Consider the following 57671-nt stretch of genomic DNA (forward strand, 5'->3'; position numbering starts at 1 on the left):
GAAGAAGATGCCGACCAGCTCACCGCCCTGTGGCAGGCCGAACAGCTTGCCCTCGCCCAGCGGGTCCCCGGACGCGGGGTAGCGGGCCAGCCGCAGCACGGTGGCGGGGAAACGCTGGTGCCAGCGGTAGACCTCGGCGTAGCCGTCCATCGGCAACAGCAGCCCGGCCTTGACGTAGGCGCCCATGTCCTGCCTGCCGTTGTTGACCTGCACCACATCGGGCGCCTGGACGCTGGTCAGGCCGAGCCTGGTGGTGTTGCGCAGGTCGTCGAAGGACCGCGGCACCCGGTTGATCCTGATGTTCGGGTACTTGCGCTGGAACTCCTCGTTCAGCGCGGTGATCTGCTTGTCCTGGCCGCCCCGCACCTCCTGGTCCCAGACGGTGAGGGTCACCTCGCCCATGGCCGCGACATCGGTCTTGATGTCCTTGGCCTGGCGGTCGGTGGGCCGGGTGTCCGGCAGGTTGGAGCCGGGCACGCACGCGGCCAGCAGCGTCAGCGCGGTGAGCGTGGCGGCCAGCCACCGGGAACGGATCATGCTCGTCCTCCCTCCGTCGCGCCTACGGCCTGCCTCGCAGTCCGATCGTGGCACTTGCCCGGCGCACCGTGGCACAGCCATGAGTGGGAAGAAGTTCGTCCAGGAAGTCGTATCCGCGCAGTGATTCGTCCTCCCTGCGGCCCAGGTGCCGCCACCAGGCGGCGATATCGCACCAGCCGGGCGCGGACAGCGAGCCGCCGAAATGCTGCACGGACAGCGCCGCACACAGGTTGGCGAAGCGCACCCGGTCGACCAGCGGCCAGCCGGCCAGGGTGCCGTAGGTGAACCCGGCGCCGAAGACATCGCCCGCGCCGGTGGGGTCCATGGCGGCCACGTTGATGCCGCACACGTCGGCTTCCTCGCCGGTGGCCGAGTCGATCGCGTACGCCCCGCCGCCGGCCCGGGTGACCACTACGGTCGGCACCACCTCGGCCAGCGCCCTGGCCGCGGTCTTCACGTCGTCCTTGCGGGTGTAGCGGACGGCTTCGACCGAGTTTGGCAGGAAGACGTCGTAGCCCTCAAGCTGCTGGATCAGTTCGGGGCGCCACTGGTCGGTGGGGTCCCAGCCGACGTCGGCGAACAGCAGCGCGCCGTTGTCCTTGGCGGTGCGGACCCACTTGTCGCTCTCGTGGTCGACGTGCACGAAGCAGGCCCGCACCCGGGGTGGGTCGGTGAGCAGCTCGTCCGCGGTGACCGGGGAGGGATGCCCGTGGGTGACCATGCTGCGGTCCCGGTTGATGGCCAGTGAGACGGTGACCGGGGAGTGCCAGCCGTAGAAGCGGCGCGAGTGGCTGAGGTCGACCTGTTCCTGGTTGGCCAGGGTGTCCCAGCAGAAATCGCCGTACATGTCCTCGCCGAAGGCCGAGGCCAGGGTGGTGCGCAGTTGCAGGCGGGCCAGCGCGACCGCGAGGTTGGCGATGCCGCCGGGGCTGGAGCCCAGGCCGGTGGCCCACACCTCGGTGCCGTTCTCCGGCAGCTGTGGCAGTCCGGTGAAGATCAGGTCGAGGAACACCGGACCGGACAAGAGAACGTCGAACTCGGTAGGCGGCTGGCTCGACACCGTGTTTCCTTCCCGCTGCGCGCCGGCAGTGCTGCGACCGGCTTGTTGCTCGCGCTGGCTTGTGTACGCGCTGGCTCGTGTTTCGCGCTGACCAGTTCCGGCCAGGCGCAGAGTCTCCCTCTCCCAGCCGACAGTGACAACCACTCCCGAGCGCGGCGTGTTCCAGACTGTCGATTTCCCTGCCCCCACCGACCACCCGGTCGAGACCCGCGCCCCCGCCGACCGCCCGGTCGGCAACCGCGCCCCCACCAACTGCCCCGTCGGAATCCACGCCCCTACCAACCACCTGGTCGGGACCCACGCACCCGCCAACCGCACGGTTGGGATCCGCGTCCCCACCAACCACTCGGTCGGGAACCGCGCCTACCAACCGCCCGGTCGGAACCCACGCCTCTACCAACCACTCGGTCGGGACCCACGCGCCTACCAACCGCCCGGTCGGAACCCACGCCTCTACCAACCACTCGGTCGGGACCCACGCACCTGCCAACCGCACGGTCGGAACCCGCACACCACCGGCCACTTGGTTGGGGCGGCGCGCCCGCCAACCCACTCGGTCGGGAACCGCGCCTCCCAACCGCCCGGTCGGGAACCGTACCGCCGCCAACCGACCGGTCGGGAGCGGCACGCCCCACACCCCACCTCGCCCACTCCACCCACTCCCCCCGCCCCTCCCCCGCCTCGATCCGCCCCTCCCGGACCCGGCGAGCCCGTGCCAGATCCACCACCCACGGCCTAGAGTCGGTCCGCGTGAGACTGGTGATCCTCGGCGGCGGCGGTTTCCGCGTTCCCCTGGTACACGGCCGGTTGCTGGCCGACCCCGACCGATTGGTAGACGAGCTGGTCCTGCACGACGTGGACCAGGCCCGCCTCACCGCGGTCACCGCGGTCCTGGACGCCCAGGCCGCCAACGCCCCCTGGCGCCCCAAGCTGAGCAGCACGTCAAACCTGGACGAGGCCCTGCGCGGCGCCGACGTGATCTTCTCCGCCATCCGGGTGGGCGGCCTGACTGGCAGGAGCGCCGACGAGCGCCACGCCATCAACGCGGGCCTGCTCGGCCAGGAAACAGTCGGCGCGGGCGGCATCAGCTACGCCCTGCGCACCGTCCCCGTCGCCGTCGACATCGCCGAACGCATCGCCCGCTACGCCCCCGACGCCTGGACCATCAACTTCACCAACCCCGCGGGCACCGTCACCGAAGCGATGTCCGCTGTCCTGGGCGACCGCGTGATCGGCATCTGCGACTCCCCCATCGGCCTCTGCCGCCGGGTAGCCGCCGCCCTGGAGATCCCGGTCGAAACGGCCTGGTTCGACTACGCGGGCCTCAACCACCTGGGCTGGCTCCGAGCAGTCCTGGTCAACGGCCGAGACCGCCTCCCCGAACTCCTCGCCAACGAACAAAAACTCCAATCCTTCGAAGAAGGCCGCCTCTTCGAACCAGACTGGCTCCGAGCCCTGGGCGCCATCCCCAACGAATACCTCCACTACTACTATTACACCCGGGAAACCACCCAGGAAATAGCCGCCAACCCCACCCCCCGCGGCCAATTCCTACACACCCAGCAATCCACCTTCTACCAACAAGCCCTAGCCACCCCCGAATCAGCCCTGACCCTCTGGCAAGAAACCCGAGCCGAACGCGAACGCACCTACCTGGCCGAAGCCCGCCAGATCGCGGACGCGGGCGAACGCACAACCTGCGACACAGACGGCGGCGGCTACGAGCAGGTAGCCCTGGACCTGATGGCGGCGATCACGGCCAACCGAGCCGCGACAATGATCCTGAACGTCCGGAACCGGGGCGCGCTGCCCGGCCTGGACGCGGACGCGGTGGTGGAGCTGCCGTGTCTGGTGGATGCGAACGGGGCACGGCCGATCGCGGTGGATCCGCTGGACGGGCCGGCGTTGAGTCTGGTGCAGCAGGTGAAGGCGGTGGAACGGGAAACGATCGCGGCCGCGCGCACGGGCAGCCGGGAGAAGGCGTTGCGAGCGCTGGCCGGGCATCCGTTGGTGGACTCGGTTCGGGCCGCTCGGGCAGTTTTGGGGGTCACGGAGTGGTGAAACCTAGAGGCTGGGGTAACTGAGGGTGATTGATTTTGGGGGTCGAGGCTGAGTTGCGAGAGGTGAGCCACGGGGGTTGGGTTGCCAGGGTCGGGCAGCTGGATTTAAGTGAGGGCTTGGGCAAGAGGGCCCGGCTCGCCAGGATCGAGCAGGACCTGGCGGGACTCACGAATGGGTGATGTCCGGCTGGGTGACGGGCTGAATCAACCAAAACAGGATGGCAACCTAAACCGGGGTTTCTGCGTTCCGCAGAGGAAGGCGGCGGCGCGGGCGGGGCGTTGAACGCGGCGGGCATACCGACGGCCCCGAGGACAAGAGGAGAAGGCCAAGCCCGGCCCCAGCGCCTCCCCCGAAGGCACACGCAACCCCGAGAAGGCGCGCCCAGCCCCGACACCACAGCCGTACGCTCCGCGTGCAGGCCAGCCGCAGCCCCGACACCACGCCCAGCCACGGCGAGCCCCGAAGCGGCAACGGGCGGGGTGGGTTGATCAGGCTTAGGCTGCGTGAATCCAATTCGCAGTGGTGCTGGCCGGGCGTTTGCCGTGATTCGGCGGGTGGGGCTGGGCAGGTCAGCGCGAGAGGGGAGGGCACTGTGGCGGAGATTAGGGCTGGGGCTGGGGCTGGGGCTATCGCGGTGCATGAGTTTGATTTGTTGCATTATCCCTGCGAATACCCGGGCCGCGGTTTGAGAATTCTCGGTACGACGCGATCAAGGCAGCGTCGCCTGCCGGGTGTGTGGTGGAGAGTTTTGCCGGGTTGTTTGGGTTGCGTTGCCGGCGGATGGGGCCGACGTTGCTGGACGCGGTTGCGGGGGTTTGTGCCGAGGTTCGGGCCGGGCATGGGTTTTTGCTGACGGACCTGGGTGTGGAGAAGTTGTGGGAGTTCATGGGGGATGGGACTGATGGGTATGGGGCGATGATTACGGGGCAATTGTTGCTCATGGCGGTTCATCGGGCTGAGTTGCTTGGTTATTCCACCGATGACCTTGTTCGGTTTGTCAGTGCGGCGGGATTGGCGCGTTCCGGATAGGTGAGCGGTCGGGTTTGCGGGGGTGGCAAGGCTTTCCGAGGGGGCGGCGACGAGGCTGCCGGGGCGGGGGCGGCTCCACGGTTGCGGGAGTTGCGGCTGGGCCAACTGGTGACTGGATCGCGGCCATGCCACGTCGGCTGGATCGCGGCCATGTCGCTTCTGCCGGATCGCGGCCATGCCACGTCGGCTGGATCGCGGCCGTGTCGCTTCTGCCGGATTGCGGCGGCGGGGCCTGCGGGGAGTTGCGGTGGGGTTGGTTCGGGCCTCGCCGCCGAGCCCGGTCGGGTCTTCTGACTACGGTCTTTCGGGTGATCGGGTGTGGCTGATGAACCAGTCAGACTTGGTCATCGTCGTGAAGGCATGTCTTTGTTCGCGGTGAGTGGTCGGCTGGGTGGGTTGCGGGCTCGGGTGGGGCTGCAAGTGGGGCAGTTGCTCGGTGGGTTGCTGGCTCGGGAGACGGCTGAGCTGGTTCGGGACTTCGCGGAGCCGGTGGCGGCGGCCGTGGTCATGGAGCTGGCGCGGGTGCCGAGGCTGGATCGGGCGGACTTCCAGCGGTGGGTGCGGGACGCCAGTGGGATCGAGGGGGCGGTGACGCTGCGGCTCTGGGCGGAACTGGACGGGTATCTGGCTGAGCTGTCCGCACATCGGGAGCTGCCTGCACGTCGGGAGCTGCCTGCGCACCGGGACCTGTCCGCGCATCGGGAGGCGTTGTCCACTGGCCGGGAGGAGCTGGGCGGATGCTGGGACGAGTCGGATTCTCGCCAGGACGAGACGGCTCGACGACAGAGCGAGACGGCGTCGGGCCGGGGCGGGACGGCTGCGGGTCGAGGTGGGGCTGCGTCAGACCGGTGCACGGCGGCGGGCCGAGATGGGACTGCGGCAGACCGAGGTGGGGCTGTGGCGGGCCGGGGCGGGATGACGGCGGGCTGGGGCGAAGCGGTGGCGGGGCGTGGGGGTGGTCGGGTGTCGGCAGTGGAGGTGGTGGCGGGGTATGTGCGGATCGTGGATCTGATCTCCGACGCACTACTGACCTTGCTGGGTTGCCCGGAGCAGCTGGCCGTGTTGCGGCGGGATCCCCAGGTGCTGGCCGCGGTCATCCGGGAGGTGTTGCGCGGGGACGCGGATGCCGGGGATCTGGGGTTCGCGGGAGTGGTCGCGGAGGCGGCGGTTCGGGCGGTGCTGGGGTGTGATGTGCTGTTGGCCGGGGATGAGGAGGAGTTGCGCTGGCGGGCCCGGTTGGGAATCCGGGAGCTGCGCAGCATTCCGGTCATCCTGGTGCGGCGTCCGGCGGTGGGCGGCGGTCGTTAGGTGGCGAACGAGTGGAGGTCGGGTGGCGGACCGGGTTGCGGTGATCGGGTTGGGGGACATCGCGCGGAAGGCGTACCTGCCGACGATCACTGCTCGGGCGGGGCTGGATCTGCATCTGCTGACGCGGAACGCGGGGCGGTTGGCGGAGATCGCGGATCGGTACCGGGTTCCGGCGCGGCGGCGGTTCACCGAGCTGGATGAGTTGCTGGAGCACGGGATTGATGCCGCGTTCGTGCATGTGCCGACCAGTGCGCACGCGGCGACCGTGGGCCGGTTGCTGGCGGCCGGGGTACCGACCTATGTGGACAAACCACTCGACGACAGCCTTGCGGGGGCACGGGAACTGGTGGAACAGGCCGAGCGGCTCGGGGTGCCGTTGATGGTCGGGTTCAACCGCCGGTACGTGCCCGCCTACGTCGACGCGAGCCGGGGTGCGCGAGATCTGGTGGTGTTGCAGAAGAACCAGGATGGCGGGGGCGGTGGGGTGCGGGAGGTGGTGTTCGACGACTTCATCCATGTCGTGGACACGGTGCGGTTCCTGGCTCCTGGGCCGGTGGAGCGGGTGCTGGTGTCGGGGGTGGTGACCGGCGGGGTGCTGGAGCAGGTGGGGCTGACGTTGGCGGGCAACGGGTTCAGCGCGATCGGGTTGATGCACCGGCGAGCCGGGGCGAAGCAGGAGCGGCTGGAGGTGTCCGGGGGTGGGGTGAAGGTCGAGGTGGCGGATCTTGGGCGGGTCACTCGGCACGAGGGTGGGCGGGTGACGCGGTTGCCGGAGGACGGGTGGGCGCCGGTGGCCTGGCGGCGGGGGATCGAGCAGGTGTGCGACGCGTTTCTGGACGGGGTGCGGGGCGGCGGTGGGCTCCCTGATCTTCGGGACGCGCTGCGGACGCACGAGTTGTGCGAACAGGTGGTCGCGGAACTGAAGGGTTAGGGCGGGTTTGGGCCCCGGGCAAGCGGGCACGGCGGTCGCGAGGGTGGCGGGTTGGCCCGAGGTCGGGCTGGCAGGGTGGGCACGGAACAGGACTGGTGAGTCCGGGGTCACGCAGGCAAAGTGGCTGCCAGTTCGCGGAACCGGGTGGCGGCGTTCGTCAGCAAGGCTGGGCCGTGGCCGAAGCAGGCGGTCTCGAAGTCGAGTTCGCTCAACCGGGCGAACGACTTCCGGGCCAGCCCACTGTCCACATTGAACACTCCCACGCTCAGCCCCGTCACGTTCACCACCGCGTCCCCCAGGAACACCACCCCCGACGGCAACCACACCGCGATGCTCCCCGGTGTGTGACCCGGCGCCCCGACCACCCGGGCCCCGCCGCCGAAGGCCAGCACCTCGCCGTCCTTGACCTCGCGGTCCACCCGGCACACCGCGTGCTCCGGCACCCCTGGCGAGATCTGTTCGTACAGCTCCCTTTCCCAGTCCGCCTCGAACACCGGTGGTAGCCCCACCGCCTCGCCGCGGATCATCGGGGCGTCCGCGTGGTGGGCGATCACTTCCGCGTCGCTCCAGGCCACGATTTCCGCGGCCGCGCCGGTGTGGTCGCCGTGCCAGTGGGTCAACACGATCCGCCGCAGTGGGACCCCCAGACCCGCCACCACCTGGCGCACCTGGCCGCCGTAGCCGGACAGGCCCGTGTCGATCAGGGTCGCCTCGGTGTCGTCGCGCCACAGGTAGGCCTGGCCCACCGGGAAGGTGAGCTGGGTCAGGTTCGGCAGCAGGGGCGTGATGTCCATGTCCGCCAGCCTGGCAGTGACCGCGGTGCCCGGATACCGTGTTCGCCCATGGCCGAGCATGGTTCTCCCAGGGCGAACGACGAGCTGCGGGCACGCCTGGAACGGCTCGCGGGCGGGCTGCCGGAGGCGATGGTCGAGGCGGGGCAGCACAGTGCGTTCCGGGTGCGGAAGAAGACGTTCGGGTACTACCTGGACGATCATCACGGGGACGGGATCGTCGCGTTGTGCGTCAAGGCCGCGCCGGGGCAACAGCAGGCGCTGGTCGGCGGGCAGCCCGAGCGGTACCTGGTGCCCGCCTACCTCGGCGCCAAGGGCTGGGTGTCGTTGCGGCTGGACCTGGGTGCGCCGGACTGGGCCGAGATCGAGGAACTGCTGCTGGACAGCTACCGCCTCGTCGCGCCCAAGACCCTCGCCGCCAAGATCACTGGCGGCCCAGCAGGGCGATGAGCTGGATGACGCGGTAGGCGGTCGGGAAGTCCTCGGCCGCATAGGACAGGGTGCGTTCGCCGATCAACTCCATGCCGGGCACCAGCAGGGCGTTCTCCGCCATCGCGGGGCTCAGCACGTCCACCTCGACGTCGACCTCGCCTGCGAACCGCAGTGGGCGGACCCGGCTGCTGCGGCGCAACGCCTGGGGCACCGCGGCCCGGATCCGGGCGCAGGCCTCCTCCGGGTGCAGGTTCTCCGCCGCGCGCATCCCCAAGGCCCGCTTGACCACCACCGACCAGATCCCGCGGGCCACCCCGCTCGCCTCGGTGGCCACCGTCTCGTCCCCGGCGACCAGGATCGGCACCGCGCCGTGCGCCGCGGCCAGGGCGGCGTTGAGGCCGAGTTCGCCCAGGCTGCGGTCGTTGCAGCGGACGTCGGCGATCACCGCGCCGCTGATGGTGTGCGAGAGCACCGAATGGGCCAGGCCGGCCCGGCCGTGGTAGCCGACGAAGATCACCGAATCCACGTCCTCGGCGATGCCGGCCATCATGCCGAAGGGCTTGGGTTTGCCGCGCAACAGCGTGGCGCGGCGGTCCAGCTGCTCGGGTAAGAGGTTGCGGAACTGGGCGTGCGCGTCGGAGACCAGCACCTCCGCGTCCGGTTCGGCGTCGTAGACCCCGCGCACCGCGGCGTTGGCCTCGGCGGTCATCAGCGCCCGGTTGCGCTCGTACTCCCGTTCCCCCGGACGGACGTCCTCGCCGTCGACGATCCCGGCGATCCCCTCCATGTCCACCGACACGAGCACCCGCATACACGCCCCTTAACCCCGAAAGCAAAGCTGGCGGCGACCCCGCAGGGTCACCGCCAGCTTTCCCCATCCGGGTTACTTCGTTACAACCAGGGCGTAGTCAGCATCGGTCTCCGGGGTTTCCGGGTGACCGTCCGCGTTGACCTGGTCGGCCACGACCTCCACCTTCCAGGTGCCCTTGGCCGCCTTCTCCAAGATCACGTTCTCCACGGTGTCGACGCTGTTCGCGGCGCCACCGGGGGTGGAGAAGTTGCCGACGTTGAGGCCGTTGTTGCCCCAGTACACGGTGCCGTCGGGCGCGGTGACCTTGAGCGTCAGGTCGTTGACCCGCGACTGCGCCGCGGTCGGCGAACCGGCCGGGTCGGTGTAGGCCAGGGTCGCCTTGAACGGCGTGCTGCCGTCCGCCTCGACCGTGTAAGCCTTGGCCTGGCCTGCCTTGAGCAGGTCGGTCTCGTTCACCAGCACCGGCAGCTTCCAGGCGTTGCCCTTGGCCTGGTTGTACAGGTTGCCCACGCTCGCGGTGCCCCAGCCCTGGTGCGTCCGGGTCAGGTCGTGGGTGGCGCCGGAGAAGGTGTACTGGTTCGCGGTGTTGACCAGCAGCGCTTTCACCGTGGCGGCGTGCGGCCGGGAGGCGAAGACGTCCCGCTTCTTGCCGGGCGCGCCGTCGAAGACCCCGTCCGCCCACATCTGGAACACCAGGCCGGCGTTGCCGCAGGTGATCGGGGTGGCACCGCTGGTGCCGCCGAAGCTCGGCGTGTACGCGGTGTCGTTGGTCGAGGTGGTGGTGTCGATGCCGTCGTAGTAGTTGGAGATCTCCGGCTTGATCCGGCCGTCGGCCGCCGGGCCAATGCTGGCGCCGCGGTTCCAGGTGTCATCGGTGCGGGCCAGGGTGTTCTTGTGGTACTGCGCGCCCACCGAGAGCACGTTCTTCGCCCACGCCTCCGGCCGCGACTGCTGCGAGCCGGCGTTGCTCTGGGACTGGCAGATGAACAGGTCCAGATCGAAGACGATCTTGTCCATGGCCGCGGAGATGGTGGTGTAGGAGGTGGTCAGCGCGTTGCCCCAGCTGTTGGTCTGGAACACCGCCTTGTACTTGCCGTTGGGGTCGACCAGCTCCTTGGAGTGGGCGTACCGGTCGGGCACGTTGTAGCCGGAGTGGATGCCCTGGCCCTCGGGCAGCAGCCCGCGGTGCTTGGGGCTGACGCCGGTGGCGAAGATCTGGCCGTAGGTGGAGGTGCCGTGGCTGGGGCTGGTGCCCGCGGCGCCGTGCTGGATCGGCGGCTTGGCCCGGAACTCCTGGTGGGTGGTGCGCAGGCCGGAGTCCATGACCTCGCCGACCACGCCCTGGCCCTTGTAGCCGCCGGCGGACTCGATGACGTTGGCGCCGCCGTCGATGCGCGCGTTGTCCATGTCGGTCTCCGGCCCGGAGGCCGCGTCCACCGCGAGGACCTGGTCCAGGTGCGCGGTGGCGCGCAGCTGGGCCGGGTTGAGGGTGACCTCCAGGTGCTGGGTGCTGGCCGAGGCCACGTGCACCTGGCCACCGGCGCGGGTGATCGCCTCGGCGGCGGCCTGCTGCTCGGCGGCGTTGGCCTCGACCAGGGTCACCACGTAGCGGGCGGCCTTGGTCTCCTTGAGCGCGGCCGGGGCCAGCTTGTCGCCGGGCTGGTAGGCGCCGACCCAGCGGACGAAGCCGAGCTTGGCGACGCGTTCCTTGGTGGCCGGGCTCATCCGCACCACGTAGGCGTAGTCGGGGATGAACGCGCCCAGGCGGGCGCCGAGGCGGGCCAGCTCACGGCGCTGGGCGTCCAGCGGCGCGGCCTTGAACTGCACCAGGTAGGCCCCGCCCTCGCGGACCCGCAGTTCCTCGGGGGTGGCGCCCTCGGCCTGCGCGGAGGTGGGGTCGAAGCTGCGGTTGGCCAGCCGGATCTGGCTGGCCTGGGGCAGCTCGCGGCTCCAGGTGTGGCCGCCGTCGAGGCTGATGGTGAACTTGTCCGCGCCGACCAGTCGGATCTGTTCGGCGTCCGTGCCCGCGCCGCTGGCGCTTGTCGCGCCGGCGCTGAACACGAGCGAACTGGCGGTGATCGCCACCAGGAAAACGCGACTCCTTCGCCGCATCGACTACCTCCAGCGCAATTACAGGGGTGGCCCGGACAGGCGTGATCCGGCCGTAATCCGGACAGTAACGACGGTTTACCAACCCATCACCCGACAGAAGTTGGTTTACGTCCATACCTTCGTCGTGAGCCGGTCTGATCAGCGAGGATGGCGCGAAAGCGCAGACAGGGAAAGTCGCCGCGACCCAGCGTACTCCAGTGAATACGGGCCGCGACGACTTATTTGGATAATTTACCTGTTTGACCTAATACGGCGAGAAGTACGGCCGTTTGGTCACTGGTACTGCGATCCGGCCGCTGGTAGGGACTTGGTTTCCGCGCCCTGATGAATGGGCTTCATCGCCTCGAACCAGGTCCGGGCCGGCACCTTGCCGCCGTAGATGTTGCCGCTGCCGCACAGCCGGGGCTGGGCGCCGTCGCAGATCGGCTTGGGGGTCGGGCTGTCGGAGAAGGTCAGCACCGCGCCGGAGAAGTTCGGGGTGGCGCCGACGAACCCGGCGGACTGGTGGTTCTGGGTGGTGCCCGTCTTGCCGATCATCTGCCGGGTCCAGTTCGCCTGGCGGGCGGCCTGCGCCGCGGTGCCCTCGGTGGTGTCCTTGCTCAGCCCCTGGGCCAGCGCACCGGCCAGGCCGGGGTCGATGGCCTGCTCGCAGGCGGCTTCCTTGAGTTCGACCGGCTTGCCGTTGCGGTCGGTCACCTGCTCGATCGGGGTGGGCGGGCACCAGGTGCCGCCGCTGGTGATGGTGGCCCCGACGTTGGCCAGTTCCAGCACGCTGACCACGGTCACGCCCAGGGTGAACGAGCCGACCTTGTTGTCCTTGACCCACTTGTCCTGGGCGATGCGCAGCGAGGCGTCCTTGGCGTCCGGGTTGATCTTGGAGCCGCCGCGGTTGACCGACTGCATGCTGTCCCGCAGGCCCATCTTCACCGACATGTCGACCACGTTGTTCAGCCCGGCCTGCTCCTCCAGGATGACGAACCCGGTGTTGGGCGAGTGCGCCAGCGCGCTCTGCAGGGTCATCGTGGTGTCGCCGCCCTCGCTGGCGTTCTTCACCGTGTAGGCCTTGCCGCCGTTCTTGTAGATCGAGGAGGTGTAGCTGTTGGGCACGTTGACCGTGCGGTTGACCCCGGTCTTGCCCTCCTCCATGGCCGCGGCCGCGGTGAAGATCTTGAAGATCGACCCGGCGCCGAACCGGCTGACGTCGGCTGGCAGGTTGAACGAGGTCTGGTTCTTGCTCTTGTCGTTGCCGTAGTCCCGGTTGGCGCCCAGCGCGCGCACCCGGTGCTTGTCCTTGCCCGGCTCGACCACGGCCATCGCGTTGGCCACGCCGTCGGTGTTCTTGCTGACCTCGCCCTCGGCCGCGGCCTTGACCGCGTCGTTGGCGCCCTGGTCCAGGGTGGTCTTGATGGTGTAGCCGCCGCGCTTGAGCTTGTCCTTGGACAAGCCCAGCTTGGCCAGGTAGTCCACCACGTAGTCGCAGAAGTAGCCGTTGGTCTGGCCGTTCTCCGCGCTCACGCAGTCATTGGGGCGGCGCTTGACCGCGGCGAAGCTGAGCACCTCGTCCTGGAACTGCTTGAGCAGCCGCTGCGCCTCGGCGGGGTCCTTGCCCAGCGCGCCGGTGTCGGCCATCCGCTTGAGCACGTGGTCGCGGCGGTCCTTGGCCTTCTCCGGGTTCTCCGTGCCGAGCTTGGACGGCTTGTTGACCAGACCGGCCAGGTAGGCGGCCTCCGGGACGCTGAGGTCCTTGGGCAGCTTGTCGAAGAAGTGCCGGGAGGCGGACTTGATGCCGTAGATCTGGCCGCCGAAGGGCACCACGTTGAGGTAGCGGGTGAGGATCTCGTCCTTGCTCAGCGTGCGTTCCAGCTGCAGCGCGATGCGCACCTCGCGCAGCTTGCGGGCCGCGGTGACCTCGCTGGCCTTCTCCCGCTCCACGTCGGTCTTGGCCACGACGTAGGCGAGGTAGTTCTTCACGTACTGCTGGGTGATGGAGGAGCCGCCCTCGACCCGCTGGCCGAGCACGCCCTTGACCACCGCGCGCAGGGTGCCCTTCCAGTCCACGCCGTTGTGTTCCTCGAAGCGGTGGTCCTCGATGGCGACCATGGCCGCCTTCATGTTCTGCGAGATCCCCGCGCTGTCGACCAGTTCCCGGTCCTGGTCGTAGAGGTAGGCGATGGGCTTGCCCTTGCTATCGGTGATCGTGGTGAGCAGCGGCGGGTCGGCCTGGGCCAGTTCGGCGGAGAACTGGTCGACCGTCTCACTGGCCCGGTTCGACAGCAGCCCCGCCCCGCCCACGACGGGGAAGGCGATCGCGGCGACCACCAGACCGGCCACCACGCACAGCCCTATGAGTTTCAACATCCCCGTCGCTCGTGCGACCAACACGGTCCGCACTCCCCTCTCCACACCACAGTCACCCGTTCAGTGCACTGTCTACCCGTAAGGGCGCATGAACCCGCACCGAGGTTGCATCTGATTCACCGTGATCTTGGACAGTTTGTCGGAGCAAGCGACCGGTACCGGTTCAGCCATGTGAAAACATCGGGTCAACCGGCCGCCGAACAGCCCACATCGATCGTCTGGAGTCTAATTCCGGCCGTCTTGACCAGCAGACATCGGAGGATAGAGTGTGTCCGCCCCCACACCGCCCCGGACCGCCATTCGGAGGGAAAACGCTTTCCAACTGAGGTGCACCGTGTGGTGCGTTGAGGAGCTTCGATGGCATCGAGACGGCGGGGTTTCCGACGACTGACCGTGTTCGGCGCGGCGCTGGCGGTCACGCTGGCCAGTACCGGCGCGGCGGGCGCGGATTCCGCTCCCAGCCTGCCCGTCCCCGACTCCCCCGTCCCGGAGGCCGAGGCCGCCCCGCCGAGCTGGCGGGCCGAGCCGAGTCCGTTCCGGCTGAGCTTCCGGCAGGGCCACCGGCAGCTGACCGCCCAGCTCGCCGACCCGACCGCGCGGATGGTTTACCAGCTGGCCGACGGCAGCACGCACCACCTCACCGACCTCCGCGGCCACCAGGCCACCCCGGATGGGACGAGCTACACGGTGGCCACCACCGAACCCGGCCGCACCGCCACGGTGGCCGTCGCGCGCACCCCGCGCGGGCTACGGGTGGACTGGACCTTCAGCCCGGCCACCGGGGTGACCAGGGTGTCCGAGACGCTCACCGGGTCGCCGGCGGAGCACTTCCTCGGCGGCGGCGCGCACACCATGTTCACCGACCTGCGCGGCAAGGTGCTGCTGAACAAGGCGGTCTTCGTCGGGGCCAGCAACTTCGGCAAGTGCAACAAGAACGGCGCGCCGACCCCGTTCTTCCTCAGCTCGCACGGCTACGCGGTCTACCCGGACACCGTCGCGATCGGCCGGATCGCCTTCCCCGGCGCGCAGGCGGACACCCACTGCGAGGACAAACCCGCGCCCTGCCCGGTCGCTTACGGCCAGAATGACCGGATCCAGTTGTGTTTCAAGGACGACCACCTCTCCTACGAGGTCTACGGCGGCTCGCCCGACCGGGTCACCCGCTCCTACTTCCAGCGCGTCGGGCTGCCCACGCTGCCGCCGCCGCGGCAGTTCGCGCTGATGAAATGGCGGGACAAGTACAACACCCAGGCCGAGGTGATCGAGGACGCCGTCCAGTTCCAGGCACACAACCTGCCCCTGGACACGGTGTGGATCGACAACCCGTGGGAGCAGGGCCCGGAGGGCGCGCGGCCGACCTATGCCTGCATCGGCGCGCTCAGCTTCGACAAGCAGGTCTTCCCGGACGCCCAGGGCATGATCGACGACCTGAAGCGGCGCGGGGTGAACCTGGGGGTGTGGGTGGCGCCGTTCCTGGCCAAGCAGTCCGACGGCAAACCGTGCCCGCACGACTACCCGCCGAACTCCTTCGTGCAGTCCGACCGCACCAACGTGCTCGACCTGGACCTGACCAACCCGGCCACCCGCGCGCACTACGAGGCCAAGCTGGAGAAGGTCTTCCGGATGGGCGTGAACATGGTCAAGGGCGACCGCGGCGAGGAGCACAACTTCGAGGAGTCCACCTTCGCCGGCGGACCGGGTCGGCTGCTGCACAACAGGTATCCGTTGCTCTACGCCGAATCCGTGGCCCGCGCGCTGCGCAAAGCGCACGGGGACAACTACACGATGCTCTTCCGGGCCGGCTACGACGGCATGCCGACCATCCTGCGCGGGGCCTGGATGGCTGACGCCGACATGAGTTTCGACGGGTTGCGGCTGACGCTGCGGCGCGGGGTCAACAACGGGATGACCGGGCATCCGGTGTGGGGTTCGGACACCGGCGGCTACCGGCGGATCGCACCCGACTCGCCCTCGCCGTCGCTGTTCACCCGGTGGGCGCAGCTGTCCGCGGTCTCACCGGTGTTCCAGGTCGGCGGGCCGGGCCGCAACGGCACCCCGTGGGTCTACGACGCGGACACGCTGCGCCGGTTCCGGGACGCGGCCAAGCTGCACTACGAGCTGTTCCCCTACCTGTTCGAGCAGGCCCGGCTGGCCGCGGCCACCGGAGTGCCGATCACCCGGCCGATGCCCTTCGAGCACCCGAGGGAAGAGGCGGCCTGGACGGCGGACCAGCAGTTCATGGTCGGTCCGGACCTGCTGGCCGCGCCGGTGACCGAGGACCGCGCCGAGGCCGACGGGGCGGCAGGCAAGCCCACGCCGGTGCGGGTGTGGCTGCCCAAGGGCGACTGGATCGACCTGCACAGCGGGCAGACCGTGACCGGTGACCGGACCATCGTCCGCGAGTCCACTGTGGACGAATTCCCGCTGTACCTGCGAGCGGGTGCGGCGATCGGGTTCAACCAGCGCGGGCCGCAGGTGTGGGCCAAGGCGTGGGGCACCAACGATCTGGACCGCAAGGACCGCGCGGGCTGGCTGGTCTCCGCCGACGGCGGCGCGCGTGCGGAGAACCCTTACGGCGGCAAGCTGACCAGTCACCGGGTGGGCAAGCACCTGGTGATCACCCTGCGCGACGCGCCTGCCGAGACCCAGCTGACCCTGCCCGGGGTCAACGGCCTGCGCGCCGCCTACCTCGACGGCCGCCCCGCCGCTAAGTCCACTGTGGACGAACTGCGCGGCAGGGCCAGCGGCTGGACCACGACCACCGGCGCGTTCGGCGGCACCGTGGTGAAACTCCGCCCGCACAACGGGATCAGCCAGGTAGTGCTGACCCTCCCCTGAATGAAAGGCCCGCCATGTCCACCCGAGCAGTCCGCGCCGCCAGGCGACTGGTCACCACCTTCACCGTCGTCGGCGCCCTTCTGGCCGGCGGCGTGAGCGCCGCGACGCCCGCACCAGCCGCCGCTGACTCCACAGTGGACTGGTCGCGGGCCGTCGTGGACGCCACCCTGACCCGCTTCCCCACACCCGCCTCCTTCGGCGAGTGGAGCCACACCCGCGGGTTGTTCCTCTACGGCGTGTACCAGGTGTACCGCCGCACCGGGGAAAAACGGTACCTGGACTACGTGCGCGGCTGGGCCGACCTGACCGTGGACGCCGAGGGCAGGCTCAACACCCCGCTGGTACAACAGAATCCGATGCTGCCGGGCAGTCTGCTGATCGCCCTGCACGCCGAGACCGGCGACGTCCGCTACCGCAAGGCCGCGGACGTCATCCGGGCCCGGATCGCCGAGTACCCCAGGACCTCCGACGGCGGCATGTGGTACTCCAGCCTCACCCCCGGCGAGCTGTGGGCGGACAGCGTCTACATGGCGCAGCCTTTCCTGGCCCGCTACGGAAAAGCCTACGGCGACGGGAAGTACGCCTACGACGAAGCAGCCCGCAACCTCCTCGTCACCTTCAAGCACCTGGTGGCGCCCAACGGTTTGCTCTTCCACGCCTACGACGAGAACGGCGACGCGAGCTGGGGCCCGCACCCGGTCACGCACACCTCCGCGGTGCACTGGGTGCGCACCATCGGCTGGCATTCGATGGCCCTGGTCGACGTGCTGGAAGTGTTGCCACGCAACCATCCTGACCGGCCGAAGCTGATCGCCAACCTGAACATCCTGGCCCGTGCCTTCGCCCGATTCCAGGAACCCCGCACCGGCCGCTGGTTCCAGGTGGTCGACCGTGGCGACGATCCGGACAACTGGACCGAGACCTCCGGCTCGGCCATGTACACCTACACCCTCGGCAAGGCCGTCCGGCTCGGCCTGCTGCCGCGCTACTACGACACCGTTGCCCGCACAGGACATCGCGGAGTGCTGGCCAAGGTGGTCAAGGGCGCCGACGGCCTGGCCAACGTGCTGGACACCTCCGAGGGCACCCACCCCAGCGACTACCAGACCTACCTGTCCCGCCGCCGGATGACCAACGACCTCCACGGACTCGCCGCGTTCGTGGTGATGAACGAGCAGTTGACCCAACGGATGTAGGAGGATCGGTGAACAGAGGCAGGACCCTCCGCTCGCGATTGTTCCGGGTGGCCACCGCCGTGGCCACCGCGGGCGCGCTCGCGCTGTCGGTGACCGCGCCGGTGGCCAGCGCGGCCCCGCCGGCCACCGACTGGTCCAAGGCGGTGATCGACTCGACCATCGCGCGCAACCCGGATCCGCAGACCATCGGCGGCTGGGGCTACACCCGCGGGTTGTTCCTCTACGGGGTTTACAAGGTCTACCAGCGGTTGAAGGACCCGAAGTACCTGGCCTACATCAAGAAGTGGGCCGACTACCACGTTGACGCCGCCGGGCACGTCAACCACAGCTTCAACAACCTGGACGCGATGCAGCCCGGCAACGTGCTGATCTTCCTGCACAAGGAGACCGGCGACCCCAGGTACAAGGCCGCGGCCGACCAGATCCGCACCCGGATCACCACCTATCCGCGCACGCCCGACGGCGGAATGTGGCACGCCACCAGCAAGACCAACGAGCTGTGGGCGGACGGGGTGTTCATGGCCCAGCCGTTCCTGATGCGCTACGGCCAGGCCTACGGCGACGAGCAGTACGCCACCGACGAGGTGCTGCGGAACCTGGAGACCTACTTCAACCGGCTCAAGGCCGACAACGGCCTGATGTGGCACGCCTACGACGGCGACCGGGACGCCCCGTGGGACCCCAAACCCAAGCCGGACACCGGAACCACCAGTTTCTTCTGGGCCCGCGCCTTCGGCTGGTCCGCGATCACCTACATCGAGATCCTGGACATGCTGCCCAAGAACCACCCGAAGCGGCAGCTGCTCATCGGCTTCGTGCAGCACCTGGCCAAGGGCCTGGCCCGCTATCAGGACCGGCAGACCGGGCGCTGGTTCCAGGTGGTCGACCGCGGTGACGACCCGGACAACTGGACCGAGACCTCGGCTTCGTCCATGTACACCACAATGCTCGACGCGGCGGTGCAGCGCGGCTACATCCCACGCTCGTACCAGCGGGTCGCCGACCGGGGTTACCGCGGCGTGCTGGCCAAGGTGCGCAACGGCGCCGACGGCCTGACCAACATCTACGACATCTCCGAGGGCACCAACGTCGGCGACCTCAACTACTACTACGCCCGCAAACGCAACACCAACGACCTACACGGCCTCGGCGCCTTCCTCCTCATGCAAGAACAACTCCGCCGCTAACCAACTTGGGCCAACTGGTACGCCCACTTGGGCAAACTTGGCGTACCAGTTGGCCCAACTCGCCGGGGGTTGCCCGCGCCGGCGGGTTGGCCGTGCCGGGTCAGCTGGTGGCGCGGGCCGCTTCGATCAGGCGGACCACGCCGGGGACCCACGGCGCGTAGTTCTGCGGGTTGGCGGCGTGGTCGGCCACCAGTTCGCTGTACTGGACCCACTTGAGCTGCTCGATCTCGCCCGGCTCCGGCTTGGCCGTGAGGTGGGCGTCCGCGCCGATCTTGCCGATCAGCACGTGGTCGAACTCGTGCTCGGCCGCCCCGTGCCCGTCCAGCGCCTGATAGGTGAAGGCGCCGACCTCGCGCAGCTCCTCGATCTTGAGGTGCAGTTCCTCGTCGACCCGCTTGATCGCCGAGAGCGCGATGTCCTCACCGGCCAGCGGGTGCGAGCAGCAGGTGTTCGCCCACAGCTCCGGGAACCGGTTCTTGACCTTCGCCCGCTGCTGCAGCAGCACCCGGTCGTCCTCGTCGAAAAGCATCACCGAGAACGCGCGGTGCAACCGGCCGGGCGGCGTGTGCGCCTCTTCGACCGAGGTCTCCCCGATCGTGTTCCCGTCCGGATCGACGAGTTCGACGATCCTGCGCACGACAGCCATCCTGACCCCTTTGTATCCCGTGTGGCCTGGTCGGGAGCCACCGTAATGAGGCGAACCCGCCGGGGTCCATGCACCGGCAGAGTGGACCTGCACGGCACCACGGTACTTCTTCCAGTGCGGGTCCACTCCGGACGGACTCAGCCGCCGGCGATCTCCGCCCGGACCGTGCGCGCGGCCTCGACCATCACCCGCAGCGCGGGCCTGACCTCGGCGTAACCCCGGGTCTTGAGCCCGCAGTCCGGGTTCACCCAGACCCGCTCGGCAGGCAGCCGGCGCAGGGCGCGGCGCAGCTGGGCGGCCTGTTCAGCGACCTCGGGCACCACTGGCGAGTGCACGTCGAACACGCCGGGGCCGACGCCGCTGGTGAGTGCGCCGACAGCCGCGGCCGCCCCGCCGGAGCGGGCCGATTCGATGCTGATCACGTCCACGTCCAGTGCGCGGACCGCCTCGACCACGGTGGCCAGTTCGGCGTAGCAGACGTGCGTGTGCACCTGGGTCGCCGCCCGCGCGCCCGCGGTGGCCAGCCGGAACGCCCGCACCGACCACTGGAGGTAGTCGGCGCGGTGTTCGGCCCGCAGCGGCACGCCCTCCAGCAGACCGGGCTCGTCCACCTGGATCACCCGCAGGCCGGCGGCCTCCAGGTCGGCGACCTCGTCCCGCAGGGCCAGCGCAACCTGGTCAGCGGTGTCCGCGCGCGGCTGGTCGATCCGCACGAAAGCCCACTGCAGCAGGGTGACCGGGCCGGTGAGCATGCCCTTGACCGGGCGGGCGGTGCGGGACTGCGCGTAGGCGGAGTACTCGACTGTCATCGGCGCGGGCCGGGTGACGTCGGCGTGCACGATCGGCGGGCGGGCGCAGCGGGTGCCGTAGGACTGCACCCAGCCGAGCTTGGTGACGGCGAAGCCATCCAGTTTCTCGGCGAAGTACTCGACCATGTCGGTGCGTTCGGGCTCGCCGTGCACGAGCACGTCCAGGTCGAGTTCCTCCTGCAGCGCAACGACTTTGTCCACCTCGGCGCGTAGCACCGCGTGGTAGTCGTGCTCGCTCAGCTCGCCCTTGCGGTGCCCGGCGCGGGCCTTGCGCAGTTCGGCGGTCTGCGGGAACGAGCCGATCGTGGTGGTGGGCAACTGTGGCAGCCCGAGTTCCTTGCGCTGCAAAGTGAACCGCTCCTCGGCGGGCGCGGATCGCTGTTCGTCCTGTTCGGACAGTCCGGCGATCCGGGCGCGCAGCGCGGCGTCCTGGCGCACCGGGGTGCGGTGCAGCAGATCGCTGGCGGTGAGTTGTTCGGCGATCGCCGGGGTGCCGTCGCGCAGACCGCGTGCGATGGCCACCACCTCGGTCACCTTCTGTTTGGCGAAGGCCAGGCGCCGCACCAGTTCGGCGGGGAGTTCGTCCTCCACGGCCAGGTCGACCGGCACGTGCAGCAGCGGGCTGCCCGTGGTCACCACGACCTCGGCGGCCATCCCGGCGAGCACGGTCGCGGTGGCCAGGGCCCGGCGCAGGTCGGTGCGCCACACGTTGCGCCCGTCGACCAGCCCCGCGGCCAGCCGCTTGCCGCGCAGGCCGACCTCGCCGACCGCCGCGGGCAGGTCCTCGGCGGCCGCGCCGGTAAAGTCCAGGCCCACGGTGTGCACCGGCAGCCCCGCCAGGGTGCTCAGCGCGGCGGGCGCGGGGAAGCCGTAGTAGGTCTGCACCCACAGTTCAGGCCGGGCGGGCGACTCGGCCAGGTAGGCATAAGCCCTGGTGAACGCGTCGAGCTGGGCCGGGGTGAGGTCGGTGACCAGCGACGGCTCGTCGAGCTGGACGTGCCCGGCCCCGGCCGCCTTGAGCTGTCCGAGCAGCTCGCGGTAGGCCACCAGCACGTCGTCGAGGCGGTCCAGTGGGTCGAACCCGGCGGGCGCGTCCGCGGCCGCGGCGGACAGCAGCAGGAAGGTCACCGGTCCGAGCAGCACCGGACGCCCCTGAATGCCCAGTTCCACGGCCTCCCGGTACTGCCGCACCGGCTTGTCGCCGCGCAGCGCGAGGGGTGTGCCGGGCCCGATCTCGGGCACCAGGTAGTGGTAGTTGGTGCCGAACCACTTGGTCATCTCCAGCGCCGGGGCCTCGGGCCGCCCGCGTGCCATCGCGAAGTAGGTCTCCAGGGGGTCCTCGCCGGCGCGCACATGCCGCGGCGGCACCGCGCCAAGCAGCACGGCGGTGTCCAGCACGTGGTCGTAGAAGGATTGGGTGCCGGTGGGCACCTCGTCCAGCCCGGCCCGGTGCAGTTCGGTGAGCGTGTCCAGCCGCAGTCTGGTGGTGGTCTGGTCCAGGTCGGCGGCGCTGACCCGACCGGCCCAGAAGCCCTCGATGACCCGCTTCAGCTCGCGGTTCGGCCCGATCCGCGGGTAGTCCAGGGTGGTCGCGGACACGGTCGCTCGATCAGTGGTCATGCTGAGCGTCCTTCTTCCCTCGAGAACGACATTCCGGTCCAGGGAAGGGATGTGCACGCGCGGCAACCAGACCGTGCGCGACGGCTGGGCGCCCCACGGCCATCCCTCGTGGCCGAACCGGGAACGTGCCAGCCCAGGTGGCGGGCACGGCCGATGGCAGGTCTTCGGACTCGCGGGCAGGCCTGGGCTCAGGCTCCTACTGGCCGTCGCTTCCCAGACGCGGTGTGCGTCCAGTGCGATGACGGCGGTCGTTCCCGCTAACCGCTGCGGGGCAGTCCCGGATTCCCACCGGGTTCCCTCTTACGACGCCACAAACCCCGTTTCGGGACCCGTGGCGAACCATCAGCGCTTTCGACCCTACCCGCCGTAACTCTTCGGCGGCAGCCCGCGACACTGTTCGCATGGGGCAGGACACCGTGACCGCGATCACCTTCCAGCAGGTCCAGAAGCTGGTGAAACAAGGCCGCGTCCAGGACAGCAAACTCGTTGACGCGGTGGACAAACTGGCGGGGGTGATCCTGCTGCTCTCCGGCGTCACCATCGCCAAGGAGGCGCTGTCCCTGCTGGGCGCGAAAAACGAAATCACCAAACTAGGCCAGGCCGCGGCCAAGAAACTCCTCAACCGCGACGCGGGCGACTTCCTGGACCGCTCCCGCCGCATGACCGCCGCCCACTGCCTGTTGACCTACACCGCCTTCTTCACCGCGCTGGACCGGCACGCCCCCGACCTCATGGCCGTGATCGCACTGACCGACGCGGAGAAGCTCAACCTGCTCCCCGACCGGGGATTGATCAACAGCCCGGTCGTGCTGCCCCATCCGGTGCACAGCGAGACCGCGAACCGCCGCTTCCTCTACCTCACCCTGGCCAGTCGATTCCAGCACTTCGCCAAGGGCCTGAACCACCAGTTCCGGGAACGCGATCTGACCGAGGCCATCGAGTCCGCGGGCAGGGCGGCGGAAGAGGTCTACCAGGCCCAGTACCTCGAACTGCTGCGCGACAGCCCCGATTTCACCGCCTGGGTCGGCCGCCAGGACCAGCACCGCATCGACCGCGGCCTCCAGGACCTCGCGGACCGGATCGCCGAACTGCACCCCGGCGCGCAGAGCGACGCCACCGCCGCCGATCTGTCCACTGTGTACGGTCACCGCCTCGCCGACCCGGTCTTCGGCGATCACGCCCAGGCCGACGGCCTGGTCTTCCCAGCCAAACAGGACGCCTTCATCCCCCAGGCGTTCAAGGTGATCCGCAACCAGACCTCCGACACCAACCTCGAACACGAACCCCGCTGGTCTGACCTCCCGATCCGGGAAGACCTCGGCGACTTCCTGCTGGAGTTCCTGCATTCCCCTTACAGCACCCAAACCCCGCTGCTCGTACTCGGCCACCCCGGCTCAGGAAAGTCGCTGCTCACCGAGGTGCTCGCCGCCCGCCTGGCCGCCCCCGCGTTCACCGCCGTCCGGATCGAACTCCGGGACATCAACCCGGAAACCGACTTCCAGGACCAACTCGAAACCCAGATCAAGCGAGACACCGGCCGCACCGTCAACTGGTCTGAGTTCGCCAGATCCCGCGCGGACAGCCCGCCCCTGATCATCCTGGACGGCTACGACGAACTGTTGCAGGCCAACGGAAAGGTCTTCGCCGACTACCTGATGCGCGCGGCAGCCTTCCAATCCCGCGAGGCCATGCTCGGCCGCCCGGTCCGCATCCTGATCACCAGCCGCATCACCCTGATCGACAAGGCCACCCTCCCCGCCGACACCACCGTCATCCGCCTCCTGGAATTCGACCGCCCCCGCCAGGAACTCTGGGCCGACACCTGGAACACGCACAACGCCCGCCCCTTCACCGTCCCGGAATCGCCCGCACTGCTGGAACTGGCCGAGCAACCCCTGCTGCTACTCATGCTCGCGATCTACGACGCCACGGTGAAACCCCTGTCAAACGCGGAAAACCTGGAACGCACCGAGCTGTACTACAGCCTGCTCACCGAGTTCATCCGCCGTGAACGCCGCAAGGACCCGACCGACCCCTCCCCCGATGTCACCGCCGAGCTGAATCGCCTTGGGGTGGCAGCGATCGGCATGTTCAACCGCCAGGCCGTGCATATCCTGAGCGCCGAACTGGACGCCGATCTCGCCTACTTCACCGGCGCCCACACCCCGGACGGCCCAGGCCGCCGACTCACCCAAGCGGAGCTGCTGGTGGGCAGCTTCTTCTTCATCCACGAGTCGCGTGGACAGGTCGACGCCAAGGCGTACGAGTTCCTGCACAACACCTTCGGCGAGTTCCTGGCCGCCGATTTCCTACTCCGCCAAGTGATCCGCGAAACCACCACGGTCGCCAAGCTCTCCGGCGACGAAGCCCTCCACGGCGCCCTGGAGGCCCACCTGGCGACCCTGTCCCCACAATGGTTCGCCTGCCTGAAGCACGTCCCCCTGCACAGTCGCCCGCAAATGGTCCGCCTGCTACGGGAATGGGCGCGCGGTCGCGTCGACACCGAGGCCCTGGACCGCATCCTGCACCACCAGCTGCGCGCGATCGTCTACAGCCCGGACGCCCTCGCCTACACCGCCCGCCACGACGGCGATCCCTATCCCCGCAACGCTCTGCTGGCCCAGCAGGCCACCTACACCCTGAACCTGGTGGTCCTGCGCACCGCGCTCGCGAACGACCGCTATGAACTGCACGAGCAGCGGATCGGGCCGCCCGACCTCTACCACGGCACCTGGGATCGCCTGACCCACCTGTGGCGCGCCTGGTTCTCCCTGGACGCCCTGGGCATGCTCGCCTCGCTGCTCACCGCCATCCGGCTCGACTCGACGGTGACCCTGTCCCTGTGGCCGGTGGCAGGCAACGACATCGCCGACCATCGACTGGACCTGGTGCTCCGGAGCGCGGAGGCGCTGGCCGACCACCTGACCATCGGCCTGGCTGGAAAGGCGATCCTGGGGCCAACCGGCCTGGAGTACGCGGAGTCGAATCTCGCCGTGGCGGGAGTCGCCCTGCCACAGGAGTTCGCCGTGCTGCGTGGCCGCCGTGATCCGGCCGAACTGCACAACCCCGACTGGTTCCCGGATGACATCCGGCTGCGCTCGGAGCACGTCTACGCGGCCTTCGACATCCTGCAACGCACGCCGGGCCCGTTCACCGTCCCCCATCACGGGATCCGCCCTGAGCAGCTCACCAACCTGTCCCGCGCCGAGGCGGCGACGATCATCGATTTCCTGGTCCGGTTCGACCCCAGCTGGCTGGCCGTCATCACCGACTCCGCCGTCGGGCTGGACCCGCTGCTGCTCGAAGCCAGCCCGATGGTCGCGCCACTGCTCAACGCCTACGCCCGCCACGGCGACCAGGAAGTCAGCTTCCTGGCCGAGCAGGTGGCGGCCGGGTTCGGCAACGTCGGCGACCTCGATGCCGAGACCGCGGTGGCCTTCGCGGCCTTCGCCGACGCGGGCGGACAACCAGACCTCCGCCGATCCGCCCTGACCGCGCTGGTGGACGACCGCGCCTCGAACGAACCACTACTGGCCCTCCCCCAGCCCGCACTCGACGAGCTGGTCAGCCTGCTCGTCACCGGCGGCCACGCCGATCTGGCCGAACTCCGGCCCGCGATCACCGACCGGCTCGCCCGCGAATCCGCCTACCTGGATCAGCTCACCAAGGCCAACCCACCCGAGATCCTGCTCCGGCTCAGTCAGGCCGCCCGCATCGCCGACCCCCATCATGTGTTCACCGGGATCCTGTTCCAGAAGATCACCGCTCGGGTGCACTGGCGCCAGCCTTGGCCGGGCAGCCGGTACCTGCTGCGCGCGGTCCGGGAGCAGAACCAGCACGAGGACATCCTGCGACAGCTGTGCCCGCGGGACACTCCGGTCCTGCTCGGCGTCGGGCTCACGCCCCTGCACCGATACCGGGACGAGCTGACCTTCCAGGACATCGACGACCTGCTCTGGGCGGCGCCCAAGATCGGCGGCAAGGCGGCCCACGAGCAGTTGCTGGCCGAACTCCGGGAGCATGGCCTTCGGTAACCAATCGAGCACGTTCCGCGACACCCCTGCCATGGGGCAGGACAGTGCTACCGCGATCACCTTCGCCCAGGTCCAGAAGCTGGTGAAGCGGGGTGGGGACAGCAAACTCGTCGAGGCGGTCGATCGGCTGGCCGGGGTGGGGTTGCTGGTGTTCGGGGCGGCGGTCGACCCGGGCGCGTTGTCGCTGCTCGGGGCGAAGAACGAGGTCAGCAAGCTCGGCCAGGGCGCGGCGCGCAAGCTGCTCGGCCGGGGTGACGGGGGCTTCCTGGAGCGGGCCCGGCGGATGGCCGCGGCGAACTACCTGATCACCTTCACCGCCTTCTTCGACGCCCTGGAAGCCCAGCTCCCCGGCTTCCTCGCCGAGGTCTCGCTCACCGACGCGGACAAGATCATGCTGGTCAACACGGCCGCGCCGGAGCGGTTCGCGGTGCCGTTGCCGCATCCGGCCGATCCGGCGCCGTCCTGGAACGAGCGGTGCATCTTCCACAACCTGCTGGGCGGGCAGTTCCGGTTGTTCGCCCAGGCCCTGGTGGTGGACTCGCGGGTGCCCGGGGCACGGGAGCGGGAACTGGCCGCGGGCATCCAGCGGGCCACCATAGCCGCCGAGGAGGTGTACCAGGCGCAGTTGCTGCGATTGATGGTGGACAGTCCGGAGTTCTGCGGGTGGACGGTGCGGCGGGACCAGGCGCGCACCGAGTCGATCGACCTGGGCTTGCGCGCGCTGGCGGCCACCGTCGAGGGGATGACTCCGGTGGCGCGCGGGCACCGGGTGGCGACGGCGTTGTCCGCGGAGTACGCCGACAAGCTCAGCGCACCGGTCTTCGGCGACGGCGCACGGGACGGGCTGACCTACCCAGCGAAGGCGGATTCCTTTGTGCCGCAGGCATTCAAGGTGCTGTGCGGCGGGAACGGGACCCGGCTGGAACACGAGCCGTCCTGGTCGAGTGCGCCGGCACGGCAGGACCTCGGCGAGTTCCTGTTGCGCTACCTGGCCGCCCCGCACTCCACGGAACGGCCGCTGCTGGTGCTCGGGCACCCGGGTTCCGGCAAGTCCCTGCTGACCGAGGTGCTCGCCGCCCGGCTGGCCGCGCCCGCGTTCACCGTGGTGCGGGTGGAACTGCGCGATATCGACCCGGAACGCGATCTGCAGGACCAGTTGGAGATCCAGCTCAAACGGGACACCGGGCTGACCCAGCCGTGGGCGGAGTTCGCCGAGTCCAGAGTGGACAGTCCGCCGCTGGTGATCCTGGACGGTTACGACGAACTGTTGCAGGCCAACGGGAAGGTCTTCGCCGACTACCTCTCCCGGGTGCACCGGTTCCAGGAACGGGAGGCGCGGCACGGCCGTCCGGTGCGGGTGCTGGTGACCAGCCGGCTCACCCTGATCGACAAGGCCGCGGTGCCGCCGGAGGCCACCGTGCTGCGCCTGCTGGAGTTCGACGCGCCCCGCCGGGCGGCCTGGACCCGGGTCTGGAACGAGCACAACGCCCGCCCGTTCACCCTGCCCGACTCCCCCGCGCTGCTCGAACTCGCCGAACAACCGCTGCTGCTGCTCATGCTCGCCATCTACGATGCCACCGTGCAACCCCTGGCCGACGCGACGGGCCTGGACCGAACGCAGCTGTACCACAGCATCATCACCGAGTTCGTCCGCCGGGAACGCGCCAAGGACCCGGCCGACCGGTGCGCCGAGGATCTGTCCACAATGGTCGATGACGATGTGCGCTGTCTTGGCGTGGCGGCGATCGGCATGGCCAACCGGCACGCGGTGCACATCGCGGCCGGCGACCTGGACGCGGATCTTGCCTACTTCAAGCGATCCAGGACTGTTCCCGGCGGGCCCGGCCGTCGACTGTCCCAGTCGGAGTTGCTGGTGGGCAGCTTCTTCTTCATCCACGAGTCGCGCGGCCAGGTCGACGACGCCAAGGCGTACGAGTTCCTGCACAACACCTTCGGCGAGTTCCTGGCCGCGGATTTCCTGCTGAACCAGGTGATCCGGGAAACCGCCACGGTCCGCTCGCTCGGCGGCGACCTCAACCGGGTGCGCCTGTCCGCCGACTGGTTCACCTGCCTCAGTCACGCACCCCTGCACACCCGCCCGATGTTGTTGCAGCTACTCAGGGAATGGGCCCGGCACCGGATCACCCCGGCCGAGATCGAGGCCCTGGACGCGATCGTGCACCACCAGCTGCACGGGGTCCTATTCAGCCCGGACCCGTTCCTGCCTGCACCAGACGGCTCCCCGCTGCCCCGCAAGCCGCTGATGGAACACCTCGCGCTGTACAGCCTCAACCTGGTGCTGCTGCGCGCGGTGCTTTCCGGCGGCGAATACACCTTGCACGAGAACGAGATCGGTCCACCCGGCTCCTGCTACCGATCCTGGGACCGGCTGACCGGCCTGTGGCGTTCGTGGTTCTCCTGGGAGACGCTGAGCGCGATCGCCGGGATCCAGATCGCCACCAGGGAGGGCGAGACGATCACGTTGCGGCTACAGGAGGAGTTCCGCACGCCGCCGAGCCTGGACCGCCTGCACACCGTGTACAACGCCGCCAGCGCCCTGGCCGACCATGTGACCGTTGGCCTGGCTGGGATTCCCATCGCCGAGTCCGACCCGGAACGCCGCCTGCTGGACTACACCGAGGAGAGCCTGAAGAAGGAGGGCATCGACCTCAGCGGGCGGTTCACGGTGATGCGCGCCCGCAGCGAGCCGGATCTGCTGACCACCTCGGACTGGTTCGGCCACGAGATCAGCTACGGGATCCGGCGCCCGCCGGAGCACGTCTACGCCGCATTGCCGCTGCTGCGCGAAACCCACGAGGCATTCCCCAGCAGCAGCGTGCACATCCTGACCGAGTCCATCCTCTCGGTCAGCCGTCCCGAAGCGGCGGCCATCATCGACTTCTGCACCTGGGCGGATCCGGCCTCGCTGGACTGGCTGGTCGAACACTACGGCGCCGACAGCATCGCCAGGTCAATCCTCGCCGGGAAGCCCTACGCGGCACCGTTGCTGCACGCCTATACCGCGCGGGCCACCACGCGCAAGTACATCGAGGTGCTCAAACGCCTCGCCACCCTGTCCGGACAGGTTCCGCGAACACTGGACACACAAACCGCCGTGGCGCTGGCCCGGTTCGCCGACGCGGGACAGACGACGGAGTTGTGCCACTGGGCATTGACGGATCTGCCCGGACCGCTGTTCACCCTGCCCCTGGACGACATCAGTGAACTCGCGCGACTACTGGTCGATCGTGGTCAGCGCCCGATGACCGGGCTCCGGGCGACGATCGCGGACCGCTTCGCCGCCGAGTGGACAGACCTCCACGCACTGTCCGGATACAATCCGGAAACGCTGCCGAGGCTGGCCCAGATCGCTCGGATCACCGGACCCGGCCATGGTTGCACCGAGCAGCTGCTCCAGCTGGTCGCCGCACTGCTGCGCGGGCACCAGCGCGGCCGACGCCCGTGGCGGCTCAACCTGCTGGTACTGCGGGCGGTACGCGAGAACACCCGGGTGGCCGGCGCCAGCCAGGTGTTGACCTCGCTGCTGCCGGACAGTGGTGAACTGTTCGCGCAACTCGGTCTGCTGCCCTTCCACCTGCACCAGGACGAACTCAGCCTGCGCGATATCCGCGATCTGGTGTGGGTCGCCACTGCCCGTGATGACCAGGCCGTGCAGGAGATCCTGGTGAAATCGCTTCGGGGATACGGGTTGCGGTGACAGGCTGATCGGTATGAGGAATGCCGTCAACGCTCCCGGGGCCGTGGCTGTCGGGCCGTACTCGCACGCCGTGGACGCCGATCCGTTCGTCCACCTCTCCGGCCAGACCCCGGTCGGCCCGGACGGGAAGCTCGTCCAGGGCTCGGTCGGCGACCAGACGCGGCAGTGTTTCGCCAACCTGTTCGCCGTGCTCGACGCCGCCGGGCTGACCCCGGACGACGTGCTGAAGTGCACCGTGTTCCTGACCGACATGGCCGATTTCGCGGCGATGAACGCGGTCTACGCCGAGCAGTTCGCCCAGCCATTCCCGGCGCGCACCACGATCGGCGTGGCCGGGTTGCCGTTGGGGGCCAACGTGGAAATCGAACTCATCGCTCGCCGCCCCGGTACATCCTGATCATCGCGGCGGCGGCCCTGGCGATGGACTCGCGTAGTTCCGGCGGGTCCAGGACCTCCAATTCGGGGCCGTAGCGCAGGAAATCGGACTGGGCGATCTCGTGGTTCTCGATCGGGACCACCACCTCGCGCCAGCCGTCGGGGCCCGGTTCGGTGGCGCGGATCTTCGCCGCCACCACCGGGCCCGAGGTGAAGATGCCGCCCATTGCCTTGGGGGACACTCGGATCCTGGCTTCACCTTTGTACACAGTGGACTGGAACTCGGCGGACCAGCGCTGCCAGTACGCGGCCAGGTCAAAATCGAGCGGCCTCGGGAAAGCGTTGTCCTGGATCTGCACCGCGCTGATCCGATTGGCCCGGTAGGTGCGGGTGCGGTCGGCCTCGGCGACCAGGTACCAGGTGCCCGCCTTGAGGACCAGGCCGAGTGGGTGCACCACGGATTCGCGGTCGGGCTGGCGGTAGCGGCGGTAGGTGATCCGGATCGGGCGGGCCTCCCAGACCGCGGTGGCCAGTGCGGGCAGCTGGGGCGGGCGGTCGGCGTCGGCGAACCAGCCGGGGGCGTCCAGGTGGAAGCGGTCGCGGACGTGGTGGGCGCCCTCGCGCAGACTGGGCGGCAGTGCGGCGTCGAGTTTGAGCCGGGCGGCGGCCAGCACGGTGCCCAGGCCCAGTTCGGCGGCCTGGTCTGGCAGCCCCGCCAGCGCGAGCGCGCCGGCTTCGGTGCTGGTCAGGCCGGTGAGGCGGGTGCGGTAGCCGTCCAGGAGCTGGTAGCCGCCGGTGGGTCCGCGGTCGGCGTAGACCGGCACGCCCGCGCTGCTCAGCGAGTCGACGTCGCGGTAGACGGTGCGGACGGAGACGTCGAGTTCCTCGGCCAGTTCCTGCGCGGTGAGGCGGCCCCTGGTCTGGAGCAGCAGGAGCAGGGAGAGCAGTCGGGCGGCGCGCACGGCTCCAGTGTGCACCGAGTTCCTGCCGGGTTCTGTCAGGTACCGGGCGCGGTGAGGCCGCGCGCGGGGTGGTGACCGCGAGTAGCGTCCCGGGGCATGGCCGATCTGAAACCGCGTAGCCGGGATGTCACCGATGGTCTGGAACGAGCGGCCGCGCGCGGCATGCTGCGCGCCGTCGGTTTCTCCGATGAGGACTGGGAGAAGCCGCAGATCGGAGTGGCCTCCTCGTGGAACGAGATCACCCCGTGCAACCTGTCGCTGGACCGGCTGGCCTCGGCGGTCAAGGAGGGTGTGCACGCGGCGGAGGGTTTCCCGCTGCAGTTCGGCACGATCTCGGTCTCCGACGGGATCTCCATGGGGCACGAGGGCATGCACTTCTCGCTGGTGTCCCGGGAGGTGATCGCGGACTCGGTGGAGACGGTGATGGGCGCCGAACGGCTGGACGGCTCAGTGCTGCTGGCCGGGTGCGACAAGTCGCTGCCCGGGATGCTGATGGCGGCCGCGCGGCTGGACCTGGCCGCGGTGTTCCTGTACGCGGGTTCGATCATGCCGGGCCGGGCGACCATGTCGGACGGGTCCGAGCGCGAGGTGACGCTGATCGACGCGTTCGAGGCGGTCGGCGCGTGCGCGCGGGGGTTGATGAGCCGGGCGGACGTGGACGCGATCGAACGCGCGGTCTGCCCGACCGAGGGCGCCTGCGGCGGGATGTACACGGCCAACACCATGGCCAGCGCCGCCGAAGCCCTCGGCATGTCGCTGCCGGGTTCGGCCGCACCGCCCGCGGTGGACCGCAGGCGCGACGGCTACGCCCGCCGCTCCGGTGAGGCGGTGGTCGAGTTGATCCGCCACGGCATCACCGCCAGGGACATCATGACCAAACCCGCCTTCGAGAACGCCATCGCGGTGGTCATGGCCCTGGGCGGTTCGACGAACGCGGTGCTGCACCTGCTGGCCATCGCCCACGAAGCCGAGGTCGACCTGACCCTGGCCGACTTCACCCGCATCGGCGCGAAAGTTCCGCACCTGGGCGACCTCAAGCCGTTCGGGCGACACGTGATGTACGACGTCGACCGCATCGGCGGCATCCCCGTGGTGCTGAAACTGTTGCTGGACGCGGATTTGCTGCACGGCGACGCCCTCACCGTCACCGGCAAGACCATGGCCGAGAACCTGGCCATCCTCAACGCCCCCGCCCCCGACGGCGAAGTCATCCGAGCCCTGTCCAACCCCATCCACCCCACCGGCGGCATCACCATCCTGCACGGCACCCTGGCCCCGGATGGCGCGGTGGTGAAGTCCGCCGGCTTCGACGAGGCAGTTTTCGAGGGCACGGCAAGGGTTTTCGAAGGCGAACGAGCCGCCATGGACGCCCTGGAGAACGGCACGATCACCGCGCGGGATGTGGTGGTGATCCGGTACGAGGGGCCGAAGGGCGGGCCGGGGATGCGGGAGATGCTGGCGATCACGGGGGCGATCAAGGGCGCGGGGCTGGGCAAGGACGTGTTGTTGTTGACGGACGGGCGGTTCTCGGGCGGGACGACCGGGTTGTGCGTGGGGCATGTCGCACCGGAGGCGGTGGACGGGGGGCCGATCGCGTTCGTCCGGGACGGGGATCGGATTCGGCTGGATGTGGTGGCGGGGGCGTTGGATCTGGAGGTTGGGGCGGCGGAGCTGGCGGGGCGGCGGGAGGGGTGGGTGCCGCGGGCGCATGGGTACTCGCGGGGGGTGTTGGCGAAGTACGCGAAGTTGGTGGGGTCGGCCAGCACGGGGGCGGTCTGCGGGTAGGGCGGTCTGCAGCTTGGGCGGATTGCGGGTAGGGCGGTTTGTCGAAGTGCGCGGCGGCCAGGCCCGCGCGGCCGGGCATCGAGGCCAAGCCACCCGGCGGCTGGGCAGGCGGTGCGCTCCGGCGCGGCAGACGGTGCGCCCCGACGTGGCAGGCGGAGGCAGGGCAGGCGGTGCGCCCGGGCACGGCAGGCGGTGCGTCCCGGCGCGGCAGGCGGCGGCTGGGCGAGCCGGGTCTGCGGCGCCGGGACTGTGCGCCTAGACGCCCGCCGGCGTGTGCGCCAGCGGGGCGGGCGGCGGGGTGTACGCCAGTGGGGCGGGCGGCGAGCACAGCCGTGGGCCGTGCAGGCGGCGGCTGGGTGCGGGCCGCTGCTACGTGGCGCTTGAGTGCGGGCTGGTCGGTAGCCCGGTGGGCGGGCGGCGGTTGGCTGGGGTCGGGTCGGGCGGGGTGTGGGGCGGGGGTGTCGGGGTGGGGCGGGGGGCGGTTGTGCGGTGGGCGCGCTTCCGATTGTTCACGCAACGCGGGGAGGGGCTATTTGGTTCCCAGCGTATCCACAGGGGCACCCCGAGGCCGGGGGCTATCCACAAAGTGCTGGTCAGAGCCCCGGGGCAGCGGCTGCTAGGCGAGGTCCTTGACGGCCTCGCTGATTGCCCGGTGGAAGGTGGGGTAGGCGCCGATGAACTGTTGGAGGGTTTCCAGGGGGATTTTGGCGTGGACTGCCATGGCCAGGGCGCCCAGGATTTCGCCGCCGGCGGGGCCCATCGCCGTGGCGCCCAGGAGGGTGTTGTGGTCGGTGTCGAGGATGAGTTTGATCAGGCCTCGGTTGCCTACCTTGTGGACGAAGCCTCGGGAGCTGTTCTCCAGGCGGGTGAGGCCGGTGCGGATGTTGTGGCCCTGGGCTCGGGCCTGCTTCTCGGTGAGGCCCACCGAACCCAGTTCTGGGTTGGTGAAGGTGACCCGGGGGATGGCGTGGTACTGGGCGGCGGGGCCTGGGTGGCCGAGGATCTCGCGGATGACGATGTCGGCCTGGTACATGGACATGTGGGTGAAGGCGCCGTGGCCGACGATGTCGCCTACCGCCCAGACACCCTCGGCGACCTTGAGTCGATCATCCGTGGGGAGGGTCCGGGTGGTGGGGTCCAGGCCCAGGTTTCCGATGCCGAGGGCTTCGAAGTCGGTTTTGCGGCCGGTGGCCACCAGGAGGTGGGTGCCGGTGACGCGGGTGCCGTTGGTGAGGGTGAGGGTGAACTCGTTGGCCTGGTGAGTCACTGACTCGGCCCCCGCGCCGGTGTGCACGGTGATGCCTTCGTCGGCGAAGATCTCGGTGAGCAGGGCCGCCGCCTCGGGTTCTTCCAGGGCGGCCAGGTGGGACTGGGGTTCGATGAGGTGGACTTCGGCGCCGAAGCGGGCGAAGAGCTGGGCGAACTCCAGGCCGATGGCGCCGCCGCCGAGGACCACCAGGGTGTCGGGGACGTACTCGGTGCGGACTGCTTCGCGGTTGGTCCAGAACGGGGTGCCGGCCAGGCCCGGGATCGGCGGGATGAGGGGTTCGGTGCCGGGGTTGAGGACGATGGCCTTGGTGGCGGTGATGTGGTGGGTCTGGTTGTCGTCGTCGAGGACTTCTACCTGGCCGGGGGCGGTGATCTTGCCGGTGCCGCGGCGGAAGGTGGCTCCCGCGTCGGTGAGGCGGCGGACGGCGACGGTGTCGTCCCAGTTGTCGGTGGCCTCGCGGCGGATACGCTCCGCTACCGCCGACCAGTCGGGGAGCACGGTGGCCGAGCCCGCGAGTTCGGGCACGCGGCGGGCCTCGGCGACCACCTCGGCGGCGCGGACCATCATCTTGGTCGGGATGCAGCCGTAGTACGGGCACTCGCCGCCGACCAGCCTGCGCTCCACTCCCAGCACCCGCAGTCCGGCCCCGGCCAGCTCCGTGGCAACATGTTCACCACCGGGCCCGAGCCCGATCACGACGACGTCCACCTCATGGGCTGACATGGCTCTCCTTCGTTCGCCGGGACGACTGCATGCCGTACAGGCAAGTTACCTGTCAGTGTTAACCGGGGATTTCGGCGGGGCGCGGCGGTCAACTCGGTCGCCAACGTTTGTCCGGGCGGTCATCACGTGCGCGGCGGACCACTACCAGGTATCGAGATCCACTGCTACCTGGGTAGCTACCTCGCTGAACCGTGTCAGAACGGTCCCGGCGCGCTGGATTCAGTTACCTGCAAACGTCGTAGGCCGATTTCGGCAGCATTAACCCGCGTCATCCCCTGGGAATGGCGGGCAGAATGTACCTCGGGCGCCGGAAATTTCCGAATCAACTCGCCCAAAGATCACCCGGCATTTTTACCGTTGATCGACAGCACCCTGGGTTCATGATCGCCTCCGGGACCACCCCGCCGAGGGACCCATGATCGCCGAGCGCGACCGGTCCGCCCGCTCCCCCTGCCAGAGGGGGTAACAAAGCCGCACGTTGTGGCGATTACCCCCATGTGCAGCGGACGTATCCAGTAGATGAACACCGGGGGCACGCAGGCCGGAACCCTAGGCCACGCGTCCACAGTGGACACACTGGGTGACCTACCGGCCAGCGGTTTTGCCCGGTTGAGTGACTTCAGCCACACGGCATTTGTGCCGAATTGCTGAACAAGACACCGGGACCCGAGAGCCAAAGCGGGAGCACCGAATACTTGAGAGCCGCTCAATTTTCCCTTGAGGGCGACTCAAGACCCTATTTCAACCGTTGATGAATTACAGCCTGCACCGCTAGCTTCCCGTTTCGATTCAGTCTTTCGGGTCACTAGCTGGATCCTGCCCGTCCACAGGTTGTTGTTGATCAACGGAGGCTCCATGGCCGCGCAGTCGGAACGGCGTTGGGACGTCATCGGGGTTACCCCCTTCGGCGAGGCCAACGCACGTCTCGTCGCCGCGGTCCGCCAGTCCGGCGGACTCGGAGTTCTCGACCTCGGCACCGGCGCCCGGTCGACTCGGGAAGCACTAGTTCTCGCCCAGCGCTGGGCGTCCGGCACCTTCGGGGTGCGCGTCCCGGCTGGATGCGCGCTCAACCCCGCCGATCTCCCCACCGAAGTTGACACGGTCGTGTTGACCGGGGACAGCTCTTGGCAACTCGCTGACATCGCCGCCCGCTTCCGGGTGCTCGTGGAGATCACCTCCGTCGAGCAGGCGCGCGCCGCGGCCGCCGGTGGCGCGGCCGGGCTGATCGCCCGCGGCAACGAGGCCGGTGGCCTGGTCGGCGAACTCAGCTCCTTCGTGCTGCTGCAGAAGCTCATGGCCACCCCGGGCCTGGACCTGCCGATCTGGCTGGCCGGTGGCATCGGCACGCACACCGCCGCCGCGGCCGTGCTCGGCGGCGCCACCGGCGTCGTGCTGGACACCCAGCTCGCGCTGCTGGCCGAGTCCGAGCTGCCCGAGGCGACCGCCGCGCTGCTGCGCACCCTGGACGGCTCGGAGACCGCCGTGGTCGACGGTCGCCGGGTGCTGGCTCGCAAGGGACGCGCCCCCGCCCCGGCCCTGGAACTGGGGCAGGACATCTTCCTGGCCGCCCGCTTCGCCGAGCGCTACGGCACCGTCGGCCGGGTCGTGCGCGCCATCCGGGACGCCATCACCGCCGCGGTGACCGCCGAGGGCCTGGACGCGGTGCTGCGCCCCGGTTCGGCCTTCGCCACCGCGGTCGGCGTGCCGCTGCCGGTCGCGCAGGGTCCGATGACCCGGGTGTCCGACCAGGCCGGGTTCGCCGCCGAGGTCGCCACCGGCGGCGGACTGCCGTTCATCGCCCTCGCCCTGGCCGGCAAGGAACAGACCCGGCGGATGATGACCGAGACCGCCGCCGCACTGGGCGAACGCCCGTGGGGCGTCGGTGTGCTCGGATTCGCGCCGGAGGACACCAGGGCCGCGCAGCTGGAGATCATCCGCGAGCTGCGGCCCACGCACGCGATCATCGCCGGGGGCCGTCCCTCGCAGGCCGCCGCGCTGGAAGAGGTCGGCATCACGACCTTCCTGCACGTGCCCTCCCCCGGGCTGCTCAAGCAGTTCGTGGAGGCGGGCGCGCGCCGGTTCATCTTCGAGGGCAGCGAATGCGGCGGGCACGTCGGGCCGCGGGCCAGCTTCGCGCTGTGGGAAGCCCAGATCTCGGTGCTGCTCGACCACCTGGGCGCCAAGGACGGCGGCGACCTTCAGGTGATCTTCGCCGGGGGTGTGCACGACGCGCGCTCGGCCGCCATGGTCGCCGCGATGGCCGCGCCACTGGCCGCCAAGGGCGTCGGGATCGGCGTGCTCATGGGCACCGCCTACCTGTTCACCCAGGAGGCGGTCAGCGCCGGGGCGGTGCAACCGCTGTTCCAGCAGCAGGTCCTCGCCGCCGAGGGCACCGAACTGCTGGAGACCGCGCCCGGCCACGCCACCCGCTGCGTCACCAGCCCCTTCGCCGAGAACTTCCAGACCATCAAGGCCGAGCTGACCGCCCAGGGCGTGCCGGACCGGGAGATCTGGGAACACCTGGAAGGCCTCAACGTCGGCCGGCTGCGCATCGCCAGCAAGGGTGTGCGCCGCGAGGGCGACAGCCTGGTGTCCGCGGACGAGACCGAGCAGCTCGCCGACGGCCTGTTCATGGCCGGCCAGGTCGCGGTGCTGCGCGACGAGGTCACCACGGTCGCCGCGCTGCACGAGGCGGTCACCGGCGACGCGGCCGAATACCTTGGCGCGCAACGCGAACTCGTCCGCCAGCGGCTCGGCCTCCGCACCCCGGCGCACACCGAACCGGTCGCGCCGCCGCCCCTGGACGTGGCGATCGTCGGTATGGCCTGCGTGTTCCCCGACTCCCCTGACCTGGCCACCTTCTGGGCCAACATCGTCGGCGGCGTGGACGCGGTCACCGAGGTCCCGGCCGACCGCTGGGACGCCGACACCTACTACTCCCCGGATGCCACCGGCAAGAACATCAACGACCGCACCCCCTCGCGCTGGGGCGGGTTCCTGCCGCGGATCCCGTTCGACCCGTTGAGCTACGGCATCCCGCCCGCCAGCCTGGCCAGCATCGAACCAGTGCAGCTGCTGGCACTGGAGGTGGCCCGCCGGGCACTGCGGGACGCGGGCTACGACGGTGACCGGGACTTCGACCGCTCCCGCACCTCCGTGGTCTTCGGCGCCGAGGCCGGCTCCGACCTGTCCAACGCCACCACCCTGCGCGCGGTCCTGCCCGCCTACCTGGCCAACCTGCCCAAGGAACTCCTGGACCAGCTGCCGCCGCTGACCGAGGACTCCTTCCCCGGCATGCTGGCCAACGTCATCTCCGGCCGCATCGCCAACCGCCTCGACCTCGGCGGCGCCAACTACACCGTCGACGCCGCCTGCGCCTCCTCCCTGGCCGCCCTCGACGTGGCCTGCAAGGAACTGGTCAACGGCACCAGCGACCTGGTGCTCTGCGGTGGCGCGGACCTGCACAACGGCATCAACGACTACCTGCTCTTCGCCTCCGTGCACGCGCTGTCCGCCACCGGCCGCAGCCGCACCTTCGACAGCAGCGCCGACGGCATCGCCCTCGGTGAAGGCGTCGCCTGCGTTGCGCTGAAACGACTTTCCGACGCGCAGCGGGACGGCGACAAGATCTACGCGGTGGTCAAGGGCCTCGGCTCGGCCAGCGACGGCAAGTCCCTCGGCCTGACCGCGCCGCGGCCGGAGGGCCAGCGGGCCGCCCTGGACCGGGCCTACGCCAACGCGCACCTCTCCCCCGCCACTGTGGGCCTGGTGGAGGCGCACGGCACCGGCACCGTGGTCGGCGACCGCACCGAACTGGCCACCCTGACCAAGATGTTCGTCGAGGCCGGGGCCCAGCCAGGGACCTGCGCGATCGGCTCGGTCAAGTCCCAGATCGGGCACACCAAGTGCGCGGCCGGACTCGCCGGGCTGATCAAGGCCGCACTGGCCCTGCACACCGGGGTCACACCGCCCACGCTGCACGTGGAAACGCCGAACTCGGCCTGGGACAAGGACTCCAGCCCGTTCGTCTTCCACACCGCGGCCCGGCCCTGGGCCACCGAACCGGCCAGCCGGGTCGCCGGGGTGAGCGCGTTCGGCTTCGGCGGCACCAACTTCCACACCGTGCTCGCCGCGGTGGACCAGCCCGCGCCGCGGCACAGCGTGGACGCCTGGCCGGCCGAGCTGTTCACCTTCCGCGGCAACGACCTGCGGGCGGCCACCAAGTCCATCGAGAAGCTCCTGGACCTGGCCGCGGCCAACGACACCGGCGGCCGTCCGTGGCGGCTGCGGGACCTGGCGCGTACCGCCGCCCGCACCGCCGACACCCGCACCGAACCCGTGCAGGTCGCGGTGGTCGCGGACAGCCTGGACGGCCTGGTCGGTCAGCTGCGCCGCGCCGTCGCCGGGGAACACGACCCGGCTGCCGGGGTGTACCTGGCCGGGAACACCGCCCTGGGTGACGAGCCCGCCAAACTCGCCTTACTGTTCCCCGGGCAGGGCAGCCAGCGCACCGGCATGCTCGCCGAACTGTTCGTGGCCTTCCCCGAGGTGCAGCACCTGTTGCAGCGCGGGCACCAGTGGGCCGACCTGCTGTTCCCGCCCGCCGCGTTCGACTCCGCGGTGGCCAAGGACAACGAGACCCGGCTGCGCGACACCAGGGTGGCCCAGCCCGCGCTCGGCATCGCCGGACTCGCCGTGCACCAGCTGCTTGACAAACTCGGCGTGCGGGCGGATCTCGTTGCCGGACACAGCTATGGCGAACTCGTCGCGCTGGCCGCGGCGGGCGCGATCGACGCGGGCACCCTCCTGGACATCTCCGCGGCGCGGGCCGAGTCGATCCTGGCCGCCGCCGCGGACGCCGGTGGCGATCCCGGCAGCATGGCCGCCGCCTCCGGGCAAGCCGCCGCCGTCCTTGAGGTTCTGCAGCGGGCCGGGCTGAGCGCGGAAGTGGTGCTGGCCAACCACAACTCGCCCAAGCAGGTGGTCGTCTCCGGCAGCACCGAGGGTGTGGCCAAGGCCGTCACCGAGCTGAAGGCGGCCGGGATCAGCGCCAAACCGATCCCGGTGGCCTGCGCCTTCCACAGCCCCATCGTCGCCGCCGGCGGCGACCGATTCGCCGCGGTTCTGTCCACTGTGGACATCCATGCGCCGGAGATCCCGGTGTGGTCCAACCGCACCGCGAGCGTCTACGGCACGGACATCCGCGCCGAGCTGGCCGCGCAGATCGGTTCGCCGGTGCGCTTCGTCGAGCAGATCGAGGCCATGTACGCCGACGGCGCCCGGGTCTTCGTCGAGGCCGGGCCCGGCAAGGTGTTGTCCCGGCTGGTCAAGGACATCCTCGGCGACCGGCCGCACGTCACCGTGACCATCGAGCCCAGCGCGGACAGCGGTCTGCGCGGCTTCCTCGGCGCGCTCGCCGCACTCGCCACCGCCGGGGTGTCCCTGCGCACCGGCTGGCTGTTCCAGGGTCGCGACGCCCGCGACATCTCGGCCACTCCCCTGCCCAAGCGCGCCGGCTGGACCATCGACGGTCACGTCGTGCGCACCGCCGACGGCGGCTACCTCACCGGCGGCCTCGCCCCGGCCCGTCGCGTCCACCTGGAGACCACCATGAGCCAGCCGCAGCCCCAGCCAGCTGGGGGCAACGAAGCCCTGGTCAGCGAGTTCCTCCGGACCAGCCGGGAAATCCTGGCCGCCCAGCGCGATGTCATGCTCACCTACTTCGGCAGCAACCCCGGCGTGCAGTACGCGGCGCCGCAGGTGCTCCAGCAGCTCCCGGCCGTCGTGCAGGCCCCGATCGCGCCGGTGGTCCAGGCGGTCGCCGCACCCGTGCCGGTGGTGACCGCCCCCGCGCCCGCGCCGTCCACTGTGGATGTACTCGCCACCGTGCTGCAGATCATCAGTGACCGGACGGGGTACCCGATCGACATGATCGAACCCGAGCTGGACCTGGAAGCCGACCTCTCCATCGACTCCATCAAGCGCACCGAGATCGCCGGTGAGCTGGCCACCAAGCTGGGTGGCGGTCTGGACGCGGCCAGCCTGACCGACGCCGAGCTGGAGGACCTCGCCAAGGCCCGCACGGCCGCGGCGATCTCCGCCTGGCTGGGCGCGAAGGTCGGCGACAGCGCACCGGCCGCGGTCCCCGCGCCGATCGCGGCCAGTGGCCCCAGCGAGGCCGACATCCTGGCCACCGTGCTGCAGATCATCAGCGACCGCACCGGATACCCGATCGACATGATCGAACCTGACCTGGACCTGGAAGCCGACCTCTCCATCGACTCCATCAAGCGCACCGAGATCGCGGGCGAGCTGGCCAGCCAGCTCGGGGACAGTGTGGACGCGGCCAGCCTCGGCGACGCCGAACTGGAAGACCTCGCAAAGGCGCGCACCGCGGCCTCGATCGCGGGCTGGCTGGCCGCCAAGTCCGGCGCCCCGGCCCTGCCCGCGGCGGCCCAGCCGCTCGCCCTGGCCGCCGCACCGGAGCCAGTGCCGGCCTCCGGCGGCATCGCGCCCAAGCGGTACCTGCTCACCCCGGTCGACATCTCCGGCATCGCCCCCGTCGGGGTGGAAGCCTTGGCGGGCAAGCGGTTCGTGCTCTTCGGCGCCACCGGCGCGAGCGAACTCGCCGCACTGCTCCTGGAAAACGGCGCGCAGGCCAGGGTCGAATCCCTGGCCCGGCCGCTCACCGAGGCCGACGGGCAGATCGACGGCGTGGTGTTCCTGGACGCCCTGGTCGACGGCGACCTGCCGGTGCTCCCGGAAACCTTCCCCTCCTTCCAGTCCGCGCTCGTCCGCGGCGTCAGCTGGCTCCTGGCAGCCGCACCGGGTCAGCTGGGCCGGGCGGCCGGACTGCGCGGACTGTTCCGCACCATCGCCCGCGAATACCCGGACACGCACGCCAGCCTGGTCGAGACCGACGCCGACCCGGCCGCCGCGCTCTTCGCCGAAATCCTCGCCGGTGACCGCCACCCGGTCGTCCTGCGCCGCGAAGGCGGACGGCAGGCCCTGGACCTGGTGGCCACCCCGCTCGGCGCGCTCGGCCTGGGCGCCGGACCCGCCGGAGACGGCTCCACCGAGGCCGGCGCCATTGGCCTGGACCGCGACTCGGTGGTCCTCCTCGTCGGCGGCGCGCGCGGGATCACCGCCCAGTTCGCGGCCACCCTGGCCGGAGCCAGTGGCTGCCGGATCGAACTCGTCGGCCGCACCGCCGTGGCCACCGAGGACGAACACCCCGCCACCCGGGCCGCTACCGACAAAACCCAGTTGCGGGCCGCGCTGATCCAGCAGGGCCTGCGCAACCCGGCCGAGATCGAACGCACCGCCAGCCGCATCCTGGCCCAGCGCGAAGTCCAGTCCACTGTGGACGAGATCGCCGCACTTGGCAGCCAGGTCCGCTACCACTCCGTCGACGTCCGCGACCACGACGCGCTGCGCGGCCTCGTCAAGGAGATCCACGCCGAACACGGCCGCATCGACGGCGTGGTCTACGCGGCCGGCGTGATCGAGGACAAGCTCTTGGCGGAGAAGGACATCGAGTCCTTCCGGCGGGTCTTCGGCACCAAGGTCGACGGCGCCCGCCAGCTCCTGGAAGCCGTCTCCGACCTCGGTGAGACCGGGCCCCGGTTCGCGGTGCTCTTCGGCAGCATCGCCGCCGCACTGGGCAACCGCGGTCAGGTCGACTACGCCGCGGCCAACGACGCCCTGGAATCCCTCGGCATCACCTGGTCCCAGCGCACCGGCGCCCGCGGCCTGACTGTCCACTGGGGACCGTGGGCGCCCTCGGCCAAGCACGGCGGCATGGTCACCCCCGAACTCATGCAGTCCTACACCCGCCGCGGCATCGAACTGATCGACCCCGAAGAGGGCACCCTCGCCCTGCTGCGCGAACTCGCCTGGGGCGGCGACGCGGTCCGCTCAGTCGTCTACTCCGCCTCGGGCTGGTGAGCATGACGCAGCCAACCCCGGTCGCGATCGTCGGGATGGCCGTGCTGCTGCCCGGCGCCCGCGACCTGGAGTCCTACTGGCACAACCTGGTCAACGGGGTCGACGCCATCACCGAGGTCCCCGCCGACCGGTGGGACGCCGACTTCTACCACCCCGACTCGGCCAGTGGACCGGCCAAGGCCGAGGAGGTCTACTGCCGGCGCGGCGGCTTCGTCGAAGCGAACTTCGACCCGGTGAGCTTCGGCATCATGCCGAACTCGGTGTCCGGGGCCGAACCCGACCAGCTGATCGCGCTGCGGGTGGCCGCGGCCGCCATCGCCGACGCGGGCGGCCAGGAGAAACTGCCCGCGGCGGACCGGATCGGCGTGGTGCTCGGCCGCGGCGGCTACCTCACCCCCGGCCTGGTCCGCCTGGACCAGCGGGTGCGAACGGCCCACCAGCTCACCAAAACCCTCGGCGACCTGCTGCCCGACCTCGGCGCCGACCAGCTCGCCGCGGTCCGGGAAGCCTTCGTGGACAAGCTCGGCCCGGCCGCGCCGGAAGCCGCGATCGGCCTGGTGCCCAACCTGGCCGCCTCCCGCATCGCCAACCGCCTCGACCTGCGCGGCCCTGCCTACACCGTGGACGCCGCCTGCGCCTCCAGCCTGGTCGCGGTCGACCAGGCCGTCACCGAACTGGCCGCCGGGCGCTGCGACGTGATGCTCGCCGGTGGTGTGCACCACTGCCACGACGTCACCTTCTGGAGTGTGTTCTCCCAGCTCCGGGCGCTGTCCAAAGACCAGCAGATCCGGCCCTTCGACCGGCGCGCCGACGGCATCCTGATCGGCGAGGGTACTGGCGTCGTCGTGCTCAAGCGCCTGGAAGACGCCCAGCGGGACGGGGACCGGGTGTACGCGGTGATCCGCGGCACCGGCGTGGCCAGCGACGGCCGCAGCGCCAGCCTGTTCAACCCCGAACCCGACGGCCAGGTCCTCGCCCTGCACCGCGCCTGGACCGCGGCCGGACTCGACCCCGCCGCGCCCGGCTCGGTCGGCCTCCTCGAAGCCCACGGCACCGCGACCCCCGCCGGCGACGGCGCCGAACTCGCCACACTGCAACGGGTTTTCGGCTCCGACGGACCCAGCGCGGTGATCGGCTCGGTCAAGTCGATGATCGGCCACACCATGCCGGCGGCCGGCATCGCCAGCCTGGTCAAGGCCGCCCTCGCGCTGCACCGCCAAGTCCTGCTACCCACCCTGCACTGCGAACAACCCCACGCCGACCTGGCCCAGACCCGGTTCCGGCCCCTGGACACCGCCCAGCCCTGGGAACTCGGCGAAGGCCAGGACATCCGGCGGGCCGCGGTCAACGCCTTCGGCTTCGGCGGCATCAACGCGCACGTGGTCCTCGAAGAAGCACCGTCCACAGTGGACCGGCCCAAGATCACCGTGACCGAGCCGGAGCGGGTGCTGACCATCAGCGCCCCCACCCCGGCCCGGCTGGCCGAACTCCTGGACCTGCCCGACCACGAGATCCGCTCCACCGCACCCTCCACTGAGGACGGATGCAGGCTCGGCATCGTCGCCCCCACCGCGAAACGCCTCGGCATCGCGCGCAAGGTGGTCGGCAAGCAGGTCGCCTGGCGCGGCCGCAACGACGTCTGGTTCAGCCCGGAACCGTTGCTGGCCAAGGGCGGCCAGGTCGCCTTCGTCTTCCCCGGCCTGGAAGCCGACTTCGAACCCAGGGTCGACGACGTGGCCGCGCACTTCGGCCTCACCGTGCCCGGCCTGGACACCGGCAACGTGGGCGCGCACGGCGCGGGCGTGGTCGGCGTCGGTCGTTTACTCGACACCGTGTTGCGCAAGCTCGGCGTCCAGCCCGACCACATCGCCGGGCACAGCGTCGGCGAGTGGACCGCGATGATCACCAGCGGCATCTACGACCAGGACCAGATCGACGAGTTCCTGGCCGGGTTCGACCCCGCCTCGCTCAGCGTGCCCGGGGTGGTCTTCGCCGCCTTCGGCGCCGGCGCGGACCGGGTCAGCGAGGTCATGGCCGGACGGCACGGCGTGGTGCTCTCACACGACAACGCGCCCAACCAGTCCATTGTCTGCGGCCTGGAACCCGTGGTGAACGCACTGGTCCTGGAACTGCGGGCGCGCAACGTGCTCGGCCAGGTGCTGCCGTTCCGCTCCGGCTTCCACACCCCCATGCTCGCCCCCTACCTGGACCCGATCCGGGAGGCCGCCGCCGGATTCCGGCTGCACCAGCCGAGTGTGCCGATGTGGTCGGCCACCACCGCCTCGCCCTACCCGCCGCAGGAACAAGCCGTGCGCGAGCTGTTCGTCCGGCACCTCCTGGAACCGGTGCGGTTCCGGCCCCTGATCCAGGCCATGCACGCCGCGGGCGTCCGGGCGTTCATCCAGGTCGGCACCGGCGCGCTGAGCACCCTGGTCAGCGACTCCCTGGCCGGGCAGGAACACCTGTCCATCTCCGCGAACAGCCCCAAACTCAGCGGCCTGGCCCAGCTGCGCCGGGTGCTCACCGGGCTGTGGGCCGAAGGCGCGCCCACCCACCCGGACCGGCTCACCCTTGCCCCCGCCAAGATCCGCGCGGGCAAGGAACTGCCCCTCGATCTGTCCGCGACCACGGTCCGGCTCGGCGGCGACCTGCCCGGCGCCATCAAAGCCGCGCTCACCAGCACCCCCAGCCCGGTCCAGCAACCGGTACCGGCGGGCGCGCTCGGCGGGGCCTTCGCCGAACTCGACCGGCTCGCCGCCCAGTTCCCCCTCGCGGCCGAACTCGGTGGGTTGTTGAAGGACACCGCGGACACCGCCGCGAGCGTGCTCGGCGCCGCCCAGCAGGGCACCGTGACCGCCGCGCCCGCACCGGCCGCGCCACTGCGCACCCTGCTGCGGCTGTCCACCGAAACCATGCCCTACCTACGGGATCACGCCTTCTACCGCACCCCGGCCGGCTGGCCGGACGACACCGACGGCTTCCCGGTCGTGCCCGCCACCACGATGATCAAGCACATGATGGACGCCGCCGAACAGTCCGCGCCGGGACAGCGGGCCATCACCGTGCACAACGTGAAACTGTTCCGCTGGCTGGTGGTCGCACCCCCGGTCGAGGTCGAACTCACCGTCACCCCACTGGCCCCGAACCGGGTCAAGGTGACCCTCGGCCAGAACGCCGAGGCCGAGATCGAACTCGCCGCCGCCTACCCGGCCGCGGACCTGCCGGTGTGGACCTTCGACGAACCCGGCCAGGCCCCGAAGATCACCGCCCGGCAGCTCTACGACGAGCGGTTCATGTTCCACGGCCCGCTCTACCAAGGCGTCACCTCCCTGGATGCCATTGGCGAGCACCACATCCGCGGCGTGATCACCGTGCCCGGCGGGCCCGGCGCGCTGCTGGACAACGTCGGCCAGGTCTTCGGGTACTGGATCATGGAGAACGTCACCGACAAGCGCGTGGTGTTCCCGATGTCCATGGACCGCATCCGTTTCTTCGGTCCCGAACCCGAACCCGGCACCCCCCTGGACTGCCTGGTCAAGATCACCCAGCTGGACGAGACCTTCTTCGGCGGGGCCATGCAGCTGGTGCACGCCGGCCAGGTGTGGTGCGAGATCGACACCTGGATCGACCGCCGCTTCGCCAGCAACGAGAACACCAAGAAGATGGAGCGATTCCCCGAGCACAGCAGGCTTTCCGAACGCCGGGACGCGGGTTTCCTGGTGGTGTGGGAACGCTGGCCCGATGTGGCCTCGCGGGACCTGATGATGCGGATCTACCTCAACGCCGCCGAACGCGCCGAGTACGACACCACCTCACCGCGAGTGCGGCGGCAGTGGCTGCTCGGCCGGATGGCGATCAAGGACGCCGTGCGCCAGCAACTGTGGGACGACGGCGCCGGACCCATGTTCCCGGTGGAACTGACCGTGACCGGCGAGGCCACGGTACGCGGCCGCAACCCGTTGCCGCCGTTGACAGTCTCCACCGCGCAGGAAGGCCAGGTGGGCGTCGCCCACGTGCGGGACGGCGAGGTCCCCACGGGAATCGACGTGCGCAAGGTGCAGGACAGCCCCGGCACCACCGCCTTCGCCGCCGCGCTGGCCGCGGCCGCGCGGGCACACGGTGGCAAGGCGGAACAGTACGAAGTTGTCGGCGCGGAAGGTGACACGCTCACCGTCCGCGGCGCAACCGGCAACACCCCGGTGACGTGGACCGTCATCACCGACCCTGACGGTGAGATCGCAGGCGAGTACGTCGTCGCCTGGACCAAGGACTAAGGAGAACACTGCGGTGGAACTCGCGGAAGCGCCCCTGACGCTCGCCCGGATGACGCATGAGGCCGTGCTGTCCGACATCGGCGTGATGCTGCACAAGGTTCTGGGCGAATACGGCCTGGACGAGGTCGAGGTCACCATGGACTCGACCTTCCACGACGACCTGGAACTGGAGAGCATCGACCTGGTCGCGCTCGCCGGTCAGCTGGAGGAGCGCTACGGCGCCCGGGTCAACTTCGCCGAGTTCATCGCCGAACTCGAACTCGACCAGATCATCGCGCTGACCGTGGGCCAGCTCGTCGACTACGTGGTCGGCGCGCTGGACGAGGGGAACTGACCTTGGCGGTCGTGCAGGCCAACGGCATCCGGGTGCACGTGCAGCGGATGGCGGCCCGCAACACCACGGCGGCGAACCCGCCGACCGTGGTGTTCGTCCACGGCATCGGCACCGACAGCCTGGCCAGCTTCTACTTCACCCTGGCCGGGCCGGTGGCCGCCGCCGGGCACCAGGTCGTGGCCTACGATCTGCGCGGCCACGGCCGCAGCGAACGCACCGAAAGCGGCTACCGGGTCTCGGACTCGGTGGCCGACCTGGCCGCGCTCCTAGACGAACTGGAGATCACCGGACCGGTGCACCTGGTCGGGAACTCCTTTGGTGGCACGGTGTCCTTCAGCTTCGCCGCCCAGTACCCGGAGCGGGTGGCTAGCCTGGTGGTGATCGAATCCGAGCCGACCAGCGCGGAGTGGTCGGCCAAGATGGGTGAGCTGCTCGGGCGGGCGCGGGCGCAGTTGCAGCACGCCGAAGCCCTCGAATGGATCACCGAGAACCGGGGCGGGCACACCTCCAAACTGGCCAAGGCGGCCGGCCGGATGTTGCACGCCACCGCGATCGCCGACGAACTGCCCACCGGCCCGATCCTGACCGCCGAACAGGTCGGTGGGATCGGGGTGCCGGTGCTCGCGGTCTTCGGCAGCGAATCCGATCTCGTCGCACAGGCGCCGATCCTGGAAGCCGCACTGCCGCACTGCCGCACGGTGATCGTGCCGGGGCAGGAACACTCGGTGCTGGTCGAAGCGCCCAAGGTGCTGCGGGAACTGCTCCTGGACTGGCTGACCGAACACGGGGCGAAGGTCGCGGTGTGAAGGTACTTTGTGTGGTCCCGCCACTGTTCGGGCACGTCAACCCGACCATCGGGCTCGGCGCGGCACTCACCGCGCGCGGGCATGAGGTGGCCTGGGCGGGGCACGGCGAGTTCGTCCGGCAGCTCACCGGACCGGACGCCCGGATCTACGACTGCGCGGTCCCGGCCGAGGTCGAGGAACGGCCGGCGGACCTGCGCGGGCCAGGGGCGCTGAAGTTCCTGTGGGAGAAGTTCCTGGTCCCGCTCACCGAGTCGATGCTGCCCGATGTCGAGGCCGCCATCGGCGAGTTCCGGCCCGATCTCCTGGTGGTGGACCAGCAGGCGATGGCCGGGGCACTCGCGGCGTTGCGGCTCGGCCTGCCCTGGGCGACCTCGGCCACCACCTCCGCGGAGTTCACCGATCCGTTGCGGGGCATGCCGAAAGTCGTCGAATGGGTCCAGGAAACCATGGCCGGGATGCGGGCGCGGGCGGCGGTGGCCGCCGAGACCGACCTGCGCTACTCCCCCCATCTCACGCTCGCCTTCACCACCCGGGAACTGGTGGGAGCACTGGATTCCGCGTTCGACCAGGTCGCCTTCGTGGGGCCGTCGATCACCGAACGCCATGACAGCACACCGTTTCCCTGGGAACGCCTCGATGACCGGGCGACCGTGCTGATCAGCCTGGGCACCGCGAACGCCGACGCCGGAACCCGGTTCCTGACCGAGGCCGCCGCCGGGATGGGTGAGCTGGCCGACCGGGTGCAGGCCGTGCTGGTCGACCCCGGTGGCACCGTGACATCCGCGCCGGACAACGTGATCGTGCTGCCCCGGGTGCCCCAGCTCGCCCTGCTGCCCCACCTGGACGCCGTGGTGTGCCACGCCGGGCACAACACCGTCTGCGAGGCACTCAGCCACGGCCTGCCCCTGGTGGTGGCCCCGATCCGGGACGACCAGCCGGTGATCGCCCAGCAGGTCGCCGACGCCGGAGCCGGGATCCGGTTGCGCTTCACCAGGTCGACCGCCGGGCACATCCGGGACGCCGTCGCCACCGTTCTCGACGAGCCGGGCCACCGCGAGGCCGCCCGCCGCATCGCCGACTCCTTCACCGCCGCCGGAGGCCCCCAGGCCGCCGCGGCGCGCCTGGAGGAACTCGCAGCACCCATCGCCATCGGGAGGATCTCCGAGTGAGCCCGCGTTCCACTGCCCGGACCTGGCTGCGCCGTGGCGTCCAGGCCGCGCTCCTGGCCGGACTGGTGCTCGACACCGCCGCCCTGCGCCGCCGCGTCGCCGCGTTGCGCACCCTGCCGGAACGCCCCGCCCCCGGCGACGACCGGTACCGCCTGCTGCACGCCGACGGCGTCACCGTGGACGGTCCCACCCTCAACGCCGCCCGCGCGCACGCCAAGGCCGAGGGCCTGTGCGCGCTGGAACTCGTGCCGCGTGACCTGCCCACCGCGCAGGCCCTGGACCTGCTGCGCACCGTGGACCCGGCCACCTACCGCACCGACCGGCAGGCCAAGGGCGCCGGGGCCTGGCACGCGGTGCTCGCCGACGACGGCGTGCTGCGCGCCGTGGGCTACCCGGCCGAGCACGTCAGCCGGGAGGCCGCCGAACTCGGTCAGGCCGCGGCGAAACTGAAGCTGCACGCCCCCGACGGCACCGACCTGGTGGTCAGCCCCCGGCTCACCAGCGCCCCGGAGATCGTCGAGGACGACGCCCGCATCCTGGCCCGGCTGCTCGGCCGCAAGACCGGCGGCGAACTCGGTCCCCGGCTGGGCTGGCTGGCCATCCTGGCCGGCAGTTCGGTGCTCGGCCCCGGCTGGGCCGCCGCACTGCTGGCCGCCTGGTCCGCGCAACCGGCCGTGGTCTTCGCCGGCAGCCGCAGCCTCAAGCCGGTCGACCTGTTCTCCTACAGCCTGCGCCGGGTGGTGGCCGAGCCGAAACGGTTGCTGGCCGCCATGTCCGAGGCCCGACTGTCCACATCGGACGATCTGGATCCGGTGACCCGGCTGCGCCCGGACTACCTGGCCGAACTCGCCGACGGCGTCGACCGGTTCTTCGAGCCGCGCCGCCGGGACTGCCCGTGGTGCGGCAGCGCCAACCTGGTCACCCACCTGAAACTGCCGGACCTGTTGCAGCACAAGCCCGGCGAGTTCACCCTGGACCGCTGCCGGGCCTGCACGCACATCTTCCAGAACCCGCGGCTGACCATCGCCGGACTGGACTTCTACTACCGCGACTTCTACGACGGCCTCGGCGAGGACAAGCTGGACAAGCTCTTCGCCGCCCGCGGCATCGCCTACCGCCCGCGCGCGGAAATGCTCAAACCCTTCGCCGAGCCCGAATCCTGGCTCGACGTGGGCACCGGGCACGGCCACTTCTGCAACGCCGCCCGCGAGGTGTGGCCGCAGACCACCTTCGACGGCCTGGACATCACCGAGGGCGTGGAACTCGCCGAACACCGCGGCTGGGTGGACCGCGGCTACCGCGGCCTGTTCCCGGAACTGGCCGCGGACATCCACGAAAGCTATGACGTGGTCAGCATGTACCACTACCTGGAGCACAGCCGCGACCCGCGCCAGGAACTGGAGGCCGCGCTCAAGGTGCTCAAGGCAGGCGGGCACCTGATGATCGAGGTGCCGGACCCGGAATCCCGCTGGGGCAAGCTGCTCGGCAAGTGGTGGCTGCCCTGGCTGCAACCGCAGCACCTGCACTTCGTGCCGATCGGCAACCTGCGCGAAGCCCTGTCCGAGATGGGTTTCACCGTGGTCGCCGAACAACGCGGCGAACCACACGAGCCGATCGACCTGGTCGGCGCGGCCTGGAACGCGGTCAACCACTTCGCCCCGCGCGACGACGTGCCGTGGGCGCCCCAGCCGCCGACCGCCGGGGCCAAGGCGGGCCGGGCGGCGACGATGATCGCGGCCGCGCCCGCGCTGCTCACCGCGGCACTGACCGACCGGGTGCTGTCCCCGCTGTCCAAGCGCTACGGCGGTTCCAGCGCCTACCGGCTGCTCGCCCGCAAGGACTGACCCGTGCGCTGGCCCCGGCTCAGACCGGGGTCAGCACGCGGAACCGCTGGGCGAGCACCAGGGTGTCGTCGTCCACGGTGAACCCCGGATCACCCAGCTCGGCCCGCACTTCCGGGCTGTGCCAGAACTCCTCGTGCCCGGCCCGCCACTGGGCCACGGACTCGTCGCCCTCGCCCTCGTCCAGGGCGTGCCGGAGGTCGACCTCGGCCAGCCGCAGCACCCGCACCTCGGTCAGCTCGATGACCGCGACCGGGCGGTCGGCCGAATCGACCACCACCTCCCGCTGCCCCGCCTCGGGCAGCGGCTCGCCCACGGCCTCATAACTGAGCACCAGGGCCGAGGTGGTGGTTTTCGCGCCGGCGAGGATGGCGGCCACCAGCCGGTCCCGCAGCGGTCCCGGGAAGCCGAACTCGGCCTTGGGCAGCCCGTCAAGATCCATGCCGGGCACCCTACGGACCCGCGGCCGGCGGGCAAGTCGATATCGGGGCATCCACCGAACGGTGGGTCGATCCGACCATCGCCCGATGCTGCCGCGACCGGGCACACCGGCGACAGACTTCCGGTATGGCTGGAGACCCGGCGGTCCGGATCCGCGGACTGCGCAAGACCTACCAACGGACCCCGGCGGTCCAGGACGTCGACCTGGACATCGAGCACGGCGAGATCTTCGCCCTGCTCGGCCCGAACGGGGCGGGCAAGACCACCACCATCGAGATCCTGGAGGGCTACCGGGACCGCGACGGCGGCACCGTCTCCGTGCTCGGCGCCGACCCGGCCAAAGCGGGCCTGGGCTGGCGCAGGCGGATCGGCGTGGTGCTGCAGGAGAACGGGGACTTCCCCGAACTCACCGTCGGCGAAGTCCTCAACCACTTCGCCTACTACTACCCCGACGCCCGCGACCCCGACGAACTCCTCGAAGCGGTGGGCCTGACCGACAAGCGCGACTCCCGGGTGCACCGGCTCTCCGGCGGTCAGCGGCGCAGACTCGACGTGGCCCTGGGCATCATCGGCAACCCGCGACTGCTCTTCCTGGACGAGCCCACCACCGGCTTCGACCCGGCGGTGCGACGGCAGTTCTGGGAGCTGATCAGCGGTCTGCGCGCCGCCGACACCACCATCCTGCTCACCACCCACTACCTGGACGAGGCCGAGTTCCTGGCCGACCGGGTCGCGGTCATCGCCGCCGGGAAACTCGTGGACGTGGCCACCCCACGCCAGCTCGGCGGCCGGGACCGGGAACAGGCCACCGTGGCCTGGACCGACGCCGCAGGCACGCACGAGCTGCGCACCGACAACCCCACCCGCACCGTCGGCGAACTCGCCGCCCGCTACCACGGCGACGTGCCCGAGCTGAGCGTGCGCAGACCCAGCCTGGAGGACACCTACCTGCGACTGATCGGCGGTGCGCGATGACCACCACCACCCCCGCCCGCGCCACCCGCCGGGCCACCGCGCTGGGCATCGGCCTGCGCCGCGGTGTGCTGGAGCTGAAACAGTTCCTGCGGCAGAAGGACACCGTGATCTTCACGTTCTCCTTCCCGCTGCTGATGACCGTGCTCTTCGGCGCGATCTTCCAGCGCAAACTGCCCGGCACCGACGTCGACTTCACCCAGTACTTCCTGGCCGGCATGGTCGCCACCGGCGTCATGGGCACCACGTTCGTGCTGCTGGCCGTGGGCATCGCCCTGGAACGCGACGACGGCACGCTGAAACGCCTGCGCGCCATGCCGATGCCGCTGAGCGCCTACTTCATCGGCAAAACCGTGCTGGTGCTGGTCGCCTCGATCGCGCAGACCGTGCTGCTGCTGGTCTTCGGCTCGCTGTTCTTCGGCCTGACCATGCCGGCCACCGCGGGGAAATGGCTCACCCTCGGCTGGGTGCTGCTGCTCGGCGTGATCGCCTGCACCCTGCTCGGGGTGGCGATGAGCGCGGTGCCACGCAGTGGGCGCAGCGCGGCCGCCGTGGTGATGCCGATCTTCGTGGTGCTGCAGTTCATCTCCGGGGTGTTCTTCGTCTTCACCGAACTGCCGGGGCCGGTGCAGGCCGTCGGCGGGCTGTTCCCGCTGAAGTGGCTCAGCCAGGGCCTGCGCTCGGTGTTCCTGCCCGAGGAACTGCAACGGATGGAACCCGCCGGATCGTGGGACCACCCGGGCATCGCGATCGTGTTGGCGCTCTGGATCGTGGCCGGTCTCGTACTCTCGGTGGCGACGTTCCGCTGGCAGCGCGCGCGGAGCTGACCGCGGCAGGACAGGGAGGGACCGATGGCCGCCCCCGGGGAACAGGCCTGGCAGTGGCACGCCGTGCAGGCGCTGGTGCTGCTGCTGACCGCGGGCCTGTTCCCGGTGGTGGAGGCGCCCTGGTGGGGTTATCCGCTGCTGGCCGCGGCCTGGCTCTGGTACCTCGTGCTCGGCGCGCCCGCGGTGCGCACCGGGCCGGTCTCGACCCCCGGCGGCCTGGTCTACCTGCTCGGCGCCATCCCGCTGCAGGCCGCGCTGGTACTGGCCTCCCCCATCGCCCTTGTGCTGCTGCCTGATCTGTTCGCCCAGGTGTTCTGGCTGGTCAGACAGTTGTGGCTGGCGAATCTGGCGGTCGCGGTGACCACCGTGCTCAGCGGCTTCGCGGTCGTGGAGCACTTCGGCTGGAGCCAGCTCTCGATCCTCGGCGCGCTGCTGGGCGTGGCGGGCTGCCTGCCGGCCACCATCGGGCTCGGCGTGCTGTCCCGGCGGCTGATCGAGGCGGCCGAGGCCAGGGAACGGCTCAACCGGGAGCTGCGCCAGGTGCGGTCCGAGCTGCGCACCGCCTACCACCGCGAGGGCGAACGCGCCGAACGGGAACGGCTCGCACACGACATCCACGACACCCTGGCGCAGGGCTTCACCAGCCTGGTGATGCTCATCCAGACCGCGGACGCCCTGGTCACCGCCGACCCGGACCGGGCACGGGACCAGCTGCGGCTGGCCGAACGCACCGCCCGGCAGAACCTGGCCGAGGCGCGGGCCCTGGTCACCGACCTGATGCCGGCCGCACTGCGCGATTCCACGCTCAGCGAGGTGATCTGCCGCCTGGTCCGCCAGCTCGCCGAGGAACTGGGCGTGCCGCACGAGGTCACCGTGCACGGCGGGCCACCGGACCTGCCGCCGGCCACCGAGGCGGTGCTGGTGCGCACCGCCCAGGAAGCCCTGGCCAACATCGCCAAACACGCCGCGCCCGGCCGGGTGACGGCCAGACTGACCTTCACCGCGGACGGCAGCACCCTGGAGATCATCGACGACGGGCGCGGCTTCGACCCGGCCGAGGCCACCGGCTTCGGCCTGCCGGGCATGCGGGCCAGACTGGAACGGATCGGGGGCAGCGTGCACATCCACAGCGACCACGGGCAGGGCACCACCGTGCGGATCACCGCGCCATGACCGGGCGAGCGATCCGGGTGCTCCTGGCCGACGATCACCCGGTGGTGCGCGAAGGGCTGCGCGGCATGCTGTCCCTGGCCGGGGACATCGACGTGGTCGGCGAGGCCGCCGGCGGCGCGGAAGCCATCGAGCTGGCCGGCCGGCTGCGCCCGGACGTGGTGCTGATGGACCTGCGCATGCCCGACCTGGACGGGGCCACCGCCACCTCGCGGATCACCGCCGAACTGCCAGGGGTCCGGGTGCTGATCCTGACCACCTACGACGCCGACCGGGACATCGTGCACGCGGTGGAGGCCGGGGCCGCGGGCTACCTGCTCAAGGACACACCCAGGGCCGAGCTGACCGACGCGGTGCGCGCCGCCGCCCGCGGCGAGACCGTGCTGACCCCGACCGTAGCCACCAAACTGCTCAGCCACCTGCGCGCCCCCGCGGCCGGAACGCTGACCGCGCGCGAGGTCCAGGTACTCCGGCTGGTCGCCCAGGGCTGCACCAACGCCGAGATCGGCCGCCAGCTCACCATCGGCGAGGCCACCGTCAAAAGCCACCTGATCAAAATCTTCGGCAAACTCGGCGTAGACGACCGCACCGCCGCCGTCACCACCGCCATGTCCCGCGGCATCCTCTAACCGTGTTGGCCGTTCCGGACGGCGTGTTGGCCGTTATGGACGGCGAGTTGGCCCAACTGGTACGCCGAGTTGGCTGAAGTGGGCGTACCAGTTGGCCCAAGTGGTGCCAGTTCGGCCAAGACTGCGTACGACAACGGCCAACACGGCGGCGAGGCGGCCTGCTCAGCGGGTCGCGCGGGCGGCTGTGACGCAGGCTCGGAGCAGGTCGGCGTTCTCCGCCGCCGCGCCGCCGGGGTAGGCGTAGCGGCGGCGGTTGTAGCCGTAGGCCAGGCCGCTGCGCGGATCGGCGAGGGCCAGGCAACCGGCGGCGCCGCTGTGCCCGAAGGCGCCCTGTCCCAGGAACGGGTAGAACTCGGTCACGGCGCTGAACCCGAGCCCGAAAGCCTTGTGCACGCGCGAAACCACGTCGTAGCCGATCGACTGGATCTGCGCGAACTCGGCCATGGTGTCCGGTTTCAGCAGTGGTGGCCTGCCGTCGCGCCCCGTGGTGGCCGCCGCGTACAGGCCGGCCAGGCCCCGCGCCGAGGCGACCCCGCCCGCGGACGCCTGGCCCTGCGCACGGGCGATCCGCTGGTTCGGGAAGTCCCACAGTTCGGGCGCGTCGGGCCGATGGGTGTTGAACGCGATCGCGGCCAGGCTCTCGGGCCCGCTGTCGTCCGCGTCGATCTCGGCCTGCTGCGCCGGGGTCGGCAGCATCGGCAACGTGGTCACGAACCGCGGCTCCAGTTCTTCCGGCAGGCCAAGGTAGAAGTCGAGACCGTGCGGCGCCCGGATCCGCTCCTCGAACAGTTCCTGGCTGCTCTGCCCGGTCACCCGCCGCACCACCTCGCCGGCCAACCCAGGCGTGGTAGCCGTAGGCCGTTCCCGGCCGCCAGTACGGCCGCTGGCCTACCAGCCGCGCCGCGATCAGCCGGTCGTCGGCCAGTTCCGCCAGGCTGAACCCGGCATCCGCGCCGACCACGCCCGCGCGGTGCGCGAGCACTTCCCGCAGCGTGATGTCCTGCTTGCCTTCCGCCGCGAATTCCGGCCAGTAGTGGCTGACCCGCTGGTCGGGATCCAGCACGCCGTCCTGCACCAGCAGTGCCACCACGAGCGACATCGCCCCCTTCGTGGCGGAGAACACCCCGGTCAGCGTGTCGGCGGTGAACCCGGGTCCCGACCACAGATCCACGACCTTCTCGCCACGCACGTAGGCGACCAGCTGGCCCGCGTAGTCCGCCCGTTCCGCGGCGACGACCTTCGCGAACTCCGCGCGCACGCCCTCGTACCCCGCCGCGACCGTGCCCTGCATGTGGTTCCTCCTCCGACCCGGTGACTCGCGGTCAAGATAACCCGGCCTGCCCACCATTTCCGGCCGAATCACAGCCTCTCACCTGCGAGTTTGCTCCGAGAGCAATTCGGGCAGCGGGCCGTAGCGGCGTTCGTCGGCGTGCAGCAGCGCCAGGGCCAGCCTGCGGGACACCGGGGTGGGCAGCAGGGCGACCAGGCGGGGCAGCAGGTGCGCGCCCGCGGTGTCCACGGCGAGCATGGCGACCAGTAGCGCGCCCAGGGTGTGGCGGTCGGCGGTGGTGATCAGGGCGGCGGCCGGGCCGGTAATGGCCGCCCGGAGTTCGCGCACCGCCGCGGGCGCCAGGTCCGGGCCGTGCGCGCGGACCTGGAGGCGCAGCAGGTTGAACGCGTTGTCGGCGCGGTCACGTTGGTAGGAGAGCTGGTCGTGGCCGATCTCCAGCAACGCCAGCCAGTGCCGCAGCAACGCGGTCAGCTCGGGTGCGGGCCGGGTGCCGCGGATCCGGTGCAGCACCGCCCACAGGAGGTGGATGTCGCTGGAGCGGTCGTAGGTCAGGCGCAGCAGGTGCTCCGCGTCCGGTTCGGTCTCGCCGAGCAGCAGCCGGGATTCGGCGCGGAAATAGCCGTCGAGGGCGGTCACGGCCGCCTCGGTGTCCGGGCCGGACAGCCCGTGTTCGGCGAGGGCGATCTCGATGCCCGCGCGCCAGGCCGGATCCACCTCCGTGTCACCGGCCCGCTGGGCGGCCTCGAAGGCCAGGTCTCCTTGGTAGACCATGGTTTCCAGGCGGATCAGCAGTGGCCGCACGGCCTCGGTGGCGGCCCGGTCGTACCCGGCCAGCCGGACCAGGAACTCCGACATGGCCACGATCCCGGCCGCCTTCTCGATCTCCCGGCCCCGTCCTGGCTCGCCCGGCGGCACCGGCCGGGTGGCCCGGCCGCGCCGGACCTGCCGCACCCGGCTCACCGTGGACAGCGCCAGCGGCACCAGCACCGGCGCGCCCGCCAGTCCAAGCAGCACGACAATTCTCTTGCCCCACATGGGTTCTCCCCCTCTACTCCCAGTCACTGACGGCGGGTAGCGCCCTGGCCGCCGGGGCGGGCGGGCGCCGCGGCCCGGCGGTGGCCAGGGTCAGGTTGTGCGCGAGATGGCAGGCAATGGCCGCGGCCAGCCCGCCAGTGGCCGCCGCCGCGGTGAACACGGCGCCTGCGACCAGGTGGTAGGGCAGGCGGCGCGGTCCGCCGCCGGGCAGGTGCAGCAGGGCGAATCCGACCAGCGCGAGCCCGGTGGCGGCCGGGGCGGGCAGACCGAACCGGGTGAGCAGTTCCGGTGCCCCGGCCCGCCACAACAGCTCCTCGGCCGCCGCGCACAACGTCAGCCGCA

The 57671-nt window shown here is 70.4% G+C and carries 34 protein-coding genes, 1 pseudogene and 1 riboswitch (2 of these 36 running past the window's edge); of the genes and pseudogenes, 21 read left to right on the top strand and 14 right to left on the bottom strand.

What is annotated here, in order from left to right; all coding sequences use genetic code 11:
• Window positions 1-537: the start of an extracellular solute-binding protein gene (locus MZC64_RS35110; protein WP_247763967.1), read on the bottom strand. Its footprint begins 813 nt before the window's first position; only the first 537 of its 1350 coding nucleotides appear in the window; the start codon lies at window positions 535-537; its stop codon lies beyond the left edge, outside the window.
• A 22-nt stretch (window positions 538-559) separates the two neighbouring features.
• Window positions 560-1597, bottom strand: a complete 1038-nt coding sequence (locus MZC64_RS35115; RefSeq protein WP_247763969.1) for a PfkB family carbohydrate kinase — start codon at window positions 1595-1597, stop codon at window positions 560-562.
• 750 nt (window positions 1598-2347) lie between these two features.
• Here MZC64_RS35115 and MZC64_RS35120 point away from each other — a divergent pair.
• From MZC64_RS35120 to MZC64_RS35130, 3 genes are all read left to right on the top strand, one after another.
• Window positions 2348-3658 (top strand): 6-phospho-beta-glucosidase, encoded by a 1311-nt coding sequence (locus tag MZC64_RS35120; protein WP_247763971.1) that lies wholly within the window; start codon window positions 2348-2350, stop codon window positions 3656-3658.
• Between the two features lie 1992 nt (window positions 3659-5650).
• Window positions 5651-5995, top strand: a complete 345-nt coding sequence (locus MZC64_RS35125; protein WP_247763972.1) for a cytochrome P450 — start codon at window positions 5651-5653, stop codon at window positions 5993-5995.
• A 22-nt stretch (window positions 5996-6017) separates the two neighbouring features.
• Window positions 6018-6926 (top strand): Gfo/Idh/MocA family protein, encoded by a 909-nt coding sequence (locus tag MZC64_RS35130; protein WP_247763974.1) that lies wholly within the window; start codon window positions 6018-6020, stop codon window positions 6924-6926.
• 107 nt (window positions 6927-7033) lie between these two features.
• Here MZC64_RS35130 and MZC64_RS35135 read toward each other — a convergent pair whose 3' ends face one another.
• On the bottom strand, window positions 7034-7720 hold the full coding sequence (locus MZC64_RS35135; protein ID WP_247763976.1) for an MBL fold metallo-hydrolase: 687 nt from the start codon (window positions 7718-7720) through the stop codon (window positions 7034-7036).
• Between the two features lie 48 nt (window positions 7721-7768).
• Here MZC64_RS35135 and MZC64_RS35140 point away from each other — a divergent pair, with 48 nt between their 5' ends.
• Window positions 7769-8167, top strand: coding sequence for an MmcQ/YjbR family DNA-binding protein (locus tag MZC64_RS35140; protein ID WP_247763978.1), 399 nt, complete (start codon window positions 7769-7771; stop codon window positions 8165-8167).
• Here MZC64_RS35140 and MZC64_RS35145 read toward each other — a convergent pair.
• From MZC64_RS35145 to MZC64_RS35155, 3 genes are all read right to left on the bottom strand, one after another.
• Window positions 8142-8960, bottom strand: coding sequence for a M55 family metallopeptidase (locus tag MZC64_RS35145; RefSeq protein ID WP_247763980.1), 819 nt, complete (start codon window positions 8958-8960; stop codon window positions 8142-8144). The two genes, MZC64_RS35140 and MZC64_RS35145, sit on opposite strands and share 26 nt — an antisense overlap.
• Window positions 8961-9032: 72 nt before the next feature.
• Entirely contained in the window at window positions 9033-11072 is a 2040-nt protein-coding gene (locus MZC64_RS35150) for a S8 family serine peptidase (RefSeq protein ID WP_247763982.1), read from the bottom strand.
• Between the two features lie 273 nt (window positions 11073-11345).
• Window positions 11346-13430, bottom strand: coding sequence for a transglycosylase domain-containing protein (locus MZC64_RS35155; RefSeq protein WP_247763984.1), 2085 nt, complete (start codon window positions 13428-13430; stop codon window positions 11346-11348).
• A gap of 357 nt (window positions 13431-13787) precedes the next feature.
• Here MZC64_RS35155 and MZC64_RS35160 point away from each other — a divergent pair, with 357 nt between their 5' ends.
• Genes MZC64_RS35160 through MZC64_RS35170 form a run of 3 tightly spaced genes read left to right on the top strand, consistent with a single transcriptional unit; the run spans window position 13788 to window position 18651 of the window.
• On the top strand, window positions 13788-16268 hold the full coding sequence (locus tag MZC64_RS35160; protein WP_247763986.1) for a glycoside hydrolase family 31 protein: 2481 nt from the start codon (window positions 13788-13790) through the stop codon (window positions 16266-16268).
• 14 nt (window positions 16269-16282) lie between these two features.
• On the top strand, window positions 16283-17464 hold the full coding sequence (locus MZC64_RS35165) for a glycoside hydrolase family 105 protein (RefSeq protein WP_247763988.1): 1182 nt from the start codon (window positions 16283-16285) through the stop codon (window positions 17462-17464).
• Window positions 17465-17472: 8 nt separating this feature from the next.
• A complete protein-coding gene (locus tag MZC64_RS35170) occupies window positions 17473-18651 on the top strand; it encodes a glycoside hydrolase family 88 protein (RefSeq protein WP_247763990.1) in 1179 nt (392 codons plus the stop codon).
• Window positions 18652-18751: 100 nt separating this feature from the next.
• Here MZC64_RS35170 and idi read toward each other — a convergent pair whose 3' ends face one another.
• Both idi and metE read right to left on the bottom strand, forming a co-directional pair.
• Window positions 18752-19288, bottom strand: coding sequence for an isopentenyl-diphosphate Delta-isomerase (idi, locus tag MZC64_RS35175; protein ID WP_247763991.1), 537 nt, complete (start codon window positions 19286-19288; stop codon window positions 18752-18754).
• Window positions 19289-19434: 146 nt separating this feature from the next.
• Complete coding sequence (gene metE, locus MZC64_RS35180; protein WP_247763992.1) at window positions 19435-21726, bottom strand: 5-methyltetrahydropteroyltriglutamate--homocysteine S-methyltransferase; 2292 nt, start codon at window positions 21724-21726, stop codon at window positions 19435-19437.
• Window positions 21727-21863: 137 nt separating this feature from the next.
• A riboswitch (cobalamin riboswitch) is annotated at window positions 21864-22085 on the bottom strand.
• Window positions 22086-22127: 42 nt separating this feature from the next.
• On the opposite strand from metE, the gene MZC64_RS35185 reads away from it, so the two are divergent.
• Genes MZC64_RS35185 through MZC64_RS35195 form a run of 3 tightly spaced genes read left to right on the top strand, consistent with a single transcriptional unit; the run spans window position 22128 to window position 29875 of the window.
• A complete protein-coding gene (locus MZC64_RS35185) occupies window positions 22128-25760 on the top strand; it encodes an NACHT domain-containing NTPase (RefSeq protein WP_247763993.1) in 3633 nt (1210 codons plus the stop codon).
• 31 nt (window positions 25761-25791) lie between these two features.
• On the top strand, window positions 25792-29478 hold the full coding sequence (locus tag MZC64_RS35190) for an NACHT domain-containing NTPase (RefSeq protein ID WP_247763994.1): 3687 nt from the start codon (window positions 25792-25794) through the stop codon (window positions 29476-29478).
• A 13-nt stretch (window positions 29479-29491) separates the two neighbouring features.
• On the top strand, window positions 29492-29875 hold the full coding sequence (locus MZC64_RS35195; protein WP_247763995.1) for a RidA family protein: 384 nt from the start codon (window positions 29492-29494) through the stop codon (window positions 29873-29875).
• On the opposite strand, the gene MZC64_RS35200 is transcribed toward MZC64_RS35195, so the two are convergent.
• Window positions 29847-30815, bottom strand: a complete 969-nt coding sequence (locus MZC64_RS35200) for a YafY family protein (RefSeq protein WP_247763996.1) — start codon at window positions 30813-30815, stop codon at window positions 29847-29849. The genes MZC64_RS35195 and MZC64_RS35200 overlap by 29 nt on opposite strands.
• Before the next feature lie 96 nt (window positions 30816-30911).
• Between MZC64_RS35200 and ilvD the strand changes: the two genes are divergently transcribed.
• Window positions 30912-32600 carry a dihydroxy-acid dehydratase gene (gene ilvD / locus MZC64_RS35205; RefSeq protein ID WP_247763997.1) on the top strand — a complete coding sequence of 563 codons (1689 nt, stop codon included), beginning with the start codon at window positions 30912-30914 and terminating at the stop codon, window positions 32598-32600.
• 616 nt (window positions 32601-33216) lie between these two features.
• Here ilvD and MZC64_RS35210 read toward each other — a convergent pair.
• Complete coding sequence (locus tag MZC64_RS35210) at window positions 33217-34593, bottom strand: NAD(P)/FAD-dependent oxidoreductase (RefSeq protein WP_247763998.1); 1377 nt, start codon at window positions 34591-34593, stop codon at window positions 33217-33219.
• 855 nt (window positions 34594-35448) lie between these two features.
• Here MZC64_RS35210 and MZC64_RS35215 point away from each other — a divergent pair.
• The 6 genes from MZC64_RS35215 to MZC64_RS48945 are packed head-to-tail and all read left to right on the top strand — an operon-like array spanning window position 35449 to window position 50967.
• Window positions 35449-42540: a type I polyketide synthase gene (locus MZC64_RS35215; protein WP_247763999.1), complete on the top strand. Its 7092-nt coding sequence runs from the start codon at window positions 35449-35451 to the stop codon at window positions 42538-42540.
• A 2-nt stretch (window positions 42541-42542) separates the two neighbouring features.
• Entirely contained in the window at window positions 42543-46814 is a 4272-nt protein-coding gene (locus tag MZC64_RS35220; RefSeq protein WP_247764000.1) for a beta-ketoacyl synthase N-terminal-like domain-containing protein, read from the top strand.
• A 49-nt stretch (window positions 46815-46863) separates the two neighbouring features.
• Window positions 46864-47148: a phosphopantetheine-binding protein gene (locus MZC64_RS35225; protein ID WP_247764001.1), complete on the top strand. Its 285-nt coding sequence runs from the start codon at window positions 46864-46866 to the stop codon at window positions 47146-47148.
• 11 nt (window positions 47149-47159) lie between these two features.
• Entirely contained in the window at window positions 47160-47954 is a 795-nt protein-coding gene (locus tag MZC64_RS35230; RefSeq protein ID WP_247764042.1) for an alpha/beta fold hydrolase, read from the top strand.
• An 11-nt stretch (window positions 47955-47965) separates the two neighbouring features.
• Window positions 47966-49123: a nucleotide disphospho-sugar-binding domain-containing protein gene (locus MZC64_RS35235; protein WP_247764002.1), complete on the top strand. Its 1158-nt coding sequence runs from the start codon at window positions 47966-47968 to the stop codon at window positions 49121-49123.
• Window positions 49120-50967, top strand: a complete 1848-nt coding sequence (locus MZC64_RS48945) for a class I SAM-dependent methyltransferase (RefSeq protein WP_247764003.1) — start codon at window positions 49120-49122, stop codon at window positions 50965-50967. Before MZC64_RS35235 ends, MZC64_RS48945 begins: the two co-directional genes overlap by 4 nt.
• Window positions 50968-50986: 19 nt before the next feature.
• Here the strand turns inward: MZC64_RS48945 and MZC64_RS35245 are convergent, their stop codons facing one another.
• A complete protein-coding gene (locus MZC64_RS35245) occupies window positions 50987-51406 on the bottom strand; it encodes an ASCH domain-containing protein (RefSeq protein ID WP_247764004.1) in 420 nt (139 codons plus the stop codon).
• 125 nt (window positions 51407-51531) lie between these two features.
• Here MZC64_RS35245 and MZC64_RS35250 point away from each other — a divergent pair, with 125 nt between their 5' ends.
• From MZC64_RS35250 to MZC64_RS35265, 4 genes are read left to right on the top strand one after another with little or no spacing between them, the layout of a single operon-like run.
• A complete protein-coding gene (locus MZC64_RS35250) occupies window positions 51532-52380 on the top strand; it encodes an ABC transporter ATP-binding protein (RefSeq protein ID WP_247764005.1) in 849 nt (282 codons plus the stop codon).
• Window positions 52377-53204 (top strand): ABC transporter permease, encoded by an 828-nt coding sequence (locus MZC64_RS35255; protein WP_247764006.1) that lies wholly within the window; start codon window positions 52377-52379, stop codon window positions 53202-53204. Before MZC64_RS35250 ends, MZC64_RS35255 begins: the two co-directional genes overlap by 4 nt.
• Before the next feature lie 24 nt (window positions 53205-53228).
• Entirely contained in the window at window positions 53229-54377 is a 1149-nt protein-coding gene (locus MZC64_RS35260) for a sensor histidine kinase (protein ID WP_247764007.1), read from the top strand.
• Entirely contained in the window at window positions 54374-55003 is a 630-nt protein-coding gene (locus tag MZC64_RS35265; protein ID WP_247764008.1) for a response regulator transcription factor, read from the top strand. The genes MZC64_RS35260 and MZC64_RS35265 overlap by 4 nt, the downstream gene beginning before the upstream one ends.
• A 162-nt stretch (window positions 55004-55165) precedes the next feature.
• Here the strand turns inward: MZC64_RS35265 and MZC64_RS49195 are convergent.
• The 3 genes and pseudogenes from MZC64_RS49195 to MZC64_RS35285 form a co-directional block, all read right to left on the bottom strand.
• Window positions 55166-56351, bottom strand: a pseudogene (locus MZC64_RS49195) (serine hydrolase domain-containing protein).
• Between the two features lie 21 nt (window positions 56352-56372).
• Window positions 56373-57329: a hypothetical protein gene (locus MZC64_RS35280; RefSeq protein WP_247764010.1), complete on the bottom strand. Its 957-nt coding sequence runs from the start codon at window positions 57327-57329 to the stop codon at window positions 56373-56375.
• A 13-nt stretch (window positions 57330-57342) separates the two neighbouring features.
• Window positions 57343-57671, bottom strand: the 3' portion of a protein-coding gene (locus tag MZC64_RS35285) for a type II CAAX prenyl endopeptidase Rce1 family protein (protein ID WP_247764011.1). Its footprint extends 277 nt past the window's final position; only the last 329 of its 606 coding nucleotides appear in the window; the start codon falls outside the window, past its right edge — the gene reads right to left on this strand; it ends in the stop codon at window positions 57343-57345.

It is taken from the genome of Crossiella sp. S99.2 (assembly GCF_023094165.1).
In the GTDB taxonomy this organism is placed as follows: domain Bacteria; phylum Actinomycetota; class Actinomycetes; order Mycobacteriales; family Pseudonocardiaceae; genus Crossiella.

Coding starts and splice junctions, on each gene's coding strand:
- MZC64_RS35225 (WP_247764001.1), top strand. CDS start 46,864: ATGACGCATGAGGCCGTGCTGTCCGACATCGGCGTGATGCTGCACAAG.
- MZC64_RS35190 (WP_247763994.1), top strand. CDS start 25,792: ATGGGGCAGGACAGTGCTACCGCGATCACCTTCGCCCAGGTCCAGAAG.
- MZC64_RS35250 (WP_247764005.1), top strand. CDS start 51,532: ATGGCTGGAGACCCGGCGGTCCGGATCCGCGGACTGCGCAAGACCTAC.
- MZC64_RS35195 (WP_247763995.1), top strand. CDS start 29,492: ATGAGGAATGCCGTCAACGCTCCCGGGGCCGTGGCTGTCGGGCCGTAC.
- MZC64_RS35160 (WP_247763986.1), top strand. CDS start 13,788: ATGGCATCGAGACGGCGGGGTTTCCGACGACTGACCGTGTTCGGCGCG.
- MZC64_RS35220 (WP_247764000.1), top strand. CDS start 42,543: ATGACGCAGCCAACCCCGGTCGCGATCGTCGGGATGGCCGTGCTGCTG.
- MZC64_RS35215 (WP_247763999.1), top strand. CDS start 35,449: ATGGCCGCGCAGTCGGAACGGCGTTGGGACGTCATCGGGGTTACCCCC.
- MZC64_RS35185 (WP_247763993.1), top strand. CDS start 22,128: ATGGGGCAGGACACCGTGACCGCGATCACCTTCCAGCAGGTCCAGAAG.
- MZC64_RS35245 (WP_247764004.1), bottom strand. CDS start 51,406: ATGGATCTTGACGGGCTGCCCAAGGCCGAGTTCGGCTTCCCGGGACCG.
- MZC64_RS35265 (WP_247764008.1), top strand. CDS start 54,374: ATGACCGGGCGAGCGATCCGGGTGCTCCTGGCCGACGATCACCCGGTG.
- MZC64_RS35155 (WP_247763984.1), bottom strand. CDS start 13,430: ATGTTGAAACTCATAGGGCTGTGCGTGGTGGCCGGTCTGGTGGTCGCC.
- MZC64_RS35135 (WP_247763976.1), bottom strand. CDS start 7,720: ATGGACATCACGCCCCTGCTGCCGAACCTGACCCAGCTCACCTTCCCG.
- metE (WP_247763992.1), bottom strand. CDS start 21,726: ATGACCACTGATCGAGCGACCGTGTCCGCGACCACCCTGGACTACCCG.
- ilvD (WP_247763997.1), top strand. CDS start 30,912: ATGGCCGATCTGAAACCGCGTAGCCGGGATGTCACCGATGGTCTGGAA.
- MZC64_RS35260 (WP_247764007.1), top strand. CDS start 53,229: ATGGCCGCCCCCGGGGAACAGGCCTGGCAGTGGCACGCCGTGCAGGCG.
- MZC64_RS35280 (WP_247764010.1), bottom strand. CDS start 57,329: ATGTGGGGCAAGAGAATTGTCGTGCTGCTTGGACTGGCGGGCGCGCCG.
- MZC64_RS35210 (WP_247763998.1), bottom strand. CDS start 34,593: ATGTCAGCCCATGAGGTGGACGTCGTCGTGATCGGGCTCGGGCCCGGT.
- MZC64_RS35140 (WP_247763978.1), top strand. CDS start 7,769: ATGGCCGAGCATGGTTCTCCCAGGGCGAACGACGAGCTGCGGGCACGC.
- MZC64_RS35255 (WP_247764006.1), top strand. CDS start 52,377: ATGACCACCACCACCCCCGCCCGCGCCACCCGCCGGGCCACCGCGCTG.
- MZC64_RS35145 (WP_247763980.1), bottom strand. CDS start 8,960: ATGCGGGTGCTCGTGTCGGTGGACATGGAGGGGATCGCCGGGATCGTC.
- MZC64_RS35150 (WP_247763982.1), bottom strand. CDS start 11,072: ATGCGGCGAAGGAGTCGCGTTTTCCTGGTGGCGATCACCGCCAGTTCG.
- MZC64_RS35165 (WP_247763988.1), top strand. CDS start 16,283: ATGTCCACCCGAGCAGTCCGCGCCGCCAGGCGACTGGTCACCACCTTC.